We start from the raw sequence: 55859 nt of genomic DNA on the forward strand, positions 1-55859 counted from the left end.
CAGCGTGACCACCGCGTTCAGCAGACCCATCGACAGCGTCATCGTGGCACCGGTGAAGATCTGCATGTCTTCCTGGATGCGCTGATCGGGATTGTCCGGCGTGTGGCTGTCCTTGCCGGCGTAACGGGCGAGCTCCAGATGATAGAAGGTGCGGTCGCTCATCCAGCGCGACAGGTAGCTGCGCGTCATCCACGCCCGCCAGCGCAGCTGAAGCAGCTGCGTCACATAGAACTTGAGCACCTGCACAGCGATGTTGGCAAAGGCGATCCAGCCGAAGACGCCGACCTCGTGCCAGAAGACCACCGAGTCCTTGTTCTGCAGCGCGTCGTAGAAGCGGCCGTACCACTGGTTGCCCAGCACGGCCACGTACACATAGAACAGGTTCAGCGCGACGATGCCCAGCAGCATCGCGCGGGCGCGCCATTTTTCTTCGGAGCGGAAGTAGGGTGCCGCGAGCGTGAAGACACGCTGGAGCACCTGGGCGAAGGTGCTGGCACGCGCCGGGATGGATGGAGACATGCGGATTCCCTCGCAGGCGCCAAGGCGCCGATCGTCGTGAAGAACCATCGTATGAATCCAATCCTTAGAGGAGGCTGAAGCGGCGCCTGCCGCGATGGGCCCGCCCGTGCGTCGTTTGAATGACATGTTCGTGACAAGCGAGTGATCGATCAGGGCGAGGAGGCGGAGCGCGCCTGACAAATCTCTGTCACATGGCACTGCGAGCATCGCGCCGTGCAACCGTCTCCGCGTGCTTCGCGCACGTCCTCCTCACTTTCCCCGGGACTTCCCACCATGCTGCGTCGTTCTTTCCGCTGGGCCTTCGTGCCGGCTGCCTTGCTCTCGATGGCTTTCACCGTTTCCGCGCAGGGCCGTACCGAACTGCTGGTCTACACCGCGCTCGAAGCCGACCAGGTGCAGGCCTACAAGGCCGCGTTCGAAAAGGAAAACCCGGCCATCGAGCTGAAGTTCGTGCGCGACTCGACCGGCATCGTCACCGCCAAGCTGCTCGCAGAAAAGGCGAACCCGCAGGCCGACGTGGTGTGGGGCCTGGCCGCCACCTCGCTGATGCTGCTCGACAAGGAGGGCATGCTTCAGCCCTACGCGCCCAAGGGCCTGGACGCCATCAAGCCCACCATGCGCGATCCGGCCAACCCGCCCAAGTGGGTCGGCATGGACGTGTGGTCGTCGGCGATCTGCTTCAACACCGTCGAAGCGCAGAAGAAGAGCCTGCCCAAGCCCACCAGCTGGGCCGACCTGACGAACCCGGTCTACAAGGGCCAGATCACCATGCCCAATCCCGCGGCTTCGGGCACGGGCTACCTGATGGTGTCGGGCTGGATCCAGATGATGGGTGAAGACAAGGCGTGGAAGTACATGGACGCGCTGCACCAGAACATCGGCATCTACAGCCAGTCGGGCAGCAAGCCCTGCCGCCAGGCCGGCGCCGGCGAGTTCGCGCTCGGCATGTCCTTCGAATACCGCGCCAACAAGACCAAGCGCGACGGTGCGCCCATCGACATCGTGCTGCCCAAGGAAGGCCTGGGCTGGGACATGGAAGCCACCGGCATCCTCAAGACCAGCAAGAAGCAGGACGCCGCCAAGGCGCTGGCCGACTGGGCCGTGACGAAGCAGGCCAACGAGCTGTACGCGAAGAACTTCGCCGTGCTCGCGCTGCCGGGCATCCAGGAAAAGCTGGAGTTCGTGCCGGGCGACGTCGAGAAGCTGCTGGCCAAGAACGACTTCAGCTGGGCCGCGGCCAACCGCGAACGCATCCTGACGGAGTGGTCGAAGCGCTACGAATCGAAGTCGGAAAAGAAGGCGCCGCTCTGATGCGACTTCGGCCGTTCGGGCCGAGCGCCCGACCCCAGCCGGGGCTGAGCTTCCTCAACCGTTCGGGCTGAGCTTGTCGAAGCCTTGCGCAATCGAAGCAGCCCTTCGACAGGCTCAGGGCGAACGGTGGGGTGAGCACAGGCGAACGGTGGGGTGAGCACAGGCGAACGGAGGGGCAGGCCCAGCCGAACGGTGGGACAAACGCAGGCGGAATCGGTGGGGCTGCGCTCCCCACCGTTCGGGCTGAGCTTGTCGAAGCCTTGCGCGATCGAAGCAGCCCTTCGACAGGCTCAGGGCGAACGGTGGGGCAGGCCCAGCCCGAACGGTGGGGGAGGCCCAGCCGAACGGTGGAGCAGGCCCAGCCGAACGGTGGGGCAAGCGCAGGCGGAATCGGTGGGGCTGCGCTCCCAACCGTTCGGGCTGAGCTTGTCGAAGCCTTGCGCGATCGAAGCAGCCCTTCGACAGGCTCAAGGCGAACGGTTGGGTGGGGCAAGCGCAGGCGAACCGGCGGGGCCAGCCCAGGCAAAAACGGTGGGGCAAGTCCCCAGCAAACGGTGTCCAAACACAGGCAAATGTCAGACAAGTCAATGACCAGCTTTCTCTCCCTGCGCGGCATCGGCAAGTCCTTTGGCGCCACCCGCGTGCTCGACGGCATCGACCTCGACATCGAGCCCGGCGAGTTCGTGTGCCTGCTCGGCCCTTCGGGCTGCGGCAAGACCACGCTGCTGCGCATCGTCTGCGGCATCGAGCGTGCCGACCGCGGGCAGATCCTCCTTGGCGGCCAGGACATCGCGGGCCTGCCGCCCGCGGCGCGCGGCTTCGGCGTGGTGTTCCAGTCGTACGCGCTGTTCCCCAATCTCACGGCGGCGCAGAACATTGCCTACGGCCTGCATCCCACAGGCGCACTGGCGCGCGAGATGGCCAAGCGTTCACGCGAGATGCTCGATCTGGTCGGCCTCGCCGCGCATGCCGACAAGTACCCGGTGCAGCTCTCGGGGGGCCAGCAGCAGCGCATCGCGCTGGCACGCGCGCTGGCGCCCAACCCGCGGCTGCTGCTGCTCGACGAGCCACTCTCGGCGCTCGACGCACAGGTGCGCGCCAGCCTTCGCAGCGAGATTCGCGCGCTGCAGAAGCGCCTGGGGATCGTCACCATCATGGTCACGCACGACCAGGAAGAGGCGCTCTCGATGGCCGACCGCGTGGTGCTGATGCACAACGGCCGCATCGAGCAGGTCGGTACGCCTGGCGAGCTGTACCGTCAGCCGCGCACCCGCTTCGTGGCAGGCTTCGTGGGCCGCATGAACATGCTGCCCGCCACCGTTCTAGCGGATGGCAAGGTGCGTGTGCGCGACAGCGAACTGTTCTGCGCGCCGGGCGACCTCAGCGTCGGCTCGCAAGCCACCGTGGGGATCCGGCCCGAGCATGTGGTGGTCTCGCGCTTCGGCTCGGAACTGGGCGCCAACAGCTTCGCGGCACGGCTGCTCGACACCGAGTTCTTCGGCAACCGCACCTCGGCGCGGCTGGCTTGTGAATCGCTGGGCATGGAGATCGAGGCCGAGCTGCCCGCCGATGCGCGCGGTGGCGGTGGCGAGCCCTTGGTGCCGAGCAGCATGGTGCATGTCCAGTTGCCTTCGAATGCGCTGTCGATTCTGGCGCAGTGAGCATGCGCAGTTCTCCTGACGCCATCCCCGTCGTGCCGGCGATGGTGGCGCACCGCAGCGCCTTCGACCGCGAGCGCTGGCTGACCGGCGCGGCCGTGGGGCTGATGGTGCTGCTGCTGGTCGTGATCGTCGCGCTGCCTGTCGGCGCACTGGTCGGTCAAAGCTTCTTCGACAGAGCGGGTCACTTCGTAGCGTTCGCCAACTTCGCGCGCTACCTCGACAACCCCGCGCTGGTGCAGTCGGCCTTCAACAGCCTGGGGCTCGCGGCGCTCAGCGCCGTCATCTGCACGGCCATTGCCTATGTCTATGCCTACGGCCTCACGCTGTCGTGCATGCCGGCCAAGGGCCTGCTGCGCGCAGTGGCGCTGATCCCGCTGCTCGCCCCTTCGTTGTTGCCGGCCATCAGTCTCGTGTACCTCTTCGGCAACCAGGGGCTGTTCAAGGGGCTGCTGGGCGAGGTGTCGATCTACGGCCCGCTGGGCATCGTGCTGGGGTCGGTGTTCTGGACGTTGCCGCATGCGCTGCTGATCCTGACCACGGCCATGGCCACGTCCGATGGCCGACTCTACGAAGCGGCGCAGACGCTGGGCGCTTCGCGTTGGCGCATCTTCCGCACGGTCACGCTGCCCGCGTCGCGCTACGGACTCATCGTGGCTGCCATGGTGGTGTTCGTGCTGGTCATCACCGACTTCGGCGTGCCCAAGGTGGTGGGCGGCCAGACCGGCGTGCTCGCCACCGACATCTACAAGCAGGTGGTCGGGCAGCAGAATTTTCAGATGGGCGCGGTGGTCGGGCTGGTGCTGCTGATCCCGGCCGTGCTGTCCTTCCTCGTCGAGCGACACGTGCGCGGCAAGCAGGCGTCGGCGCTGTCCGCGCGTGCCACGCCGTACCGGCCCGAGCCGGTCAAGGTGCGCGACCGCGCGCTGCTCGTGGTCTGCGGGCTCACGGCCTGCGCCATCCTCGTGATGATCGGCATGGCGGTGTTCGCATCGCTGGCCACCTACTGGCCCTACAAGCTCACGCCCTGGCTGAAGAACTACGACTTCGGCAACATGGACGGCGGCGGCTGGGGCAGCTACCTCAATTCGCTGCGGCTGGCCGTGTGCGCGGCGGTGGCAGGTGCGTTCGTCACTTTCATTTCGGCCTACCTGGTCGAAAAGCCGCGCCACTTCGGCCTGCTGCGCGAACTGCTCAACCTGCTGGCCAACCTGCCGCTCGCCGTGCCGGGACTGGTGCTGGGCGTGGGCTACATCTTCTTCTTCATCTCGCCTTCGAATCCGTTGCGCGCCATCTACGGCAGCATGACCATCCTCGTGGTCTGCACCGTGGCGCACTTCTTCTCGGTGGCGCACCTCACCTCGCTCACCGCACTGCGTCAGCTCGACCGCGAGTTCGAGCTGGTGTCGGAGTCGATGGGCGTGCCCTTCTGGCGCTCGCTGTGGCGCGTGCACCTGCCGATCGCGCTGCCGACCGTGCTCAACGTGGGCGGCTATTTCTTCGTCAACGCGATGACGACCGTGTCGGCCGTCGTGTTCCTCTATTCGCCGCAGACCACGCTGGCGGCCATTGCCGTGCTCAACATGGACGACGCTGGCGACGTCGCGCCGGCTGCGGCCATGGCCTCGCTGATCATGCTCACGGCCGCTGTCGGGCGCGGGGCGTTCGCGCTGGCCGGGCACTGGGCACTCCGACGTACCCAGAGCTGGCGACATCGCTGAGGCCGCGGGGCCCTGGACAGGTTTTCACCGCGCCCTGAGCCGGTCGGCGGCCGCTCAGATGTTGGTGCTCGAGGGAATGCGGCTCGGCAACAGATGCTCGTAGGGCCGCGACCGCGTCGCGTTGCGCTGGCGGATGGTGGCCTCGATGCCGGCCAGCGCCTGGCGGAAACGTGACAGTGGCCCGCCGGGGCCCGCGATGGCGGGGTCGATCAGCACCGGCAGGTGCGGGAAGGCATTGTCCTTGTACTCGCCCAGCATCCGGTAGTACACGCCCCCGAGCACGTGGAACAGCAGGATCTGCTCCTGCGCCGCGAGCCGTGAAGGCAGCATCTGCGACCAGCTCGCCTCGGTCTGCCCTGTGCGCGTGACCGGGGCCGGCGTGCCGGAAGTGCCCGCGCTGAAGGGCGCGTAGGTCATCACCGAGTACTGCGGGAAGTTCACCGCCGCGTGCTGCGCGCTGGTGTTGAAAAGGATGGCGGTCAGCACGTCGACCAGCTGCGTGCGCGTGGTGATCGGGCGGAAGCCGTGCACCTTGCCGCTGCTCGCGAGTTCGGCGGCCCAGGCCTTGAGCTCGTGGTCGGCGATCACGTCGCCGTCGTTCAGGTAGTAGGTCGCGACGTACTCGCCGACCCACTGCGCGATCGCGTTCCACACCAGCAGCGCATCGTCGCGGTAGGGATAGTCGGGCAACGCCGTCGCGTCGTCGACGCCGCGCGTGCGCAGGTCGTTGGGCAGCATCATGCGGTCATAGAAGTCGTAGGCCAGCCGGTCGCGGCCGCATTCGCGCTGCAGCGTCTCGATGGGCGCGGTGAGGATCACGTCGCCGGTGGTCAGTGGCGCCATGATGAGCAGCGTGGCGAGTTCGTTGATGAACATCGCGCCTTCGAGGTGCGGCGAAAGCAGCCGGCTCAGCGGATGCGCCGTGGGCAATTGGCGCTGCGTGGCCATGGCAAAGGCTTCCGACATCAGGTGCGTGCGGCCCAGGTGCACGAACATCTCGTGGTAATTGAAGTCGGCGACCTGCACCATGGTCTTGGCGGATTGCCAGGCCCAGTAGGCTTCGGCGTTGGCCGGGTCGTCGACGCGCAGGAAGATCGGATTCCGTGTCGCGTCCTGCCCGCACTGGATCGCGACCGGCACCAGCGCGCGGCCGGCCTTGGGGCGCGCGAACAGCGCGATGGGCGCATTGGCATAGCCCGTGCCCGTGAGCGGCTTGTTCGTCGGGCCTTGCGGCGCCATGTCGCCCAGGTCCTGGTAGTCGAGCAGGTAGAGCCGGCCCGAGGCCGCGGCATCGGCGAGGCTGTCGTTGGCACCCATCACCTGTCTGTACTGTGCGTCGCTGAGCGGGAATTTGGTGGGCAGTGTCGAGGCCCGCTGGATCAGCATCGGATTCGGGCCGCCGACGCGCATGTAGGCGAACAGGTCGTTGTCGTGCAGCAGCTGCGCGATGGCCGGCTTCTCGATGGTCACGAACAGCGCGTCGTACTGCGCCACGGTCTTCGGTCCGCTCGATGCGTTCAGCGGGCCTTGCGACAGCAACTGCTGGTGGATCTGTCGCAGCTGCGTGCCGATGTCGCCGGCGGTGCCGACCAGGCCGGCCAGCAGGGCCGTCGCCGTCGCGGGCAGTGTGAGCAGGCCGCCGTTCGCAGCCAGCAATTGGTCGAAGGCCGACTGCAGGCTCGCGAGGCGCGTGCGCAGGGTGTCGAGCGACTGCAGGCTGCCCGAGGCCGTGGCGCTGGTGGCGAAGGAGGCCGCGAAGTTGGTCACCGCCTCGAGCGCTTTCGTGAGCGTCTTGAGCTGGTGCTCGAGCGCGGGCAGCTCGCCCGGCGGCACCACGGCCCCCATCGGCACGCCTGCAAGGTTGACGTGCGACTCGGTCCACACATAAGTGGCCTGTCGTCCGAGCAGCTCGAGCCGCCGCGCCGCGGCGCTGATCGGATCGAGCTTTTGAGGCAGCCGGGGCTGGGGGACGGGCACGGCCGCCGAGGCGGTGGATGCCTTGCCTGCGAGCAGGCCGAGGCCGCCCATCGAGGCGGACCATTTGAGAATCTCTCTGCGCTTCATCGTTGAACTCCCTGACGTTGTGATTCCGGGAGCGCTCGAAGAAGTGTGACAGCCAGATCGAACGCTCGTTCTATTCGGCTGCGGATTCTGTGGAGGGGCTCCGGCGTTGGCAACGCCGGTCTTCGCCTGCAGGGCGAATGCGAGAAATAGTGCCGCCGGGCCGGAGGTTTTTCCGCTCTGCGCGAAAGCCGAACGAAAGCCGGTCGGACGATCGCCGCCTCAGCGGCCTGCGCTGTGCGTGGCCGTGCCGGTCGATGGCTCGGGCTTGGTCAAGGCGTCCAGGTGCACCACGGCGCCGTCGGCGATTTCGTCGCGCGGCATCCATGGTGACCAGAACGTCGGCATGCTGCCGCCGCTCAGCGCTCGGACAAGCCCATGGCCGGATCGCTCACCGTGTGCTTGCCGGTTTCCACGCGGCCGGCGAAGCGGCGGTAGTAGGCCGGGTCGGCATCGCAGGTGACCGCGAAGTCGTACCACTGACCGCTGGCCGCGAGTTCCCAATGCTGGTCCACGCTGGCGCCACCGGCCACCTCCGCGGTCCAGGGGCCGTCGGTGCGGTAGGCCTTGGGAACGAGGGTGAAGCGGCACGCGGTCTTGCCATCGTTGCGCATGCTCAGGTAGACGTTGCCGTTGGCGATGTCGTAGCACACGCGCACTTCGGGGTTCGCGGCGCCGCCCGCGCGCAATGTATTGAGGTTGCCCTTGAAGTGGCGATGGAAGCCGTTCGGGCCGAGCACCCAGAGGTCGTAGGCGCCCGCGTTGTCGCTCACCGCGCTCCAGGCGTCGTCGAGCGTCTTGCCGGCTTCCACCATGTAGCGACGCGGCAGGCGGTCGAGGTTGAGCTTGTCGTACACATGGAACACCGCAGCCGCCTTGCCGCTGTTGGCGAACAGCAACTGCACCTTGCCGTTGAGGGCATCGGTCCTGGCACTCGCATGCAACTCGTAGGGCAGCGCGCGCGAAGGGCGGGTGCCCGTGGGCTGGCGCGGCAGTTGGGGGTCGAGCGGCAGTGGCACTGGGTCCAGGTCTTCCTGAGCGGTGCGCAGCTGATCGGCCTGATCGCGGCTCAGCCGGCCGCCCAGCGATGGCAGCGTTTCGGTGTTGGGCGTGGCGAAGTTGAAGGCGCTCGTGAGGTCGCCGCACACCGCGCGCCGGAAGGGCGAGATGTTGGGCTCCTTGACGCCGAAGCGGGCCTCGATGAAGCGCAGCACCGAGGTGTGGTCGAAGGCCTGCGAGTTGACCCAGCCGCCGCGGCTCCAGGGCGAGATCACGTACATCGGCACGCGTGGGCCGGGACCGAACACGCGGCTGTCGGGTTTGGGCTGCGAGGTGCTGCCTTCGGGGGGCGGCTGCGTGAAGTACTCGTGCGCCAGGTCGGCATCGGCCAGCGTGGTCTTGCCGGCCGGCTTCTTGTCGGCGTCGAGCGAGGGCGCGGAGGGCGAGGGCACGTGGTCGAAGAAGCCGTCGTTCTCGTCGAAGTTGACCAGCAGCACGGTCTTGCTCCAGACCTCGGGCACGGCCGTCAGTGCGTCGAGGATCTCCTGCACGAACCAGGCGCCTTGCACGGGGCTGGAAGGCCCCGGATGTTCGCAGTAGGCCGAAGGCGCGCTGATCCAGCTCACCTGGGGCAGGCGGCCCGCCAGGATGTCCTTGCGGAAGGCATCGAGATACTCCTCGGGCTTGGTGCCGGGCAGGGTGTTCGCGATGCCCTTGTAAAGCGGGTTGCCCGGGTTGTCGCTGGCCGCGTCGTAGGCGTGGTAGGGCACGGCCTGGCCGGGGTTGGAATACGGCGCACCGGGGGCGCCGCCGCTCGAGACCGGGAACGCGGACGCGCGGTTGGCGCGGCGGAACTGGCGGAAGGCGCCGAGCATGTTGTCGCCCCATTCGTCGGGCATGTTCTGGTAGCAGATCCATTTAACGCCCGCGTCCTCGAGCCGCTCGGCATAGGTCTTCCACGTATAGCCGGTGTTCACCGCGGACGCGCGCCCGTCCAGCCAGTCCCACTCGTTGTTGACATAGGCCACGCCCTGCGCGGTCGGGCCGTTGGTGCCCGTGAGATGGAAGGAGCGGTTGGCGTCGGTGCCGGTGTGCATCGCGGCGTGGTAGCTGTCGCACAGCGTGAAGGCGTTGGCCAGCGAGAACTGGAACGGCACTTCCGCTTCCTTGAAGTAGCCCATGGAGGCATCGTGCTTGTAGCGCGGCCATTGCGAGAGGCGGCCGCCGTCCCATGCGTTCTGGCTGTCGTCCCATTCGTGCGGCGTGCCCTCGACGCGCTGCGCGTTGCCCTTGGACTGGTCGAGGTGGTAAGGCATCACGAGCCGGCCGTTGCCATCGGCCTGCTGCCACACGTTGCGCCCGCCGGGCAGCGGCACGGTGAAGCGGTCGCCGAAGCCGCGCACGCCCGGCAGCGTGCCGAAGTAGTTGTCGAAGGAGCGGTTCTCCTGCATCAGGACCACGATGTGCTCGACGTCCTGGATCGTGCCGGTCTTGTTGTTCGCGGGAATGGCGAGCGCGCGGCGGATGCTGGGCGGGAAGGCGCTGAGCGAGAGCGCGGCCAGACCGGTGGTGGCCGTGCCGGTGAGGAATTTGCGACGGGAGTTCATGGCTTGCTTCTTCGGATCGTTCATGGCGCGCAGCTCTTCACGGGGGCCACGCCGGTGTCGGGTGCGGGCGGCGTGGTCGGGGTCGTCGGCGTGGTGGGGGCTGGTGTGCCGCTGTCGCTGCTGCCGCCACAGGCGGACAGGGCACAGGCCAGGACGAGCACGGTCGCGAGACGCGCGCCGAGGGAGGGGATTCGCATGAGGGACCTCTGAGCGTTGTGGGGGGCTACAGAGCGTGGACGCGGGCGCGATGGCCCGTGTTTCGCTCGTGAAGGCGTGAGGAGGTCCGTGGGTCGGACCGTGGCCCAAGGCTAGGCAGCAGGCATGACCTTGCGATGAACGTTCCGTGACATGACGTGCAACGAGATCGCGCCCGAGGCGTCTCAGGGCGTGGTAAACCGCAGGGGAGGACGTGTGACCTGGCGTCGCGCGCGACGCTCAGGACTCGTTGCTGATGCCGCTGCTCACATGCCCGGCAGGCACGTGGCGCGCGGCCGCATCGACGTGGCCGGTCTGGTCGTCGAAGAAGAAGTCGGGCTCGAACTCGCGCAGGAATTCGCCCTTGGGCAGACCGCCCAGGAACATGGCCTCGTCGACACGGATGTTCCAGTTCATCAGCGTGCGGATCGCGCGCTCGTGCGCCGGCGCGCTGCGTGCCGTGACCAGCGCGGTGCGGATGCGCATCGAGGCGTTGCCGGCCATCTGCAGGCGATGCAAGGCCATCAGCAGCGGCTTGAACGGCCCTTCGGGCAGGGGCAGTTCGGCCTTGCTCGATTCGTGCAGCTGGAAGGCGTCGAGCCCTTCGGCCTGGAACACGCGCTCGGCCTCGTCGCTGAACAGCACCGCGTCGCCGTCGAAGGCGATGCGTACTTCGTTGGGAAAGGCGTCGCCGGCCTTGACCGACTCGACCAGCACGCGTGCCGCGGGAAAGCCGGCATGCAGCGCCTCGCGCACGTCTTGCGCGTTGACCGAGAGGAACAGGTGGGCCCGCAGCGCGCGCAGGTAGCCGAAGGGCGCGCGGCCCTGGGTGAACACGCCGCGCTGCAGCGGCAGGCCCGCGGCGGTGCTGGAGCGGAAGATGCGCATGCCCGAGACCGGGTCGTTGCGCGAGAGGATCACGACCTCGACGCGCTGCACGCCGTCGTCGTTGAAGCGCAGCAGCTTGCGGATCAGCGAGTAGGCGATGCCCGGTGCGGCCGGCTGGTCGATGCGTTCCAGCTGCAGCCGCATGTAGCCTTCGTTGTCGCCGGACTCGAAGATCTTGTTCTCTTCTTCGAGGTTGAACAGCGCCCGCGAGGAAATCGCCACCACCAGCTTGTCGTCGAGGGTGGCCGCCATGGCGCTACTTCACGAACTGGTTGAGCTGGATGATCGGCATCAGCACCGCGAGCACGATCAGCATCACGACCCCGCCCATGCCGACGATCAGCAGCGGCTCGAGGATGGTGGCCAGGTGCATGGCGCGGCGCTGCACTTCGGCGCCGAGCTGGGTGGCCGCGCGCTGCAGCATCAGCGGCAGCGTGCCGGTCTGTTCGCCCAGCCGCGCGAACATCGAGACGATGCCCGGAAAGCGTTTCTTTTGCGCCAGCGCCGAGGCCAGCGGCGCGCCTTCGCGCACCAGCACCAGCGCGTCGAGCGCATCGGCGCGCATCGCGCGGTTGCCCAGCGTCTCGGCCGCCGCCTGCAGCGCGCGCAGGATCGGCACGCCGGCGGTCGTAAGCATGGCCAGCGTGCTGGCGAAACGCGCCGCGTTGTAGCCGCGCGCGAGCTTGCCCACGAGCGGCAGGTTGAGCCAGGCGGCATCGAACTTCTCGCGGAAGGCCGGCCGTGCAAGCGCGGTGCGGATGGCGACCGTGCCGGCCACGATGGCGATCAGCATGGCCCAGCCGTAGTTGCGCACGAAATCGCTCAGGGCCAGCATCGCCACGGTGAGGAAGGGCAGCGCGCGCTTGGTGCCAGCGAACACGTTGGCCACCTGCGGCACCACGTAGCTCACCAGGAAGATCACGATCACGATCGCCACCAGCGTGACGATGGCCGGATACAGCGCCGCGCCGACCAGCTTCTGCTGCAGTGCCTGGCGCTGTTCGAGGTCATCGGCCAGGCGTTCGAGCACCAGCCCGAGGTTGCCGCTGTGCTCGCCGGCACCGATGACCGCGGTATAGATCGGCGAGAACTCGCGCGGGTGCTGCGACAGCGCGCGCGCGAAGGGCGAGCCGGCATTGACCTCGGCGCGCAGCGAGGCCACGAGGTTGCGCTGGTTTTCGCGCTCGGCCTCGTCGGTCAGGGCGGTGAGGGCACGTTCCAGCGGCAGGCCGGAGGACACCAGGCCCGCGATCTGCCGCGTCCACACGGCCAGCTCGGTGGTGCTGAAGGCCCGCGCGCCGCCGAAGAGATTGCGCCAGCCGCCCGATTCGCGCCGTTGCGCGCTGGCGTTGCCGACGATGGTGACTTCGAGCGGGATGAGCTGCTGCGCGCGCAGCATGCCGCGCGCGTTGCGTGCGGTGTCGGCTTCGAGCACCCCCTTGCGGGCGTTGCCCTGCGCGTCGATGGCTTCGAAGGAATAGGCGGGCACGTCAGTCTCGCGTCACACGCAGCAGTTCGGCGCGCGAGGTGATGCCGGCCTGCACCAGCCGTTCGCCGTCGGCGCGCATCGAGCGCAGGCCGCCGCGTTCGGCCGCGGTGAAGATCTGGCTCTCGGGGGCACGGCTGTGGATCAGCGACTGCACGGCCTCGTCGGCCACCAGCAGTTCGAAGATGCCGGTACGGCCCTGGTAGCCGGTCTGGCCGCAGGCGTCGCAGCCCACGGGCGCGGCCTCGCCGTTCTCCGAGCGCGTGGCGCAGGTCGGGCACAGCTGGCGCACCAGCCGCTGCGCGAGCACACCCAGCAGCGAGGAGCTCAGCAGGAAGGGCTCGACACCCATGTCGGTGAGCCGGGTGACGGCGCTGACCGCATCGTTGGTGTGCAGCGTGGCGAGCACCAGATGGCCGGTGAGTGAGGCCTGGATCGCGATCTGTGCGGTCTCGAAGTCGCGGATTTCGCCGATCATGATCACGTCCGGGTCCTGTCGCAGGATCGCGCGCAGGGCCTTGGCGAAGGTCAGGTCGATCTTGGCGTTGACCTGCGTCTGGCCGACACCGGCCAGCTCGTACTCGATCGGGTCTTCGACCGTCATGATGTTGCTGCGCGTGGCGTCGAGCCGCGCCAGCGCCGAGTACAGCGTGGTGGTCTTGCCCGAGCCGGTCGGGCCGGTCACGAGGATGATGCCGTGCGGCTGCGCGATCAGGGTCTCGAAGCGCGACAGCGTGTCGCCCAGCATGCCCACCGATTCGAGCGTGAGCTTGCTCTCGTTCTTGTCCAGCAGCCGCAGCACCGCGCGTTCGCCGTGCGCGCTGGGCAGCGTCGACACGCGCACGTCGACGGCGCGGGTGCCGATGCGCAGCGAGATGCGGCCGTCCTGCGGCAGGCGTTTCTCGGCGATGTCGAGGTCGGCCATGATCTTCAGCCGCGAGATCAGCGCGGCATGCAGCGCGCGGTTGGGCTTCACCACCTCGCGCAGCGTGCCGTCGATGCGGAAGCGCACCGACGACGTGCGCTCGTAGGGTTCGATGTGGATGTCGCTCGCGCCGTCGCGCGCGGCCTGCGTGAGCAGCGCGTTGAGCATCCGGATGATGGGTGCGTCGCCGGCCGATTCCAGCAAGTCCTCGACCGCCGGCAGCTCCTGCATCATGCGCGACAGGTCGGCCTCGCCCTGCACTTCGCTGACCACGGTGGCGGCGTTCGATTCGCCGTTGGAATAGGCGGCGCTGATGCGCTGCGCCAGTTGTTCGGGGGCCAGCGGCTCGAAGGTCTTGATCGCGAAGCGGCGCGCCACCTCACCGAGCGCGCTGCGCGGCGGATCGCGCGGCATCCACAGCGTCAGGTTGCCGTCGTCCGCTTCTTCGAGAAGCAGCTGCTGGGCACGCGCGAAGGCGTAGGGGAGGGGGTAACGCATCGCCCGTCGGTGCTCAGGGAAGTTCGCGCGTGGTCGCGGGGTCGGCGGTCGGTGGCAGCGTGCCCTTGAGCGGCACGTCCTTCGGTGCGATGTAGTTGTCGATCATCGGCGGCGGGATCAGTCGCGTGCCTTCGATGCGGCGGCTGCCGTCGTTCGATTCGGGCGTCGGCTGCAGCAGCAACTGGGGCAGCAGGGGCGCCTGCGTCACGCCGCGCAGCATCACGTTGTCGGTGGCCGGCTGCGTGTTCACCTGCAGGGTGCGCAGCATGTCGTAGCGCTCGGTCGCGAGCGCCTCGCCGCTGACGCTGTCGCGCAGCACCATCGGCCGCAGGAACACCATCAGGTTGGTCTTCTTGCGGCTGCGCGTTTCACTCTTGAACAGGTTGCCGAGCACCGGGATGTCGCCCAGGCCGGGCACTTTCTCGTCGGCGCGCGCGTACTCGTCGGTCAGCAGGCCGCCGATGACGATGATGCTGCCGTCGTCCACCAGCACGCTCGATTCGATCGAGCGCTTGGAGGTCGTGGGCCCGTTGGTGTTGTTGGCGGTGCCGGCGACGACGCTCGAAACCTCCTGGAAGATGGTCATCTTGACCGTGCCGTTCTCGCTGATCTGCGGCCGCACGCGCAGCGTCAGGCCCACGTCCTTGCGTTCGACGGTCTGGAACGGGCTCACGTTGGTGCTGCTGCTGCCGGTGTTGGTGTACTGGCCGGTGACGAAGGGCACGTTCTGGCCGATCACGATCTTGGCTTCCTCGTTGTCGAGCGTCAGCAGGTTGGGCGTCGAGAGCACGTTGCCTTCGCCGTTGCTCTGGAGGAAGCGCGCCACCAGGCCCAGTGCGTTCACGCCGCCGATCCTCGTTCCCAGCCCGATGTTGAAGCCGCTCGAGGGCTGCGAGGGCACACCGCCGGCTGCCGTGGCCGCCGAAAGGTTGAAGATGTTCTGGCCCGCAAGGCTGGAGTTGGTGCCGACCGCGCCGCCGGCGCCGATGGCGGTCTGCCACTGCACGCCGAATTCGGCTGCCTTGTCGGCGTTGACTTCGACGATCAGGCTTTCGACCATCACCTGCGCACGGCGGCTGTCGAGCTTGTCGATCACCGCGCGCAGCTGGCGGTATTGCGGCTCGGGCGCCGAGATGATCAGCGAGTTGGTCGAGGGGTCGGCCTGGATCTGGCCGCCGGTCGAAGGCTGATTGGCGTTGTTGAGCGGCGTGGTGGCCGCGGCGCTGGTGGCGCCGCCGGTCTGGCTGGTGGTGCCGGTCTGGCCCACGGTCTGCGGGTTGGTGGCGCTGCCCAGCGTGCCGGCCGCGCCCGAATTGCCGCCGGTGCCGCGGGCATCGGTCGCCATGGCCGCGCGCAGCGTGGTGGCGAGCCGCACCGCATCGGCGTTCTTCAGATACACCACGTAGATGTTGCCGGCGGCGCCGTTGCCGTTGTCGAAGGCCGGGCGATCGAGCTTGTCGACCAGCGTGCGCACCAGCTGGACGCGGGCCGGGTTGGCGGCGCGCAGGATCAGCGCGTTGCTGCGCGGGTCGGCGACCAGCGTGGTGCGGAAGGTGGCGTCGACCGTGCCGGGCGCGGCGCCCGCCGGGCCGGTGGCGCTGCCGCCTTCGATCAGCCGCGTGATCAGCGGCACCATGTCGGTGGCCACGGAATGGCGCAGCGGGATCACCTCGATGTCCGACGCGTTGGGCACGTCGAGCGAGGCCACGATGCGCGCCAGGCGCTGCATGTTCTCGGCGTAGTCGGTGATCACCAGCGAGTTGTTGCCGGGGTTCACGTTGATGGTGTTGTTCGGCGCGATCAGCGGGCGCAGCACCGGCAGCAGGTTGTTGGCGGCCTCGTAGTTGAGCTTGAAGACCTGCGTGACGATCTGGTTGCCGCTCATGCGGGCCGCGGCGCCGGTGGAGCTGACCACGGTGCTGCTCTGCAGCTTGGCGTCGGCTTCGGGCACGATCTTGTAGAGCCCGTCGGCTTCGACGATCGCGAAGCCCTGCAGCCGCAGGGCCGCGGCGAACTGGTTGAAGGCGGCGGCGGGCGGGATCGCGCGGTCGGTCTGCAGGCTGATCGTGCCCTTGACGCGCGGATCGACCACCACGTCGCGGCCGGTGATCACGGCCATGGTGCGTGCCACCGATTCGATTTCGGCGCTGCTGAAGTTCAGCGTGATCGGTTCGCCGCGCCGCGGCGCGCCGTCCTGCGCAAAAGCCGAGGGAAGGCAGGCGGTCATCAGGACCTGTGCCGCGAGTGCGACAAGGCCGAGGCGCATGCCGTGAGAAGACAGATGCTTCATGGTCAACCCAGTGTGATGAGCGAGCGCGTGCCTTGGCGCCGCCCGATGATGTTCAACAAATTCGAAAGCGCGTCTTCGCGGCCCGGGGCCGCACTGGCCTCGCCGTCGAAGCGCATCGCGGTGCCGTTCCAGCGGCCGCTGCCGCTGAGCACGAGGCTGCCTTCGCGGGTGGTCAGCAGCAGGCTCGGCGCGGGTCCGCCTTCTACGGTGATGCGGTAGCTGCCCATCGGGCGCAGCGTGGAGAGGCTCGACGAGATGTCGGTGGCGTCGAGCGTGGCCCGGCCCGCGAGTCCGAGCGTCTGGCCCTTGAGTTCCATGGTGAAGGCTTGCGTCGACAGTTCGAGCATGCCCTCGGGCTTGAGCGTGTTCCAGGGCGCACCGAAGCCGCTCAGCATGGCTGCGGGCCAGTTCGAGCGACCGTCGCTCCAGGCGAGCTGCGCACCGCCGGCGCGGGGCCGGACCTGCAGGCGCAGCGGTTGCGGCGCACAGCAGGGCAGTGTGAATGCGGCGTTGACGGCGCCCCAGCCCGGACGCAGCGTCCAGCTCAGCGTGCCGGGCAGCGAGATCGATTCGGCGCCGCGCCCGCCGCTGGAAAACACCACGCCGGCGTTGCCATTCCAGACCGTGCCGCGCGCGTTGATCAGCTGCAGCTGGTTGCCGCTGGCCTGAGCCAGCGCAGCGGCCAGCCAGCGTGCCGGGGCATAGAAGGCCAGCGTCGCGACCGCGCCCAGCAGCGCACCGACGAGCGCCCAGCGCCATCCGGCGGTGGGCGGTGCGAGGGATGCGGAGCGGGGTGCCATGCGGAGCGGCCTCATTGCGCGGGCAGGTTCATGACCAGCGTGCCGTCCCAGCGCACGAGGGCGTCGGCCGGGGCGGGTGCGGCGGCGGGCGCGCTGCTGGAGCCGCGCGCCGCGGGTGCCACACCGGCCTGCGAGCGTGTCAGGTGCACTTCACGCGGCACCGCGCGGGCATTGCCGCGCGCCTGGGCCAGCCATTGCGCGAGGCCGTCGGCCGAGGTGCCGCGCAGCGTGACCAGCACGCCTTCGCCGGCACCGGCGACCTGCATCTGCGCATTGCTGCCGAGGCTTTGCTGCACCGAGGACTCGATGGCGCGCAAGGCTTCGTCGCGGTTGGCACGGGGTTGCGACTGCAGGGCCTTGGCCTGGATCTGCAGCGCGCTCATGCGCTGCAGCTGTGCGTCGAGTTCGGCGTGGGCCGCCGGTGCGGTGGACAGCGTGCGCAGGGCCGGTGCCAGCCCCACCCACCAGAGCAGCGCCAGCAGCACCAGCGCGACCATGGCCTGGACCAGGCGTTGTTCGCGCACGGCGAGCGCCGGCCACCAGGCCTCCCAGCGGGCCTGCAGTTTGTCGATCCACGCGCTCATCGTTGGGCCTCCGCCTGGACCAGCAGCAGGTCGCCTTCGCTGCGTGCGCTGTAGCCGCGCGAGGTCAGTGTGGCCGACAGGGCATTGGTTTCCGACATGCCCAGGGCCAGGCCGCGCAGGCGCAGCTGGCCGCCGCTGTAGTCGACGGCGGTGGGCACGCGGCCGGCCGGCAGGCTCGTGGCCAGCGCGCCCAGCATGGGCTCGAGATCGGCCGGCGAGACGCCGCCGGTGGCCTGCTGCAGCGTGGCCACCTCGCGAGCCATCTGCAGCTGGGGTTCGTAGATCGGGACCGACGGAAAGGTCTGGGCCAGGATGGTCCGGATCGCACCGCGTTTGGCCTCGAGCGCACGGCGCTCCTTCCAGGCCCAGGCGTTCACGCCGATGAGTTGTGCGGCCAGCAGCAGCAACACGCCCCAGCGCGCGGCGCGCCACTGCGGGCCGCGCCACAGCGCCTGCACGATCGCGCCGAGCTGCTTGCCGGCGCGCGCGCGGCCGGTGGAAGCCAGGTCGAATTGCGCCAGGTCCCAGCCGGATTGCGCGGCCTGCAGCCAGCGCTCGGCCGGCTTGGTGATAGGCAGCCGGTGCGCCAGCAGGTCGTCCGCCAGTTCGGCCACGGCCGGTTCGGCCGATGCGATCGTGTCTTCGGGCAGCGTGCCCAGCGCGGTGACGCCGGCGGGCGCGAGCGGCAGCGTGAGCACGCCCTGGCCGTCGCACAGCGTGAGCAGCGCGTTGTCGGGTTGACCGGTGGCGAACAGCTGCGCGGGAGCGCCCGCGGGTTGAGGCACGAACTCGGGAACGATGCGGTTGACCCGGTGGCCCGAGCTTTCGAGTGACTGGACCGCGCTGCGCAGCCAGGCCTTGTTGCAGGCCGCGACCCACACCGGCTTGCCGGCGGCCGCGTCGGGCTCGAGGGCGAAATGCAGGCTCTCGGGTTCCTCGAGCAGGCGGTCTTCGAGCAGGCCGTTGAGCACGGCGCGCAGGCGCGAACTGCTGCTCAGGCTCCCCTGCGGCAGCGTCACCTGGTGCCAGGACAGCGTGGTCGCGGGCAGCGCCAGAACGAGCTCGTCGCTGGTGGGCAGCAGGGCCGGCAGCGCACTGCCTTCGCCGCGCGCCTTGCGGCCATCGGCAGACCACATCGCCCAGCCGTACTCGCCACCGGGGGGCGCGGGTGGGGGGGGAAGGGTGACGATGAGCAAGGGCATAACGGCGAAAGAGGGCTATTGTAGGAGAGGGTCGAACGCGATTGCTATGGACTTCATAGCGATCGATTCAGCGCCGGTGCGTGCTCGCGGGGCTTTTAGTTGATCTTTGTGTCAGCACGTTTAACGTGTCACCTTGTCCGTTGGCAACATCGCCCCGGCGCCACGTTCGCGCCAGAGGATGGTGAGTTCCATGCCGTTGCGCTTCACCAGGGAATGCTCGTCCACCCAGTGGCGATCGAGCCGCAGCCGACCGTGCACCTCGAAGAAGTTGGTGCGCGCTGCATGCTGCCCATCGGGGAACTGCGCCGAGCCCATGAAGGGCTTGGCATCGGGCAGGCCACGAAATGCGTCGCTTGCGCGGCGGGTCACCAGACGCTGGGCGCCGGCGAGGTCGAGCTCCGGAATGCTGGCATACAAGGCCTCGGCGCTGGCCGTGTTGATGTTGAGCGGGGTGCGTTCCGGCAGCACCGTGACGTACGGCTCGATCACCGCCACCGTGGCGGGCGACACGCCGAGCCAGACCAGCTGCGACACCTGCTGCGGAATCAGGGGCTTGTCGGAATCGTCCGTGGCTGTAGTGACCGGCGTGCCGCCGTTCGGGGCGGGGACGACCGGTGGCGGGTTGGCGCGTTGCAACGCCGTGGTCAGGGTGGCGACCTCCTGCGGCGGCAGGCTCAGCAGTCCGAACAGCTTGGTGAAGGCCGCGACGGCCGCGGGCACCGGCTTGCCGGCATCGACCAGGTTCATCACGTTGAGTTTGGACTGCGCATCCACGATGCGGCCCGACAGGAAGGCATCGGGCAGACCTTCCAGCGCGTCGCTCGAGACGTTCTTGTCGCCCGCGAGGAAGCTCGACAGGCGCGCTTCCTCGAGCGGCAGCGCCCAGGGCTCGCCCAGGTTGTCGCTGACGGCGCTGCGACCGTCCTCGCGCAGGATCAGGCGCGACCAGTCGAGGGCGCCGATCAGCACCCACGAAGCCTGGACCCGCGCGCGTTCGGCCGCCTCGACCTCGGTGGCGCGCCATTGCTGCCACAACGCCGCGGCGGCGAAGGTGGCCACCAGCGTGACCGTCAGCATCGCGGCCAGCAGGGCGGCGCCGGCCTGCCGGCCCGCGGTGAAGGTGCGGCGCGTGCTCATGTCTTGGGCGTTGCCGCGGTCGGGCGGACCCAGTCGCGGGTCAGCGTGCCGGTCAGGGAGGCGCCGGGCGGCAACTGCAGCACCAGGCGGATGCCCTCGGGGATCGTGGTGGTCTCGGTGCTGACCGCCTCCGTCCAGATGCCGCCCTGGAAATAGGCGAGCTGCCAGCTGGCCAGCGGGATCAGCGGCAGCGCACTGCCGCCGGACACGGCACCGTCCTGGCCCCAGGCGCCGGCGCGTTCCCAGGCCTGCTGCCATTCGGCACGGGTGACGATGGCCGGGGATTGCCAGCGCTGCCACTGTGGCGCGCCGGCCGCATCGGTGTGCAGCGCCCAGGCCACCACGTAGAGCGCGGGCAGGGTGTTGTCCGCGCTGCGGCGCGTGAGGCGCAGCACGCTGCCGTTCCAGTCGATCGGCCGCAACTGCGTCAGGGTCACCGTGGCATCGAGGTCCGTCGACCATTGCGACAGCGTGGTCTGCAGCGTCAGCACCGCGTCGCCGCGTGCCTGGGTCTGCGCCTGGGCGCGCGTCATGCCGTCGATGCCGCGCCAGCTCATCAGCGCGAGCAGCGCCATGGCCGCGATCGCGACCAGCAGCTCGATCAGCGTGAACCCGCCGGCGGTTCTTCGGGTACGCATGTCAGTAACGGCTGATCACGGTCGAGACCTGCAGCACGGAGGCGTCGGACCCGTCGCGGACCTGCACGTCGACGCGGCGGAAGTTGGGATTGAGCGTCTGCGTGGCAGAGACCGTGACCGCGAAATCGATGCCGGCCTGGCTGCACACCAGCGTGGCGGTGCCGACGGCCGGCATCTGTCGCGACAGGCGTGCCTTGACCAGTTCGTTTTCGGCGCAGAGCTGGGCCAGCATCACATCGCTCTGCCGCTGGGCATTCCGGGTCAGCGCCGACACGGCCTGCGTGCCGGCCGCCAGCGCGATGGCGACGATGGCCAGCGCGACCAGCACCTCGATCAGCGTGAAGCCGGCCGCGGCTGTTGCGACGGTTCGGCGCGTCATGGCGAGATCACTGCGAAGGGCCGCAGTCCGTCGGTGGCGATGCGCAGGCTGCGCCCCGGCGGGGCGCTGCTGGTGAGCAGCACCTGTTGCGCGGCGATGATGGGCTCGGGCCCCAGCTGGAGGCCCGAGACCGGCTGACCGTCGGCCGCGACCGGTTGCGCGCTGATGCCTTCGGCCATCCAGGTGGTGGGGAGTGCGTCCGGCGGCAAACCGTCGAAAGCGAAAGCGCCGGGGCCCTGCGGTGTGGGCCGCCAGCGCACCACGGCACCGCTGGCCCGCGATTGGGCCCGAGCGGATTCAAGCAGCGCCGAGAGCCGGTCGGCTTCGCGCTCGAGCGAGGCTTGCCCGGAGTCGCGCAAGGCCAGGCCGACGCCGGCGGTGGCCATGGCGATGATGGCGATCACCACCAGCAATTCGAGCAGCGTGAAGCCGAGGTGGCGTGCAGGCGCTCGGGCGTTGCGCGGCGAGGTGTGCTTACTGCCAGCTGCCGACGTCGGCATTGTTGCCCTCCCCGCCGGGCTGACCGTCGGCGCCCAGCGAGAGCACGTCAATCTCACCCTTGATGCCAGGGTTCAGGTACTGGTAGGGGCGGCCCCAGGGGTCGTTGGGCAGCTTCTCGACGTAGGGCTTCCAGTTCGGGGCGGCGGGGCCGGCGGTGGGGCGCGTCACCAGGGCCTGCAGGCCTTGCTCGGCCGTCGGATAGCGCTGGTTGTCCAAGCGGTACAGCTTGAGCGCCTGCATGATGTTGTTGACGTCGGTCTTGGCGGCGGTGGCGCGCGCGTCGTCGGCACGGCCGATCACGTTGGGCACGATCAGCGCGGCGAGCACGCCGATGATGACCAGCACCACCATCAGTTCGATCAGCGTGAAGCCGCGCTGCAGGGCGCGTGCGGAAGGGCTGCGGTAGGAGGGCATGGGAAAAGTATCGGTCGTTGACATGAAGGGAGTGCGCCGCTGAATGATAATCCGCCCATGTCGCCTCTCTACGCATCTCCTCGCTGGCCGGCCGCCACCACGACGCTCGGGGTGTGGGGACTGGCCGCGGCCAGTGTGGTGTTCTGGGGGCTGCGGCTGGCGGCGCCCGCCGACGGGCTGGCTCCGCCCCCGGTGTCTGGGGTGCCGGTCGCGACGATCGATACCGCTGCGGTGGCGCAGCTGTTCGGCGCGCCTTCGGACAAGACGGCGGTTGTCGCCGCGACGCCGCAGGCGGCCAGCCGTTTCGCCTTGCTGGGCGTGGTGGCCGACAGTGCCCGGCAGGGCGCCGCGCTGATCGCCGTCGACGGCAAGCCTGCGCGGCCCTACCGCGTGGGCAGCCAGTTGGTCGACGGCTATGTGCTGCAATCGGTGGGCGTGCGCAGCGCTGCTCTGGGCGGCAGCGTCGGCTCGGCCACGGCGATCACGCTGCAGCTGCCGGTGCGTCCCCTGGCGCTCCCGGCGCCGCTCACGCCCGTGACCGCGGGTAACAGCTGAGACGATTCGCTCAGGCCTGCAGAAACAGCCGGTAGACCGGATTGGCGGTCTCTTCCACGAAGGGGTAGCCCAGCGTCTTCAGGAAGTCGTCGAAGGCCGCGTGGTCGGTGGTGGGCACCTGCAGACCCACCAGGATGCGACCGTAGTCGGCGCCCTGGTTGCGGTAGTGGAACAGGCTGATGTTCCAGTTGGGCCGCATCATGCTGAGGAATTTCAACAAGGCACCCGGCCGCTCCGGGAACACGAAGCGCAGCAGCCGTTCGTCGTGGGCCAGGCCGGTGCGGCCGCCCACCATGTGGCGGATGTGCTCCTTGGCCAGTTCGTCGTGCGTCAGGTCGATGGCGGCGAAGCCGTGGGCCTCGAACGTGCCCGCGATGGTCGTGGACTCGCCGCGCACGGTGGTCGTCAAACCGACGAACACATGCGCTTCCTGGGTGTCGCTGATGCGGTAGTTGAATTCGGTCACGTTGCGTGATGCGCCCGGCAGCGCGCTGACCAGTTCGCAGAAGCGGCGGAAGCTGCCGCGCGCCTCGGGGATGGTCACGGCGAACAGCGCCTCGCGCTCCTCGCCGACCTCGGCGCGTTCGGCCACGAAGCGCAGCCGATCGAAGTTCATGTTCGCGCCGCACAGGATCGCCGCGTAGGTCTCGCCGCGCTTGCCGTGACGCTCGACATATTCCTTGATCGCGGCCACGGCCAGCGCGCCGGCCGGCTCGACGATGCTGCGGGTGTCGATGAACACGTCCTTGATGCCGGCGCAGACGGCGTCGGTGTCGACGGTGATGAATTCGTCGACCAGGTCGCGCGCGATGCGGAAGGTCTCCTCGCCCACCAGCTTGACGGCGGTGCCGTCCGAGAACAGGCCGACATCGGACAGCGTCACGCGTTCATCCGCCGCGACCGACTGCATCATCGCGTCGGAGTCGTTCATCTGCACGCCGATCACCTTGATCTCGGGGCGCACGGCCTTGATGTAGTTGGCCACGCCCGAGATCAGGCCGCCGCCGCCGATGGCGACGAACACCGCATCGAGCGGGCCCTGGTGCTGGCGCAGGATCTCCATCGCGATGGTGCCTTGCCCGGCGATCACGTCCGGATCGTCGAAGGGGTGGACGAAGGTCAGGCCCTGTGCGGCCTGCAGCTCCAGCGCGTGGCCGTAGGCATCGGAGTAGCTGTCGCCGAACAGCGCGACCTCGCCGCCGAGCGCGCGCACCGCATCGATCTTGAGCTGGGGCGTGGTGACCGGCATCACGACGACGGCGCGTGTGCCGAGGGTGCGGGCGCTCAACGCCACGCCTTGCGCATGGTTGCCGGCCGAGGCGCAGATCACGCCGCTGGCGAGTTGCGCGGGGCTGAGCTTGGCCATCTTGTTGTAGGCCCCGCGCAGCTTGAAGCTGAACACCGGCTGCTGGTCTTCGCGCTTCAGGAGGACGGTGTTGCCGATGCGTGCGCTCAAGGCGCGGGCGGGCTCGAGGGCCGATTCCACCGCGACGTCGTAGACGCGAGCGGTCAGGATCTTCTTGAGGTAATCGGCGGGCGTCAGCGGGGGTGTGGTCTGTGGCATGGAGTACCGATGATAGTTTTCCCCTGCGCTGCCCTCCAAAACCGGTCAGGCCATCCCAGGGACACCGCGGAACTGGCTTTGCCAGGCCGCTGGTGTCGCCCCCTTGAGGGGGAAGGCGAAGCGACACGCAGTGCGCGAGCCTTCGGGGGGGAGCCAAGTGCTACCGCGGAACTGGCTTTGCCAGGCCGCCGGTGTCGCCCCCTTGAGGGGGAGGCGCTGAAAGCGCTTCGGGGGTGGGCCTGCTGCCCCTTGAGGGGGAAGCGCTGAAAGCGCATCGGGGTGGGGGCAGCCTCAAGAAAAAAGCCCCGAGTCTTGCGACTCGGGGCTAAATCCACCAATTGAGAGGGTGGAGGAGACAACCGGTGCACACAAGGTCGTGTGCGATGAAATAAAGTATATCGGTTGTTTGCTGCATTGCAACAAGCAGTGATGCTTTTCCCACACAAATCGGACCGCCACCGTGATTTTTAGACGGTAGCCCCTACTTTTTCGGAGTTTTGAGACATGGAATGCACAGTCAGCTGGACCGGCAACGCGGGCACGCGATCGGCCATGGGCTTCGTGGCGGAAACCGGCAGCGGTCACGTCCTCACGATGGACGGTGCCCCCGATGCGGCCAAGCCGCAGAACGGCGGGCAGAACCTCGCGCCACGCCCCATGGAAACGGTGCTCGCCGGCACCGGCGGCTGCACGGCGTACGACGTGGTGCTGATCCTCAAGCGCGGCCGCCATGCGGTGGAGGGCTGCAGCGTCAAGCTGACCAGCGAGCGGGCCGAAACCGATCCCAAGGTGTTCACCAAGATCCACATGCACTTCACCGTGACCGGCAAGGGCATTCCGGCGGCCGCCGTGGAGCGTGCCATCGCCCTGAGCCACGACACCTACTGCTCCGCCAGCATCATGCTGGGCAAGATGGCCGAGATCACGACCAGTTTCGATCTGATCGAGCGCTGAGCGAAGGCCGTAGCGTCAGATCCGGTGCGCCACCGTGGTCATGACCCGGGAGGCGGCCCGCATCAGCAGCTTCGCCGGCGCCGGCAGGTCGGTGGCACCGGCGTCCCAGGCCTGGGCGGCGTGGCGCGCCTCGTCCAGCTTCATCTGCGTCACCACGGCCCGTGATGCGGTGTCGCCTGCGGGCAAGCGGCCCAGGTGGCTGTCGAGGTGCGCCTCGACCTGCCGCTCGGTTTCAGCCACGAAGCCGAGGCTCAACGGGTCGCCCGCACGCCCGGCCAGCAGGCCCAGCCCGAAGGCGCCGGCATACCAGAGCGGGTTCAGCCACGAGGGCCGGGCACCCAGCGCGTCCAGACGCTCGCGGGTCCAGGCCAGATGATCGGTTTCTTCCTGTGCGGCCTCCATGAAGTGCGCGCGCAGGACCGGATCACGTGTCGATGCCGCCTGCGCCGTATAGAGCGCCTGGGCGCACACCTCGCCCACATGGTTCACGCGCATCAGTGCACCGGCGTCCTTGCGCTGCGCCGGCGTCAATTCCGTGGGCGGGGTGTCGGGCGTGGGCGTGGCGCGGGCGGCATGCGGTTTGGCGAAAAGGGTACGCAAGGCCGAGTCGGCGGCCACGAGGAAGGGGTCGATGGAGCGAAGCATCCGGCCATTCTGACGCGCCGAGGGCGCGTGCCGCGAGGCATCGACCGCTTTTCACATGGCGAGGTTTCGAAGGCTGGAGCTGCTTTGTTGCATCCTTGCAACGAAAGGCGCGGCTCAGTCGACATTTCGGGTGAATTCTTTTGCCCTGCCGCGGAGGGTCTGGTGCAATAGCAACAACTTCCCAAAAGGAGGTTGGCCCGGGGTCCGGTGGGAGCGCAAAGTGTTCAGCACAGCGTTCTCTCTGCACCGGAGCCCTATGTTTAACCTTGGAGAAACTCGCAATGAAAAAATCCCTAGTTGCTCTGGCTGTTCTGGCTGCTGCCGGTGTTGCCTCGGCCCAGTCTTCGGTCACCCTGTTCGGTATCGTCGACGCTTCGGTCAGCCACTACTCGGTCAAGGATGGCCAAAGCCAAACCGTGCTGGGCAACGGCGGCTACAACTCCAGCCGTCTGGGCTTCCGCGGCACCGAAGACCTCGGTGGCGGCCTGGCTGCTGGTTTCTGGCTCGAAGCTCCGCTGTCGAACGACGACGGCAGCCAAGTGCGCGCCTTCAACTTCACGCGTCGTTCGACCGTGAGCCTGTCGGGTGGTTTCGGTGAAATCCGTCTCGGCCGTGACTACACGCCGACCTTCTGGAACGACACCGTGTTCGATCCGTTCGGCACCAACGGTTCCGGCACCAACCTGATCTCGACCATCCACAACGCTGGTGGCCTGATCGGTGGCGTGCCCGCAGGTTCGCTGACCGACGCCAACTACGTCCGCGCCAGCAACACCATCGGCTACTTCCTGCCGCCGAACCTGGGTGGTTTCTACGGTCAAGTGCAACTCGGCCTGGACGAACAAGTCCACAACGACGTGGGCTTCAACAGCAAGGCTGGCCGTTACACCGGCGGTCGCATCGGCTACGCCAACGGCCCGCTGGACGTCGCTCTGGCTTACGCTCAGAGCAAGACCTTCAACTCGGCTACCACGTCGGTTGACGTGAACACGCTGAACCTCGGCGCTTCGTACGACTTCGGCGTCGTCAAGCTCTTCGCTGAAGCGTCGCGCGTCCAGAACGACATCCAGCAAACCGGTCTGGCTGACACCGATGCCAATGCCAACGGCTTCCTGATCGGCGCTACCGCTCCGGTCGGTGCTGGCCTGATCCGCGCTTCGTACTCGATCGTCAAGCTCGACGTCGACGGCGTGTCGGCTGATCCGAAGGCTCAGAAGTTCGCACTGGGCTACGTGCACAACCTGTCGAAGCGCACGGCTCTGTACGCTACGGTTGCTCACGTGTCCAACAAGAACGGCGCAGCCTTCACGACCTACCCGGGCGGCAACGCTGTGACCGGCATCGCTGGTTCGGCGAACAAGAGCTCGAACGGCTACGACTTCGGTATCCGTCACTCGTTCTAATCCCTCGCTGGCCTCTGGCCAGCTTGGTTGAAAGAACTCAAAGCCGCCCGGCGCAAGTCGGGCGGCTTTTTCATTGTCGGATCGTGCGCAGCACGGGATCGTGGCATCCCAAATCGGTGCACGCACACCGCATCTGCATGCGCTTGTCAACATCGCTTGACCCGGGGTCGGGCACGGTGCTTGCTCTGTAGCATTCATCCTTTTGACTGCCATCTCCTGAATGCTTGCTTTTGTTCTGCGTCGCCTGTTTCAGGCTGCGATCGTGATGGTCGCGGTGGCGTTCATCTCCTTCTTGTTGTTCCAGTACGTAGGCGATCCCGTCGTGTTCCTTTTGGGGCAGGATGCGAAGCCTGAACAGATCCAGCAACTGCGCTCGGATCTGGGTCTGGACCAACCCTTCTTCGTTCAGTTCTGGCACTTCCTGTCGAATGCGGTGCAGGGCGAGTTCGGCCTGAGCCTGCGCCAGGGGGCCAAGGTCTCGCGGCTGATCGGTGAGCGCTTTCCGGCCACACTCGAGCTCGCACTGGTCGCGGGCGTGATGGCGCTGGCCATCGGCATCCCGATGGGCGTCTACACCGCGCTGCGTCGCGGCTCCTTCATGAGCCAGGTGTTCATGACGCTGTCGCTGGTGGGCGTGTCGTTGCCGACCTTCCTGATCGGCATCCTGCTGATCCTCGTGTTCGCGGTGCACCTCGGCTGGTTCCCCAGTTTCGGGCGCGGCGAGACGGTGCAGCTCGGCTGGTGGAGCAGCGGCCTCTTCACGGTCGACGGCTGGATGCATGTGATCCTGCCGTCGATCACGCTGGCCATCTTCCAGCTCACGCTGATCATGCGGCTGGTGCGCGCCGAGATGCTGGAGGTGCTGCGCACCGACTACATCAAGTTCGCGCGCGCACGGGGCCTGAGCAACCGCGCCATCCACTTCGGCCATGCGTTGAAGAACACGTTGGTGCCGGTGATGACCATCACCGGGCTGCAGCTCGGGGGCCTGATCGCCTTCGCCATCATCACCGAGAGCGTCTTCCAGTGGCCGGGCATGGGGCTGCTGTTCATCCAGGCCGTCACCTTCGCCGACATCCCGGTGATGTCGGCCTACCTGTGCCTGATCGCGCTAATCTTCGTGGTCATCAACCTGGTCGTTGACCTGCTGTACTTCGCGGTCGATCCACGCCTGCGCGTGGGCAAGGCCGGAGGCCACTGAGATGCAGTCGGCACGACTGCGGCCGTCGGGCCGCGCCTTTGCGCACATCGCCGAATTCCATCCCGAGCTGACGGCGCTGCGCCGCGAACTGCACGCGCACCCCGAACTCGGCTTCGAGGAGGTCTACACCGCCGCGCGCGTGAAGGAAGCGCTGCGCGCCAGCGGCGTCGACGAGATCCACGAGGGCATCGGCAAGACCGGCTTCGTGGCGGTGATCCGCGGCCGCACCGACACCCGCGGCGCGATGATCGGCCTGCGCGCCGACATGGACGCGCTGCCCATGACCGAGCACAACGACTTCACCTGGAAGTCGGCCAAGCACGGGCTGATGCACGGCTGCGGCCACGACGGCCACACGACCATGCTGGTCGGCGCGGCCCGCTACCTGGCCCAGACGCGCAACTTCGACGGTACCGCGGTGCTGATCTTCCAGCCCGGCGAGGAAGGCTTCGCAGGCGCGCGCGTGATGATCGAAGACGGACTCTTCGACCGCTTCCCGGTTCAGTCGGTCTACGCCATGCACAACTGGCCGTCGATGAAGCCGGGCACGATCGGCCTCAACATGGGCGCGATGATGGCTGCCGCCGACCGCATCACGATCGATGTCACCGGCCGCGGCGGCCATGGTGCCCATGCCTACCTGACCGTCGATCCGGTGCTGGTCTCGGCGCACATCATCACGGCGGTGCAGAGCCTGGTGTCGCGCAACGCGCGGCCGATCGACAGCGCCGTGGTCAGCGTGTGCGCGATGCAGGCCGGCGATCTGGGCGCGATGAGCGTGATCCCAGGCAAGGCCACGCTGGTCGGCACGGTGCGCACCTTCAGCCCCGACGTGCAGGACATGATCGAGCGCCGCCTGCGTGAACTCTGCAGCGGCGTCGCGCTCGGTTTCGGTGCCAGCGCGAGCGTGAACTACGAACGGATCTATCCGGCCACCCTCAACACGCCGCGCGAAGCGGCCTTTGCCGCCGACGTCGCCGAGCGTCTCGTGGGGGCCGAGCATGTCGAGCGCGACATGGAGCCCAGCATGGGCGCAGAGGACTTCTCCTTCATGCTGCAGGTCAAGCCCGGCGCGTATCTGCGCATCGGGCAGGGCGGCAGCAGCGGCGCGGGCAGCACCTCGCTGCACAACAGCCGCTACGACTTCAACGACGAGATCCTTCCGCTGGGCGCCGCCCTGCATGCGGGTCTGGTCGAACACGGCATGCCACTCGCGCAAGCCTGAACCATTTTTTCAACGCAGTCAGGAGTCTTTCCATGAATCTCAAATCCACCGTGCTTGCCACCGCCGTCCTGTCTGCGCTGTGCGCCGTCGGTACGACCGCCAACGCGCAGACGATCCGCGTGGCGAACCAGGGCGATGCGCTGTCGCTCGATCCGCATTCGCTCAACGAATCGCTGCAGCTCAGCACCACGGCCAACGTGTATGAAACCCTGGTCGGCCGCAACAAGGACATGAGCGTGGCGCCGCTGCTGGCCACCAGCTGGAAGCAGGCCTCGGACACCGTCTGGCGCTTCGAGCTGCGCAAGAACGTGCAATTCCACGACGGCACACCCTTCACCGCCGACGACGTGGTCTTCAGTTTTGCGCGCGCCGCCGGCGAAGGTTCGGACCTGAAGTCCAACACCACCGACATCAAGGAAGTGCGCAAGATCAACGACCACGTGATCGAGATCGAGACCCGCGGTCCGTTCCCGATCCTGCCGGAGGTCATCACGCAGCTGATGATCCTGAGCAAGAAGTGGTGCGAGGAGAACAAGGCCACGACGCCGGTCGACCGCCGCAAGGGCATCGAGAACACTGCCTCGTTCAAGGCCAACGGCACCGGCCCGTACCGCGTGCGCGAGCGTCAGCCCAACGTGCGCACGGTGTTCGTTCGCAACGCCACCTACTGGGGCAAGATCGAAGGCAATGCGCAGGAAGTCATCTTCACGCCCATCGCCAACCCGGCCACGCGCGTCGCGGCCCTGGTCTCGGGCGAGATCGACGTGATGGAGCCCGTGCCGGTGCAGGACATCGCCCGCATCAACGGCAGCCCCAACGCCCGCGTCATCGCCGGCCCCGAGCTGCGCACCATCTTCCTGGGCATGGACCAGAAGCGCGACGAGCTGCAGTACTCCAACGTGAAGGGCAAGAATCCGTTCAAGGACAAGCGCGTGCGCCAGGCCTTCTACCAGGCCATCGACATCGCCGGCATCCAGCGCACCGTGATGCGCGGCGCCTCGCGCCCGACCGCGCTGATGGTCGGCCCCGGCATCAACGGCTGGAACGAAGCCCAGGACAAGCGCCTGCCGCTGGACGTCGACGGTGCCAAGAAGCTGCTGACCGAGGCCGGCTACCCGAACGGCTTCGAGGTCACGATGAACTGCCCGAACGACCGCTACGTCAACGACGGGCAGATCTGCCAGGCGGTGGCCGCCAATCTGGCGAAGATCGGCGTGAAGATCAACCTGGCCGCCGAGACCAAGGGCACCTACTTCCCGAAGGTGCTGCGCCGCGACACCAGCTTCTACATGCTGGGCTGGACGCCGACCACCTACGACTCGCACAACGCGCTGACCGCGCTGATGGCCTGTCCTGACGACAAGACCGGCGCCGGTCAGTTCAACCTGGGTGCGTACTGCAATCCGAAGGTCGACGAGCTGACCAAGAAGATCCAGTCCGAGACCGACAAGCCAAAGCGCGACGCGATGATCAAGGAAGCCTTCGATCTGCACACCGCCGATATCGGGCACCTGCCGCTGCACCAGCAGACGCTGGCCTGGGGCGTGAGCAAGAAAGTCGCGCTGACGCAGATGGCCGACAACTACATGCCCTTCAAGTGGATGAGCATCAAGTGACCACCCCCGGCTCGGCTCACTGCGTGTAGCCGGACTCCCCCTCCAGGGGGCAACGCCTGCGGACCGGCGGAGCCGGTTCCGCGGCGTTTCACGAACGGGCTTCGCTTCGCTTGCCATCGGGCAAGCGGGGCGACCCTCTTAATTCTCACGATGACAAATATTCTCGCGCGCTGGTACGACAGCGACGTCGGCTACAGCTTCCGGACCTCACCCGTCGCCATGGTGGCGGCGCTGATCGCGTTCGTCTGCATCTTCTGCGCGGTGTTCGCCGGTTGGGTGTCGCCGCACAACCCCTTCGATCTGGCCAAGCTCGAACTCATGGACGCGCGCCTGCCGCCGGCCTGGTATCCGGAGGGCAGCCGCAAGTACTTCCTGGGCACCGACGACCAGGGCCGCGACATCCTCTCGGCCGTGATCTACGGCGCACGCATCTCGCTGATCGTCGGCGTGGTGTCGGTGGTGCTCTCGGTCGCGGTCGGCACCATGCTCGGACTGGTCGCGGGCTTCCGCGGCGGCTGGGTCGACGCGGCGCTGATGCGCCTGTGCGACGTGATGCTGTCCTTCCCGCCGATCCTGGTCGCGCTGCTGATCTCCGGCGTCGGTCGGGCCCTGTTTCCGCAGGCCGACACCACGGTGGCCTTCGGCGTGCTGATCTTCTCGATCTCGCTGACCAAGTGGGTCGACTACGCGCGCACCGTGCGCGGCTCGACCATGGTCGAACGCAACAAGGAATACGTGCAGGCCGCGCGCGTGATCGGCGTGGCGCCGCTGCGCATCATGGTGCGCCACGTGCTGCCCAACGTGACCGGCCCGGTGATGGTGCTGGCCACCATCCAGGTCGCGACCGCCATCATCACCGAGGCGACGCTGTCCTTCCTCGGCGTCGGCGTGCCGCCGACCTCGCCCTCGCTGGGCTCGCTGATCAACAGCGGCAACCAGTACCTGTTCTCCGGCGAGTGGTGGATGATCGTGTTCCCCGGCCTCATGCTGGTGCTGATCGCACTCAGCGTGAACCTGCTGGGCGACTGGCTGCGCGACGCGCTCAACCCGAGGCTCCGCTGATGACCGCACCTTTGCTCGAAGTCCGCAACCTGGTCGTGGAATTCCCCGGCCGCCGCGGCACGCTGCGCGCGCTGGACAACATCTCCTTCGACATCGCCCCCGGCGAAATTCTCGGCGTGGTCGGTGAGTCCGGCGCCGGCAAGTCGCTCACCGGCGCGGCCATCATCGGCCTGCTCGAGCCGCCGGGCCGCGTGGCCGGCGGCGAGATCCGCCTCGAAGGCGAACGCATCGACCAGCTCTCGCACGACAAGATGCGCCACATCCGCGGCCGCAAGATCGGCGCGATCTTCCAGGACCCGCTGACCTCGCTCAACCCGCTCTACACCGTGGGCCGCCAACTGGTCGAGACCATCCAGGCGCACCTGCCGGTGAACGGCGCCGAAGCGCGGCGACGCGCCATCGCGCTGCTGCAGGACACGGGCATTCCCGCGGCCGAGCAGCGCATCGACCATTTCCCGCACCAGTTCTCCGGCGGCATGCGCCAGCGCGTGGTGATCGCGCTCGCGCTCGCGGCCGAGCCCAAGCTGATCGTGGCCGACGAACCGACCACCGCGCTCGACGTGTCGATCCAGGCGCAGATCATCCAGTTGCTCAAGCGCATCTGCAAGGAACGCGGCGCGGCCGTGATGCTGATCACGCACGACATGGGCGTGATCGCCGAGACCTGCGACCGGGTGGCCGTGCTCTACGCCGGCCGGATCGCGGAGATCGGCCCGGTGCAGGAGGTGATCCACCAGCCCGCGCATCCCTACACGATGGGCCTGATGGCCTCGATTCCCGACATCGAAGTCGACCGCGAACACCTCAACCAGATCGACGGCGCCATGCCCCGACTCAATGCCATTCCGCGCGGCTGCGCCTACAACCCGCGCTGCCCGCGGGTGTTCGAGCGCTGCACGCAGGAGCGGCCCGACCTGATCAACGCCGGCGCCACGCGCGCGGCCTGCTGGCTGCACGACGCGCACGATCCGCATACCGCGCTGCACGGGCAGGGAGCGACGGCATGAGCACGATCACCATGAACGCCGCGCAGGCCGGCGTGCCGCTGGTCGAGGTCCGCGACCTGGCCAAGACCTTCGACGTCTCCTCGCCCTGGCTCAACCGCATGATCGAGCGCAAGCCGCGGCAGCTGCTCAATGCGGTCGACGGCGTGAGCTTCGAGATCGAGCGCGGCAAGACGCTGGCCCTGGTGGGCGAGTCGGGCTGCGGCAAGAGCACGGTCGCGCGGCTGATGGTGGGGCTCTACGGCCCCACGCGCGGCGGCATGCAGTTCGACAACCAGGACGCGCACGCCGCCTTCAAGACGCCGGCCGGCCGCACGCTGCGCCGCCGCATCCAGATGATCTTCCAGGACCCGTATGCGAGCCTGAACCCGCGCTGGATCGTCGAGGACATCATCGGCGAGCCGCTGCGCGAACATGGCATCCTGAAGGACGGCCCGGCGCTCAAGCAGCGTGTCGGCGAGCTGCTGCAGTCGGTCGGCCTGAGCCCGCTGGACATGCCCAAGTACCCGCACCAGTTCTCCGGCGGCCAGCGCCAGCGCATCTCGATCGCGCGCGCGCTGGCCACGCAGCCCGAGTTCCTGGTCTGCGACGAGCCCACCTCGGCGCTCGACGTGAGCGTGCAGGCGCAGGTGCTCAACATCATGAAGGACCTGCAGCGCCAGCAGGGCCTGACCTACCTCTTCATCTCGCACAACCTCGCGGTGGTGCGCCACGTGGCCGACCAGGTCGGCGTGATGTACCTGGGCCGGCTGGTCGAGGTGGCGGACAAGCACAAGCTGTTCGACAGCCCGCAGCATCCGTACACGCGCATGCTGCTCGATGCGATCCCGCAGATGAAGCACACCGGCCGCTCGCGCACGCCGGTGCAGGGCGAAGTGCCGAACCCGCTGAACCCACCGACCGGCTGCACCTTCCATCCGCGCTGCCCGCACGCCAACGCACGCTGCAAGGCCGAGCGGCCGCCGCTGCAGATGCTGCGCGGCGTGAAGGTGGCCTGCCACGCGGTGGAAGAGGGCCGGATCTAAGCCAAACCTGTGCGCCGAGGCGCGCTCCGTTCCAGGAACACCGCGGAACCGGCTTTGCCGGGCCGCTGGTGTTGCCCCCGGAAGGGGGTAGGCGAAGCGACACGAAGTGGGCAAGCCTGGGGGAGAGCCAGGAACACCGCGGAACCGGCTCTGCCGGGCCGCTGGTGTTGCCCCCGGAAGGGGGAAGGCGAAGCGACACGCAGTGCGCGAGCCCTCGGGGGGGAGCCAAGTACCACCGCGGAACCGGCTTTGCCGGGCCGCTGGTGTTGCCCCCGGAAGGGGGTAGGCGAAGCGACACGAAGTGCGCGAAGCCCTCGGGGGAGGGCTACTGCTCTTCGCTCCAGGCGAAGCCGTCCCTGGCGATCATCGCGCTCGACGCGCTCGGTCCCCAGGTTCCGGCCGCGTAAGGCCGCGGCCCGCCGTCCGAGCCCCAGCTGTCGATCAGCGGTTCGACCCAGCGCCAGGCTTCTTCCTGCTCGTCGCTGCGCACGAACAGGTTGAGGCGGCCGTCGATCACATCGAGCAGCAGGCGTTCGTAGGCGCCCACGCGTTCGCTGCCGAAGCGCTTGTCGAAGTCGAGGTCGAGCTGCACCGGCGCCAGCGGCTGCGTCGCATCGCCGCTGTTGCTGCGCTTGCGGTTGTCCTGGGCCTGCGACAGCAGGTGCAGCTCGAGGCCGTCCTTGGGTTGCAGGTTGATCACCAGCTTGTTCACCGCGCCGGCCGGTGCACGGAAGATCGCGTGTGGCGTGGATCGGAAATTGATCTCGATGCGCGCGTCTCGCGAAGCCAGGCGCTTGCCGGTGCGGATGTAGAAGGGCACGCCGGCCCAGCGCCAGTTGGCGATCTCGGCGCGCAGCGCGACGAAGGTCTCGGTACGGCTCTGCGGATCGATGCCGGCCTCCTGCAGGTAGCCCGGCACGCGTTCGCCGTAGGCGGTGCCGGCCGTGTACTGACCGCGGATCGCATGCAGGCCCAGCGTCTCGGGCGTCCAGGGCTTGAGCGAGCGCAGCACCTTGAGCTTTTCGTCGCGCAGCGCATCGGCGTGCGCGTTGATCGGCGGCTCCATCGCGATCGCGCAGACCAGTTGCAGCGCGTGGTTCTGCACCATGTCGCGCAGCGCACCGGTCTGGTCGTAGAAGGCGCCGCGCTTCTCCACGCCCAGGTCCTCGGCGATGGTGATCTGGATGTTGGCGATGTGCTCGCGCCGCCAGATGGGCTCGAACAGCGCGTTGCCGAAGCGCAGCGCGAACAGGTTCTGCACCGAGGGCTTGCCGAGGTAGTGGTCGATGCGGAAGACCTGCTTCTCGCTGAGCACCTTGCCCACCGCCTCGTTGATCGCGCGGTTCGACGCCAGGTCGTGGCCCAGCGGCTTCTCGAGCACCACGCGGGTGCGCGCGGTGTTGAGCCCGGCCGCGGCGATCTGCTCGACCACCTGGGTGAACAGCGCGGGCGCGGTGGCGACATACATCACCACCGTGTCGGCGTTGCGGCGCTCGAGCGTGTCGGCCAGCTTGGCGTAGTCGTCGGGCTTCGACAGGTCCATGCGCAGGTAGTACAGCAGGGACGCGAACTTCTTGAACTCTTCCGGATTGGGGCGCTTGGAGCCCTCGACCGCCTCGAAGCGCGACTGGATCAGCTCGCGGTACTGGTCGTCCGACAGGTCGTCGCGCGCCACGCCGATGATGCGGCCGCCTTCGGGCAGGCTGCCGTGCCGGAAGGCCTGAAACAGGGCCGGCATCAGCTTGCGCCACGCGAGGTCGCCAGTGCCGCCGAACAGAACGAGGTCGAAGCTCATGGAAAGAAAATCCGAAGTTGGTGAAGTGCCGAATACAAGGCTTGCCAGCCGAATGGTACTTGTACCGATTCGACAAGCGTGGCGCGCGGGCTACGCTCGAGAGATGCGGCCCGCGGGCCGCTTGTTCCATTGTCAAAGGCGAAACTCCAACATGAATAAGAAGCTTTGGGTCGCGGCGGCCCTGGTGGGCCTGGCGACCGGTGCATCCGCACAAGGCACCGTCAACGTCATCTGCTCGGTGCAGGCCGACTGGTGCAACATGATCGCGACCGTGTATGCACGCACCACCGGCGTGAAGATCAACCTGGCCCTCAAGGGCTCGGGCGAGGCGCTGGCCCAGCTGATCGCCGAGAAGGACAACCCCAAGACCGACGTCTGGTTCGGCGGCACTGGCGACCCGCACCTGCAGGCGGCCGAGATGGGCCTGACGCTCGAGTACAAGTCGCCCAGCCTGCCGCAGCTCTACCCGTGGGCGCAGCAACAGGCGCAGCAGTCCGGCTACAAGACGGTCGGTGTGTACTCGGGCCCGCTGGGCTTCGGCTACAACACCGAGCTGTTGAAGAAGAAAAAACTGGCCGTGCCCCGCAGCTGGGCCGACCTGCTCAAGCCCGAATACAAGGGCGACATCCAGGTGGCCAACCCGGCGTCCAGCGGCACGGCCTACACGATGATCGCCACGCTCGTGCAGCTGATGGGCGAGGACAAGGCCTTCGAATACCTCAAGGGCCTGCACAGGAACGTCGGCCAGTACACGCGCTCGGGCACCGGCCCGATCAAGGCGGTGGCGCGCGGCGAGACCGCGGTGTCGATCAGCTTCGTGCACGACGCGCCGCAGGAAAAGATGCAGGGCTTCCCGGTCGAGACCGTCACGCCCGCCGAAGGCACCGGCGCCGAGATCGGTTCGATGAGCCTCATCAAGGGCGCACGCAACCTCGAGCAGGCCAAGAAGTTCTACGAATGGGCGCTCACGCCGCAGGCCCAGACCTTCGGCGCCGCGGCCAAGCAGTACCAGCTGCCGTCGAACAAGGCGACCGCGGTCGACCCCAACGTGCCGGACTTCAAGACCATCAAGCTGATCAACTACGACTACGCGAAGTACGGCGCCAGCGCCGAGCGGCGCCGCCTGATCGCGCGCTGGGAGAAGGACGTCAACTCGCTGCCGCGCTGATCCGGTGTCGGCCGCACGCCACCCCCGGACGGCCGTCTGGGTCTGCCTTGTCGCGGGCCTCGTCGGCTATCTGTTCCTGCCCTGGTATGCAATCCAGGACACCAGCTGGTACGAGGCGCTGCCCCATGTGTTCGGCAGTGCCGAGGGCGCCAACGGCCTGCTGCAGGCCGCGACGCAGGGACGCCGCTGGCTCTTCGTCGGGCTCGTCGGCCTCGCGCTTTGCGCGGTGGGCGCGCTGCAGCCGCCGGGCCGCGCCCAGGGTCGCTGGCTGCTGGCCGGCGGCGGCCTCGGCTTCGTCGGGCTGGCCGCGAGCGGCTTCCTGATCGGTGCGCGCGGCTGGAGCGTCGCGGCCTTCAACAGCAGCTTCGGCGAGCTCGCGGTCAACCAGTTCGGCATCGGCGCGGGCGGCTTCATCGCGCTCGCGGCCCTGCTATTGCTGGCGGCCTTCGGCCTGGCGCGGCTGGGCTTCTTCAAGGGCGACCTGTTCGTCGCGGGTGCGGTGGTCGGCTGCGGCACGATCATGGCGCTGTTCATCGCCTACCCGGTGTCGAAGGCGCTGGCCGGTGCCTTCATCGACGAGGACGGCGGCTGGTCGATTGCGGCGCTGGTGGCCCGTGTCGGCACCGAGCGCATCTGGGGCCTGGGCTGCGTCACGGGTGGTACGCGCTGCGGCGTGGCGTGGAACACGCTGTTCCTGGCGCTGCTGACCGCTGCCGGCACCACCTTCCTGGGCACGCTGATGGCGCTCATGGCCGAGCGCGGTGGCAAGCGCTGGCAGGGGCCGCTGCGCGTGCTCGCGCTGCTGCCGATCATCACGCCGCCCTTCGTGGTCGGGCTCGGCCTGATCCTGCTGTTCGGCCGCGCGGGCGTGGTCAACCAGCTGCTCGAAGCGTGGTTCGGCATCGAGCCCACGCGCTGGTTCTACGGCATGCCGGGCGTGCTGGTGGCGCAGCTGTTCGCCTTCACGCCGATCGCCTTCATGATCATGCGCGGCGTGGTGCAGGGCATCGCGCCCAGCCTGGAGGAGGCCGCGCAGATGCTGCGCGCCGACCGACGCCGCACCTTCCTCACGGTCACGCTGCCGCTGCTCAAGCCGGGCCTGGCCAACGCCTTCCTGGTCGGCTTCATCGAGAGCATCGCCGACTTCGGCAACCCGGTGGTGGTGGGCGGCCAGTTCTCGGTGCTGTCGACCGACATCTTCTTCGCCATCGTCGGCGCGCAGTACGACCAGGGCCGCGCGGCTTCGCTGGCCTGGGTGCTGATGCTGTTCGCCCTCGGCGTGTTCGCATTGCAGCGCGGCCTGCTGGGCAAGCAGAACTACACCACCGTCAGCGGCAAGGGCGACGCGGGCATCGCGATGCCGCTGCCCGACGGCGTGCGCCGCACCATCTATTCGATCGCCTTCCCCTGGATCGTGTTCACCGTGGTGGTCTACCTGTTCGCCTTCGCGGGCGGCTTCGTCCAGACCTGGGGCCGCGACTACACGCCGACGCTGAACCACTTCAAGACCGCGTTCGCGCTCGAGTGGGGACAGTTCGGGCTGGTGTGGGCCGGCACCGCGTGGAACTCGCTGCTCACCACGCTCAAGCTCGCAGGCATCTCGGCGCCGATCACCGCGGGCCTGGGCCTGCTGATCGCCTGGCTGCTGGCACGCAACGAATTCAAGGGGCAGGGCGCCTTCGAGTTCGCCGCGCTGCTGGCCTTCGCGATTCCCGGCACGGTGCTGGGCGTGAGCTACATCCTGGCTTTCAACGTGCCGCCCTTCGAGCTCACGGGCACCGGGCTGATCATCGTGCTGTGCTTCATGTTCCGCAACTTGCCGGTGGGCGTGCGCGCCGGCACCGCGGCCTTCAAGCAGCTCGACCGCTCGCTCGACGAGGCCTCGCTGATGCTGCGCGCGTCCACCGCACAGACGCTGTTCAAGGTGGTGCTGCCACTGCTCAAGCCCGCGCTGGTGGCCGCGCTGGTCTACAGCTTCGTGCGCGCCATGACCACGGTCAGCGCGGTGATCTTCCTGGTCACGGCCGAGAACGAACTGGCCACCACCTACATCATCGGCCGCGTCGGCAACGGCGACTACGGCGTGGCGCTGGCCTATTGCACCGTGCTGATCGTGCTGATGTCGGTGGCCATTGCGCTGATCCAGTTCGTGGTCGGCGAACGCAAGCTGGGGCGGCGCAAGGCCGGCGCGGCGACCCGCGCGGTCGCCGCACACTGAGGCAAGAACAACACATGACGACGACTCCTACCCTGACCCACGGCATCGAATTCCGCAACGTCACCAAGCGCTACGGCAGCGACGCCTCGGCCCCGCTGGCCGTCAAGGGCATCAGCTTCGAGGTACCGGTCGGCACGCTCACCACCATCCTCGGCCCGTCGGGCTGCGGCAAGACCACCACGCTGCGCATGATCGCGGGCCTCGAGTCGCCGACTTCGGGCGCGATCGTGATGGGCGGGCGCGACGTGACCACGCTGGGCCCGGCGGAGCGCAACGTGAGCATGATGTTCCAGAGCTACGCGCTGTTCCCGCACATGGACGTGATCCAGAACGTGGGCTATGGCCTGCGCATGAGCGGCATCGCCAAGGACGAGGTCGGGCGCCGTGCGCGCGAGGCGCTCAAGGGCGTCGGCCTGGTCGGATTCGACCACCGGCTGCCGAGCGAACTCTCGGGCGGCCAGCAGCAGCGCGTGGCGCTGGCGCGCGCGCTGGTGCTCGAACCGGCGGTGCTGCTGTTCGACGAGCCCTTGTCCAACCTCGACGCGCGTTTGCGGCGCGAGATGCGGGAAGAGATCCGCATGCTGCAGCAGCGCCTGAAGCTCACGGTGGCCTATGTCACGCACGACCAGAGCGAGGCGCTGGCGGTGAGCGACCAGATCATCGTGATGGACCACGGCGTGATCGCGCAGCGCGGCACGCCGCAGCAGCTGTATTCGCGGCCCGAGAGCGAATTCGTCGCCGGCTTCATGGGCGAGGCCAGCGTGTTCCCTGCCACAGCGCAGCCCGACGGGCGTGTGGCGCTGGGGCCGCTCATGCTCACGCCGCCGCATGCGGTGGCGGCCGGCGCGGTCAAGGTGGCGGTGCGGCCCGAGGCCTGGCAGATCGGGCCGGTCGGCGGCTTGCCCGCCACCTGCACCAAGGCCGCCTACCTCGGCAGCTTCTACGAATACGGCTTCGACACGCCCATCGGGCCGGTGTTCGTGGTGTCGTCCGATCTGGCCCGGCCCCTTGTGGCGGGCGCACAGACCACGCTGACACTGGGTCGCCATGGGGTGTCGGTGGTACCCGGCGGCTGAGCCAGGCTGACAGGTCTGTCAGGGTGCCATGGAACAATGGCGCCATGAACGTCGTATTCGATCTGGGCGCCGTGCTCGTCGGCTGGGAGCCCGGCCGCCTGCTGCAGGCGCATTTTCCCGAGCGAGCCCCCACTGCCGAAGCCGGCCGCGCGCTGGCCAAGGCCTTTTTCCACCATGCCGACTGGCTCGACTTCGACTGTGGCATCCGCAGCGTCGACGAGGTGGTCGCGCGCACCGCCGCCCGGCTCGCGCTGCCGGCCGGCGAGGTGCATGCGATGGTGGCGCCGCTGGGCGAGCGGCTGGAGCCGATCGCCGAGAGCGTGGCCTTGCTGGCCGACCTGCGCGCGCAGCGCGAGGCCGGGGCCGATGTGCGGCTCTACTACCTCTCGAACATGCCCGTGCCCTATGCACGCGCGCTGCAACGGCGACTGCCCTTCTTCGAATGGTTCGACGGCGGCATCTTCTCGGGTGACGTGAAGCTCATCAAGCCCCACAGCGACATCTACCAGATGCTGGCCTGGCGCCATGCTTTCGACCCGGCGCAGACGCTGTTCATCGACGACACCGCGGCCAACGTCGAGGCCGCGCGGGCGCTGGGCTGGCACGCGATCCACTGCACCGCGCCCAAGGCCCTGGCGGCGCAGGTGGCACGCTTCGTACCGTCGCTGCTGTCTGCCTAGTTCGTCGGCGCGCCCGTGCGCACCACCTTGTCGACGTCGAAACCCAGGCTGCGCGCGTAGTCGAGTTCGACCTGCAGCGCCGCTTCGTCCAGCACCGGGTTGCGCGACAGCACCCAGAGGTAGTCGCGATCGGGCGTGCCGACCAGCGCGACCTCGTAGTCGCGGTCGAGCTTGAGGATCCAGTAGTCGCCCCAGACCGCCGGCAGCCAGCTGAGCCAGGCCGGCGCGAAGCGCACCTCGAGCCGGCCCGCGCCGGGCTGGCCCGCCATGGGCACCACACGGGCGCTGCCCACGGCTTCGTCGAAATTGCCGTCGGGGCGGATGCAGCGGTTGCGCACTTCCACGGTGCCGTCGGCCAGGGGCGTGTATTCGGCGGTCACCGGCCCCGCGCAATTCTTCTGGAAGCGGTTGGGCAGGCGGGCCTGCTCGTGCCACAGCCCGGCGTAGCGCTTGATGTCGACCGGTGCGACGGCCTGCAGCGGCGCGCGCATCAGCGGCGCGCCATCGGCCGGACCGGCCGGCACCTGCGCATGAGCGCGGGCGGCGCGGGCCACGCCGAAGCTCGCCAGCGCCAGCACGCCGCCCACGAGGAAGGCGGTGGCCAGGGTACCGACCGAGGCGCTGAAGCGGCGGTCGTCGAAGGCGGTGGGCACCGAAGGCGCGCGGGGAGGGCGAAGCGGCATGGGACTCTCCATAAAAGCAGCCCTTGACCCTAAGCGTGCCTTCTGGGCCCTTTCGTCAGCCATGGACCACACGGTCTGTAGTTTTGCGGCGGGATAATGTTTCGCATGAACCAACTCGATGCCCTTCGCCAATGGACCACCGTGGTTGCCGACACCGGTGACTTTCATCAGCTTGCCCAGTTCAAGCCGCAGGACGCGACGACCAACCCGTCGCTGATCCTCAAGGCCGTGCAGAAGCCCGACTACCGGCCGCTGCTCGACGAGGCCGTGCACGCCCACAAGGGCCGTCCGGTGGACGAGGTGATCGACCGGCTGCTGGTGCGCTTCGGCACCGAGATCCTGTCGCTGGTGCCCGGCCGCGTGTCGACCGAAGTCGACGCCCGCCTGAGCTTCGACACCGCCGCCACGCTGGCGCGCGCCGACCGCATCGTGGCGCTGTACCGCGCCGAGGGCATCGACCCCGAGAAGCGGCTGCTGATCAAGATCGCCGCCACCTGGGAAGGCATCGAGGCCGCGAAACAGCTGGAGCAGAAGGGCATCCACACCAACCTCACGCTGCTGTTCTCCTTCGCCCAGGCCGTGGCCTGCGGCGCAGCCGGCGTGAAACTGATCTCGCCCTTCGTCGGCCGGATCTACGACTGGCACAAGAAGTCCGCCGGCAGCGCCTGGAACGAAGCCGCCAGCGCCGGTGCCAACGACCCCGGCGTGCAATCGGTGCGTCAGATCTTCGACTACTACAAGCACCACGGCATCGCGACCGAGGTCATGGGCGCGAGCTTCCGCAACATCGGCCAGATCGCCGCGCTCGCGGGCTGCGACCTGCTGACCATCAGCCCCGACCTGCTGGCCGAACTGGCCGCCACCGACGCGCCGCTGTCCCATGCGCTCGACGCCGAAGCCGCCAAGGCGCGCGACATCCCGCGCGTGGTGCTCGACGAGCCGGCCTTCCGCTTCGCGCTCAACGAGGACGCGATGGCGACGGAGAAGCTGGCCGAGGGCATCCGTGCCTTCGCCGTCGACGCGGTGAAGCTCGAGAAGCTGATGGAGGCGCAATGAGCGCCCGCACGGGCGTGCGTTGCGATCGCACCGCGGCCTGGAAGCAGCTGCAGGCGCACTACGCCGAAACCGGCCGTGACTTCGACGTGCGCACGGCCTTTGCCGCCGAGGGCGCGGCGCGCTTCGAGGCGCTGAGCGAATCCGCGCCGCACGTCTTCGCCGACCTGTCGAAGAACCGGATGGATGCGCGCACCGAAGACCTGCTGCTGGCGCTGGCGCGCGAGTCCGGCCTCGAAGCGCACCGCGACGCGATGTTCGCCGGCGAACCGATCAACGGCACCGAAGACCGGGCCGTGATGCATTTCCTGCTGCGCGCGCCGGCCGATGCGGTGACCACGTGCAAGGCCGAGCTGGCCGAGGTGCATGCCACGCTCGACGCGATGCTCGCGTACGCCGAGGCGGTGCGCTCGGACCACACGATCACCGACGTGGTCAACATCGGCATCGGTGGCTCCGACCTCGGCCCGCAGATGGCGGTGCTGGCGCTCGATGCCTTCACCGCGCCGGGCAAGCGCTTCCATTTCGTCTCCAACGTCGACGGCCACGAGCTGGCCGGCGTGCTCAAGGGCCTGGCGCCCGAGCACACGCTGTTCGTCATCGCATCCAAGACCTTCACCACCGCCGAGACGCTGGCCAATGCGCAGTCGGCCAAGCGCTGGTTCACGCAATCGGGCAGTGTCGACGTGGCGCGGCACTTCGCCGCGCTCACCACCAACGTCGAGGCGGCGCGCGCCTTCGGCATCGAGAAGACCTTCGGTTTCTGGGACTGGGTCGGTGGGCGCTACTCGCTGTGGTCGGCGATCGGCCTGCCGATTGCGCTGGCGATCGGCGCCGACGGCTTTCGCGAGATGCTGGCCGGCGCGCACGCGATGGACGAGCATTTCCGCACCGCGCCATTGGCGCAGAACCTGCCGGTGCGCCTGGGACTGCTCGACGTCTGGTACCGCAACTTCCACGGCTTCACGAGCCGCAGCATCGCGCCCTACCACAGCGCGCTCAAGCGGCTGCCGGCCTACCTGCAGCAGCTCGAGATGGAGAGCAACGGCAAGCAGGTCGACGCGAGCGGCGCGCCGCTGCCCTTCGGCACTTCGCCGGTGCTGTGGGGCGAGCCCGGCACCAATGGCCAGCACGCCTACTTCCAGATGCTGCATCAGGGCACCGACGTGATCCCGCTGGAGTTCGTCGCGGTGCGCGAGGCCACGCACGATCTCGAAGGGCACCACCCCAAGCTGCTGGCCAATGCGCTGGCGCAGGCGCAGGCGCTGATGGTCGGAAAGGCGGACGAAGGCGGGCACAAGAATTTTCCAGGCAACCGGCCCAGCACCTTCTTCGTGCTGGACCAGCTCACGCCGGCCTCCCTGGGCGCCTTCCTCGCGCTGTACGAGCACCGCGTGTTCACCAGCGGCGCGCTGTGGGGCATCAACAGCTTCGACCAGTGGGGCGTGGAGCTCGGCAAGGTGCTGGCGCGCGACATCGAACCACGGCTGGCCTCGGGCGACGTGGCGGGGCTCGACCCGTCGACCGCGGGGCTGCTGCAGCGCCTGCGCTGACGCTCTTCCGCTCCGCACAAGGAAGGCCGCGACAGCGGCTTTTCTTTCGCCCGCTGCGTGTAGCTTGCGGACGTGGTCGTCGACTTCTGCCTGAGCCGGGCGGCGCGGCCCCGCCGCCCTTGCTACTTGCTTACTTGCCTTGAGCCGACTGCAGCACCGGGTTCTGCATGGTCGAGACGACCTTGCTGTTCACGCGCGAGCCGCTGGTCACGTTCTGGTCGGGTGCGGCGGCGGCGGCCATGGCTTCCTGGTAGACCTGGGCCGGGTCGCGTTGCGAGGTGAACGGGTCCGGACCGCGCGAGCCGCGCGTCACGTTCTGGTTCGGCGCGTGGGCGGTGTCCACGGCTTGCTTGTACACGGCTTCGGAGTTGGCCGAGGAAACGAACGGATCGGCACCGCGCGAACCGCGGGTCACGTTCTGGTTCGGTGCGTGGGCGGCAGCGACGGCTTCAGCATCGACTTCCGCGCGGTTGCGGCCGACGGATGGCTGGGCCTGGACGGCGGTGACGGCGAGCACCGCGAACGTGGCGGCGAGGGCAAGTTGCGAGATCTTCATGATGGGTTCCTTGCGGCGAGTTGTTGGAGGGAGTCGGCCCGTGCATGCGGGATAACCCTGACCAAGTCTCGCGGGATCAAAAGGCAAACCCGTGACGGCCCCAGGCGGCGGTGGGTTGCCGACCGGGGCGGCGACACGTTGCACGGGCTTCTGGTACGGAAGTTCTTGCACCGGGCCCGGGTACCCGCAATGGCACACGCTGTACCCCATGGCGTCACGGCCTGTGGTTCGGAGTCCAGATTCACGAGCAAGGAAGCCGGGCGCTGTGCGAGCTGGCGGCAAGGGATCATCGACAAGGTGAGCGCCGGCCCTGAACGCCCTCGGCGTCGACGCGCCGAGTCAAGGGGGCTCCCGTACATTTTGATTCATTTTCCTGACACGACGCCCCGATAGCGTGACGCTCTTTGAATTGGAGCAACAGGTATGCGTGGCATGAAAAAGAGTGTTGGCGCGTTGTCGCTGATGGCGCTGCTGACGGTGGCCGCTTGCGGCGGCGGAGGTGGCGGAGGCGGGGTCGCCTCTCCTACCCTGCCGCCGGCCAGTGCGCCGTCCACGCCACCCACCACGCCGGCGCCCCCCGCCACGCCGGCCGCCACCACGCTGCGCATCGGCATCCTTCCCGATACCCAGGGCAGCGAATCGGGCGTCGCGCTGCATCCGATGAAGGCCATCCTCGATCTGTACGAGAAGTCTGGCGTCAACGTCGTATTGGCCGTCGGCGACCTGGTCGAGAACGGCACGGCGAGCGAATACAAGCTCTGGCGCGAGATGGCCGAAAAATACCGAAGCAAGATGACGATCCTTCCGATCATGGGCAACCATGACCCCAAGGGGATCGACCAGGACTGGTACGACACCGTGGAGTCGTTCATCCCGGCAGATGCCGAGCACATGCCTGGGTCGCGCAACAAGAACTACGTGGTGGTGCGCGACAACGTGCTGTTGATCAATATTTCCTACGGCTGGATGGAACGGGCCTACGATTTCGTCGAGGCCATGGTGACCAAGCACGGCCCGAAGGTGGATCACATCATCCTGCAGACGCACAACTCGTTCGCCGGCAATCGCTATGGCCTGGTGCGCGAGAACATCGTCGACGGCAGCATCTCCATCGTCAACGACGTGAAGTTTCGCGACGCCTACGACAAATACCGCAAGCTGCTGGCCGCACACGACGTGATCTATGTTTCAGGCCACGAGCATCACTATTCGCGCAGCGTCGTGCGGGACGACAACGACCTGGCCTTCACGCAGATCGTCTCCGGCAATTCGGCCTACAAGGGCTACGAAACCCGTTTCGGCGAGCACGAGCGTATCCAGAGCATGCTGATGTTGAAGGTACAGAACGAGGCGACGGGAAGCATCGATGCCAATGCTTCGATCTTCGAGATCACCGGGCCTGCCATCGACTACCGCTCGTACTACGTGACCCATTCGGTGTTCAGCAACACCGATGCGCCCCAGCAACTGGCAACGCCCGAATGGAAGATGATGGATCGCTTCGTCCGCACCAAGGACCGTTGCGAGAAGGTCGTGTATCCGACCAGTGTGCCGGCGCACGTGCAGCGAAACGGCCTCTACGATTCGTCCTACCGCACCAGCGCATGCACATCCGCCGGAGGCAGCCGCGCCCGCCTGCTCGACGGCCGCAACGACACCTTCAACCGACATGACACGCGCACGCGCGCGATGAGCGCCACGCCGGGCTACTCCTTCGCGAGCAGCAATCGGGAAATGGAATCGATGATGTACCGCTACATGTTCATCCGCGACGAGAGCTTCAGCCCGAACCTGAACAACAGCCAACGCGCCCGGGTCGTCAACGAGGGCACGCCGGACGAGGAGGTCGAAGTGCGCGGCACCACGATCGACTTGAAGAAACTGGTGTCGCTGAACTGGAAGGCTGCCGGTGTGGACACCCTCTCCGATCAATTGCTCGTCAGCGGGATCGTCGGTCAGGATGGGACCTACATCGATGCCTATGGACGGCCCAAGGACATGCAGACGGCAACGGGTCTTGCCGGCAGCTTGGGCGACGGGACGGAAGGGGGCAAGGTCCCGGTCAGGCTGCCTGCGCACGCCAAGAGAGGATGGGCACTGGAGAACGACAAGACCGGCGACAGCTACGTGCTTGAGTTCTCGCTGCCCAAAGATCGATCCGTTGCCGATACCGTGCTGGCCAGGTACGACGCTTCTTCCGGCAAGTGGATCGCCCTGACCACGCCCACCTGTGTGAGCAAAGCCGCCTACCAAAGCGCCTATCTCACCACGTTGCCGGGTGATGTCGATGCATCCTGCGGTGCATCCACCGTCGTCGTCGGCTACGACGCACAGGCATCGACCTATTGGGCGCGGCTGAACCAGGATGGCCGGTTCGCCATCATTGCCAGGCCGTAAGCCGATCACGGCCACGCGGCATGTCCGCGTCGCGTGACCCCGGGGAGTTTGCACGGTGCCAGCGCTCCGACGGGGTGATCACCTGCAACGATTTTGTCGAAGGCTCCCGCCGTAGACCCGGACAACGCCGCAGGGCTTGGAGCATGTCGGCAGGAGAGGGCGTCAGGCCGGTCGCCCCAGACCTCGGCCAGGTTGCGGAAAGCACCGGGTGATGGCGAATCCGCTGGTTCCCCAGGGAAACTCGCTGTGGCGCGCTTCAACGAACGTCAGCCCGATCCGGTGCTGACGCCATGGTGAAATGAAAAAAGCCCTGCAGCTTTCGCTGCAGGGCTTTCGGGTCGGGAAGACCGCAATCAGTTCGCCCCCATTCGTGGAACACCGCGGAACCGGCTTCGCCGGGCCGCAGGTGTTGCCCCCGGTAGGGGGAGGGCAAGGCGACACGAAGTGCCGCGCAGCCTCGGGGGGCGAGCCAATCACATCCCCATGCCGCCCATGCCGCCCATGCCACCCATGTCGGGCATGCCGCCGCCGGCGCCAGCTTCATCCTTCGGTGCTTCAGCGACCATGGCTTCGGTCGTCAGCAGCAGCGAGGACACCGAAGCGGCGTTCTGCAGTGCGGTGCGGGTGACCTTCGTCGGGTCCAGGATGCCCAACTCGAGCATGTCGCCGTAGGTGTCGTTCTGGGCGTTGAAGCCGAAGTTGCCCTTGCCGGCCAACACAGCGTTCACCACCACCGAAGCTTCGCCACCGGCGTTGTTCACGATTTCGCGCAGGGGCGCTTCGACGGCCTTGAGCACCAGCTTGATGCCGGCGTCCTGGTCGGCGTTGTCGCCCTTGACCGAGTCGCCCACAGCTTGCTTGGCACGCAGCAGCGCCACGCCGCCGCCAGCCACGACGCCTTCTTCCACTGCAGCGCGGGTGGCGTGCAGGGCGTCTTCGACGCGAGCCTTCTTTTCCTTCATTTCGACTTCGGTGGCAGCGCCGACCTTGATCACTGCCACGCCGCCGGCCAGCTTGGCCACGCGCTCTTGCAGCTTTTCACGGTCGTAGTCGCTCGAAGCTTCTTCGATCTGCACGCGCACTTGCTTGACGCGGGCTTCGATGTCACCGGCAGCGCCAGCGCCGTCGATGATGATCGTGTTTTCCTTGCCGACTTCGATGCGGGCTGCCGAGCCGAGGTCGGCCAGGGTCACCTTTTCGAGCGTCAGGCCGACTTCTTCAGCGATGACCTTGCCGCCCGTCAGGATGGCGATGTCTTCCAGCATGGCCTTGCGGCGGTCGCCGAAGCCAGGGGCCTTCACAGCCACGACCTTCAGGATGCCGCGGATCGTGTTCACGACCAGGGTCGCCAGGGCTTCGCCTTCGACTTCTTCGGCAATGATCAGCAGGGGACGGCCCGACTTCGCGACTTGTTCCAGCGTGGGGAGCAGGTCACGGATGTTGCTGATCTTCTTGTCGTAGAGCAGCACGAAGGGGTTGTCCAGAATCGCCGATTGCTTTTCCGGGTTGTTGATGAAGTAGGGCGACAGGTAGCCGCGGTCGAACTGCATGCCTTCGACGACGTCGAGTTCGCTGTCCAGCGACTTGCCGTCTTCGACGGTGATGACGCCTTCCTTGCCGACCTTGTCCATCGCGTCAGCGATGAGCTTGCCGATGGTTTCGTCGCTGTTGGCCGAGATCGAGCCGACTTGAGCGATTTCCTTCGACGTGGTCGTGGGCTTCGAAGCCTTCTTCAGCTCGGCGACCAGGGCCGTGACAGCCTTGTCGATGCCGCGCTTCAGGTCCATCGGGTTCATGCCGGCAGCCACCAGCTTGAAACCTTCGCGAACGATGGCCTGGGCCAGCACGGTCGCGGTGGTGGTGCCGTCACCGGCGTTGTCCGAAGTCTTGGAAGCCACTTCCTTCACGAGCTGGGCGCCCATGTTCTGCAGCTTGTCCTTGAGTTCGATTTCCTTGGCGACGGACACACCGTCCTTGGTCACCGTGGGGGCGCCGAACGAACGCTCGAGCACCACGTTGCGGCCCTTGGGGCCCAGGGTCACTTTGACTGCGTTGGCCAGGATGTTCACACCCTCGACCATGCGTGCGCGGGCTTCGCCGCCGAAGACGACGTCTTTTGCTGCCATGTTGAATTACTCCGAATGGATTGAATGAATGGAAAGAAGGAAAGGAGAGACTCAGCTCGCGACAACCGCGAACAGGTCGTCTTCCTTCATGACCAGCAGCTCGTCGCCGCCGACCTTGACGGTCTGGCCGCTGTACTTGCCGAACACAACGCGGTCGCCGACCTTGACGGTCAGGGCGATCAGTTCGCCCTTGTCGTTGCGCTTGCCCGGGCCCACGGCCAGGACTTCGCCTTGATCGGGCTTCTCGGCGGCTGCGTCGGGGATGACGATGCCAGAGGCGGTTTTGGTTTCGCTGTCAACACGCTTGACGATCACGCGATCGGCCAAAGGACGAAGGTTCATTGCATCTCCTGGAGGGATATAGAAACGGGGGTTGTCGGGGCGTCGGCCACAGGCCGGGTACCCCATCGCCTGGAAAGCGCGTTGTTAGCACTCGGTCTTGGCGAGTGCTAATGATACGGGCTTTTGGTGAGGTTTCAAGGGCGGACCCAGTCTGGGTGCGAAACATTGCCGGGTGTCGATTTTCAGGACACCTTGAATTTTTTGCAGCTTAGCTTGAACTCGGGTGCCGGAGTGACCATTGCCGCTCGCCGCTTGACCGTGCCAGTGCGTAGCACGTGGATGCTGCGACGGCGACAGGCGAGCGGGGGCTGAGCGGAGTTGAGTACGACAGGTCCAATGCCGGCTTCAGACTGGTCGAACGCGGCCCCACGCAAGTTGGCCCGCGCGGCCCGCACTGCCACTTTCCGCATACGCACCGCTTCGCAGTAGGGGGAACCGCTGCCTGCTGCCCGCATATGTTGCTACGATTGGTAACGATGGTGCGACTTTGTGTGTCGTTCCCAAGCAAGAAAAATGAGCCGCATATGTCCTTTGAGAATCTCTCGATTGGCCGCCTGATCATCCATGAGATATTTGCGCGTGGAGCAGATAAAGCACTAGTTCCGCCCAACTATGGCGGCCAACTTCTCGAACTCCCGCAGGATGCTCGGGATGCGCTGCAGGCTCGTATCACCAATGCCCTTGGAAAATCGTCGCACGGCGTTGAGATGTCGATTCGAGACAACGGGGCCGACAGCACTTGGAACAGGGCAAAAGAGATCGTCGAAGCGCAAGGCAACGATGTTCGGTTCGTCAACCTCTCCCAGAACATCGCGAGCAAGCTGGCCGTAGCTCAGAGCAATCGCACGATCCCCGGCGGCATCGTCGTGGTGATTGAAGGCACTTGCGGCAATCCCTCCAGATCATTTATGTGCGTGATCAAGGCTGAACCTCATGGCGGCTTCACGAAGCGGCAGGCCGGTCAGAATCTCACCTTGGAGTACATCAAGGACCTTATCCTCACGCCGCAGGCCAAGCTCTACAAGATCGGCGCATTCCTGCGCGCTGATCAGGCCGCTGCCACCGTCCAACAGCCCACCAATGGCTGGAAGGCCTTCCTGTTCGATGACCTGATCACTCAAGGTAACAAGCTCTCTGCGGCCCAGTATTTTTACGAGAGCTTCTTGGGTTTGGAATTCCCATCTAATAGTGCATTCCAGACTAAGCAGTTCCACGCACTGACCAAGGATTTCATCCGCAATGCCAATGTCGATACTGAAAAGAAGATCGACCTCCTCAATGCTCTGACGACGTATCTCAAAACGGATCAGTCAGCCACAATACAGGTGGACGCCTTTTCGCAGAACTACTTGGGGGATGCGGCCCTCCAGGACGCTTACACAGCCTATATGGAGCAGAAGAATTTCCCCGAAACTGCTATCCACAAGGACCTGTCAGAAGTACAAAGCCAACTGCGACTCCGCAAGCTAACTTTTGGCCATGACATCAAGCTGACGGCCCCTGCGGACCAGTTCGAGAACTACGTGCGGATTGAAACCATCGATGGTGATGCTGATGAGCACGGCAACGTGCCGAAGTGGACCAAGATCACAGTGCGAGATCACATCAGAGACCAAGAGTGAACGAGCAAGACATCCTCACGCGATGGGAAGCTGACAAGCCTTTATATCGGGCTTGGGCAAAACTCATCGCGCGGGAAATTGAAGGGCGACTAGTCCCTGCCATTGCTCCCGCACCCTTGGACTACTTCTTGAAAGTGCCTATGGTGCCTCGCCTCAAAGGCGACACCAGCCTGATCGACAAGGCGCTTTATCGCAACAAGCCCTACAAAAACCCGTACGAGGAAATTACTGACAAGTTGGGAATGCGGTACGTGGTGCTGCTGACAAGTCACATCACAAGGTTCGGCTCCATCATCGAGAGCCCCGAGTGCGAAGTCTTTTGGTCTCAAACCAAAGACAAGGATTACGAAGAAGAGCGGCTAGCCAAGCCCCTTGAGTTCTCCTACCAGTCCGTTCACTATGTCTTGCGATCCAAGGCAGGCCTTTCCATCGATGGTGTCGATCTTCCCGAAGGCCTTGCGTGCGAGGTTCAGATCCGCACGCTGTTGCAGCACGCTCACAGCGAACTCACCCACGACACGCTCTACAAGCCCAAGACAACCGCCAAGCCTTCGGTACGACGCACCGTCGCCAAGAGCATGGCCCTCATTGAGGCCACGGACGAGTTCTTTGTGCGCGCCATGGAAGACCTCACCAGTGCCAGCGAGCCTCAGTGGCAGCTACTGGACTACCTGAGCCAGGCATACAAAAGAGGCACCGGTATTGAACCCGGACAGGAGCGCTCCAACCAACTCGTGGTTGATGCATTCATGGAACTGCTACCGCAAGACGCGGCAGCTCGAATCAACGACTTGCTCACCACCAAGAGCTATATCTTTGACAGGATCAAAGAGCAGAAGGGCCAACGCCATTTCTTCAATCAACCTGCAGTGCTCTTGGCCTACTTCCTAGCGGAGACGATGCCTGCTCGGACCCGAGAGCACTGGCCAATCGAATCGGATGATCTAGCAAAGGTTTTCGCCGATCTGGGAAAAAAGTTCAACTGATGACGCGTGAGCTTGCTTTCGTGAGTTGAGCGCTCAGGGCTACCAGCTGACAGTCGGTGCCAATAGCTCTGGGTCCGCTTCAGACTGGCTGCTGTCGCTCAAGCTCGGCAGCCGAATGACAGCTGCCGCCGAAACCGGGCGATCACCGTCTCGCGTGGCCGCGGTCCGCTCTACTGAGGAAGCCTACGCCTTCGCCCGGTGAAGAGCTTAAGCAGACTCAGGTGTCGCTTGTCCGTCGATGCCCCGGTTCCATGCAGGAATCGCGTGAACCATGTGTAGACATCCGCCAGCCGCTCACTGAAGCCATCGGCAATACAGGCTAACAAGTTGAGGAGGCGAATGGCCTACATCGTGGTTTGCATCGCCACCCGTTGGGGTAGCGCCCTGGGAGGCATCAACGTGTTCAACACGGGGTTGGCGACTGGCATTGCCAAGATTCTGCCGAAGCCTAGCGGGTTTACTTGGCTTGTAGGGGGCGATGGCTTGGGGCTCCAGATGCCCCGGGAGCCTCATGCAAGGTGCTCCGTTGCGCCGACAGCGCTGCCGTAAAGCGTCAAGCCCCGGCGCCACCTGCTCTTTAATTTACAGGAGATGCAATGCCTGAGAAGAACAGGGTTCCCCCCTTGCCAGAGGGATACGACAGCTGGCTTGAGTACGCCGTCGTCACCTTCGATACACGCGGTGCAGAACTACTATGGCTTTTTGACGATGAGGTCTCCGTAAGCCGCGACGAGATCAGGTCGGCTCTTTGGGCCGACTTCAACGCTCTGCGGAAACGAGCTGGGCTTCCGCCGATGGATCCCGAGGATCGACACAAGCACTAGCCGCTCATGTGCCTTCTACCAGCTACCGGTGACGCTGATGCAGCAGCGCTGATCACCCGATGCTTCGGAGCGATTAACCCCGCACGAGGCAGAAACTGATCCACGGAATTGTTGGCGTGGCCAGGGGGCATCAAGGTGACGACATAAGTCGCTCACCATCCTCGGGATTCGGCCAAGTCGAAATAATAGTCGCCACGTACGTAGTCTGCCCATGTGCGGTACAGCGAAATGAACATGCCCACAACGGCAGAGATGGCGACCAAATAGCCGATCACCGTCGATAGCTCGGGATTTGGCAGTTTTGCCATGCTGTGCACGATGCTCATCAGGTGATACCAGAGCATGGCCCCGATGAGCGGAACGACCCCAAATAATGCAGGTATCAAGCAGCGTAAGGGGTTGGGTGCGCGTTTTTTCATGATCTTTCCTTAAAAGTGAAGTGCCGACCATCGCTGTGCGACGGTCGGCGAGTGACTTACTTGTGCGTGCCGTACGGCGATTGATTTGTGGGTTTCAATGAAACCTTTTCAACACTTGCTTTGGACTGCACGGAACTCTCGCTGCGGCCCATCTTGAGACCGATCACCCGCGTCGGCGTGTTGCCAGCCGCGAGAGTTTTCAGTTGCTTGACGTCGCCAGCTGACCAGCTCTTGCCATGATTCGAAGGTGTCTTTGCCATTTTTTTGGCTCCTCATTCGGTTGAAGAATGGCCAAGGCGGATGCCTCGGCCCCTTCCGACTACCGGACAGTCGGACACCGACCTCCAAAGGTCGGGCGCTCCCGCCTCTTGCGGGCCTACGCGAACAGCGGCAGCTGGCCGGGCTGAGAGCGCCAGTGCTGGCAAACGTCTTCCCAGCGACCAAGACGAAAGCGGGGGTAGGCGCGCACGAACACGCTCTTCATGGAATGGTGTGACATTTCTGTCCTCCAATCTGAAGACCAAAGGGTTTTGGCTTGTCCCGCACACCCCGAAGCGATTAAACTCCGGCGTCTTCCCCAAGACATGTGTGCAGGTGGTTTGGTAGACCCTTATTCACCTCACCGGAGGCCGCGAAGTGTTAGACGCACTTCGTGGCCTTTTTTCATAGCGCTTGCTGCCTTTGCAACTGTCGCAGCCGATACTGAGCGGCAGGGATTGATACTCCGAAAAATCCCGCCACCTTCGTCGCTGTGAGAAGTGATCGAGCTTTGATGACCTTCAGCGGCATGGTCATCTCGGCTGAAAACTGGTCGGCTTGCCACTCAGAATCGATGTATGCCTTGGCCTCCACGTTTTTGCGAGGCAGCGTCTTGGTGTGCTGCAGCATGAAGTGCCCAAGTTCGTGGAAGATAGTGAACCGGGTGCGCGGATCGTTGCGGCGAGCGGCTTGGTATGTCTGACTCGTCAGCATGATGGTGGCGGTTTCCGGAATGCACACTGCTTCTACGCCTGCCATCATCAAAGTGAAGTCGTCGTCCTCCATGACGTCGACCGTCAATCCGTATTGAGAAAGTGATTCGAGAAAAGGCTCGAGGTCGACCTTCCCGTCGGGTAATTTGAGGAAGCCGCGGACTCCCTCAGCCGCTTGACGAATGTCGACCACCCGTCGCGGCGGGACGATGTGGCCGCGAAGTTGGTAGGGTTCAGGTGTAGCGGTCATGTCTTTTTCCCTCCTTCCGAAGCCGACAGCAGGGCGGCCATTTTTTCAAGCGTCTCCGCGTCCATCGAGGAGCGCGCAAATCCAGCCACGAGCATCTGGTGCTGCGGCGACAGTCCATCGATGGGGACTGTCTTATTTGCTACATCAGCAAGTTGTTCAAGGTTGCCAACGTGAACGCTGCGCGTAGCAAAGTAAGAGCGAACTCGGCCAACCAGGTCGGCAGGGACCTTTTTCCGGCCGGTCTCGATTCCGCTGAGGAAGGCCGCGGTTACGCCCAAGGCGTCTGCCATCGAGCCGAGCGTCTCGCCGGTGTCGATTCGCGCCTTGCGAATCGCTTTTCCAAAATCTGTGAGTGCCATGGTCTAGGTCCTTGTGGTTTGCAGCTGCCGTGTGGAGTGTTCTGATTTTAGTTTCGATATTTAACCACAAAGGTAAATTTATGCGCAAGAGCCTTCGCATTCCACAGGCTCCGCGTGGGCCGCAATGGCTAGACTCAGCGCTTCCCATGTTTTGCCGGGACGTCATGTCGCGTGTGCACAGGCTTTGAATGACCGTTCCCGAGTTTTGCTTCTTGTGGCTCGATTGGTGGCCTTTTTGCATGACCAAGTCAGAGTGGTCCGGCTGGGCTCAGGCGATCTTCTCTGTCGCGGCGATCGTTGCTGCCGTCTGGATCTCTGAACGGCAGCAGCGGAAGCTCAGGCAGGCCGAACTTCGGGGCCAGACTGAGATTCGTCTGGCGCTTGTGAGGTCCTGCTACCTCGCTTGCGATGAGGCGGCACAGACGATGCTGTACATCGCGAGAAATCTTCGCAGTAATGTTGGCAAGCCATTCCGGCTTCGAACTGAACGCGTCGTCAATTTGCTCTCTAGCTTTCAAACCCTGCTCAGCAAAGACGTGCCGCCTGAGTTGCTCCGCGACCTTCTGACCGTGCAACGTGAGCTTTCCTATTCTGAGATGGCGCTAAGGCAACTGTGGTCGGCAAACCTGGTTTCTGCCAAGCGTGCCTCGGCCGCTGAGGATCGCGCCGCACGAGTGAGCGCAGCTTTGGACGCGCTGAGAAACAGGCATCAAC

Annotated in this window: 50 protein-coding genes (2 of these 50 only partly in view); 22 read left to right on the forward strand and 28 right to left on the reverse strand. The window is 66.5% G+C overall.

What is annotated here, in order from left to right; translation table 11 throughout:
- Positions 1–519, reverse strand: the 5' portion of a protein-coding gene (locus ACSFBC_RS15490) for an ABC transporter ATP-binding protein/permease (protein WP_435511236.1). The gene continues 1272 nt to the left of window position 1, outside the view; only the first 519 of its 1791 coding nucleotides appear in the window; its start codon is at positions 517–519; its stop codon lies off the left edge, out of view.
- Between the two features lie 273 nt (positions 520–792).
- On the opposite strand from ACSFBC_RS15490, the gene ACSFBC_RS15495 reads away from it, so the two are divergent.
- From ACSFBC_RS15495 to ACSFBC_RS15505, 3 genes are all read left to right on the forward strand, one after another.
- Positions 793–1830, forward strand: a complete 1038-nt coding sequence (locus ACSFBC_RS15495) for a putative 2-aminoethylphosphonate ABC transporter substrate-binding protein (RefSeq protein WP_435511237.1) — start codon at positions 793–795, stop codon at positions 1828–1830.
- A gap of 587 nt (positions 1831–2417) precedes the next feature.
- Positions 2418–3491: an ABC transporter ATP-binding protein gene (locus ACSFBC_RS15500; protein WP_435511238.1), complete on the forward strand. Its 1074-nt coding sequence runs from the start codon at positions 2418–2420 to the stop codon at positions 3489–3491.
- Positions 3492–3493: 2 nt separating this feature from the next.
- The gene (locus tag ACSFBC_RS15505; protein WP_435511239.1) at positions 3494–5209 is read left to right on the forward strand and encodes a putative 2-aminoethylphosphonate ABC transporter permease subunit; all 1716 of its coding nucleotides are present in this window, start codon (positions 3494–3496) and stop codon (positions 5207–5209) included.
- A gap of 54 nt (positions 5210–5263) precedes the next feature.
- Here the strand turns inward: ACSFBC_RS15505 and ACSFBC_RS15510 are convergent, their stop codons facing one another.
- The 15 genes from ACSFBC_RS15510 to gspG all read right to left on the reverse strand — a co-directional run bounded on the left by ACSFBC_RS15510 (position 5264) and on the right by gspG (position 21813).
- A complete protein-coding gene (locus ACSFBC_RS15510) occupies positions 5264–7273 on the reverse strand; it encodes a lipoxygenase family protein (RefSeq protein ID WP_435511240.1) in 2010 nt (669 codons plus the stop codon).
- A gap of 356 nt (positions 7274–7629) precedes the next feature.
- Positions 7630–9876, reverse strand: a complete 2247-nt coding sequence (locus tag ACSFBC_RS15515) for a phosphocholine-specific phospholipase C (RefSeq protein ID WP_435511241.1) — start codon at positions 9874–9876, stop codon at positions 7630–7632.
- Positions 9877–9896: 20 nt separating this feature from the next.
- Positions 9897–10073 (reverse strand): hypothetical protein, encoded by a 177-nt coding sequence (locus ACSFBC_RS15520; RefSeq protein WP_435511242.1) that lies wholly within the window; start codon positions 10071–10073, stop codon positions 9897–9899.
- A 238-nt stretch (positions 10074–10311) separates the two neighbouring features.
- Complete coding sequence (locus ACSFBC_RS15525) at positions 10312–11211, reverse strand: 5'-nucleotidase (RefSeq protein WP_435511243.1); 900 nt, start codon at positions 11209–11211, stop codon at positions 10312–10314.
- A gap of 4 nt (positions 11212–11215) precedes the next feature.
- Positions 11216–12448, reverse strand: a complete 1233-nt coding sequence (gspF, locus tag ACSFBC_RS15530; RefSeq protein ID WP_435511244.1) for a type II secretion system inner membrane protein GspF — start codon at positions 12446–12448, stop codon at positions 11216–11218.
- 1 nt (position 12449) lies between these two features.
- A complete protein-coding gene (gene gspE / locus ACSFBC_RS15535) occupies positions 12450–13868 on the reverse strand; it encodes a type II secretion system ATPase GspE (protein ID WP_435511245.1) in 1419 nt (472 codons plus the stop codon).
- Between the two features lie 13 nt (positions 13869–13881).
- A complete protein-coding gene (gspD, locus tag ACSFBC_RS15540; protein ID WP_435511246.1) occupies positions 13882–16158 on the reverse strand; it encodes a type II secretion system secretin GspD in 2277 nt (758 codons plus the stop codon).
- A gap of 2 nt (positions 16159–16160) precedes the next feature.
- Positions 16161–16958, reverse strand: a complete 798-nt coding sequence (gspN, locus tag ACSFBC_RS15545) for a type II secretion system protein N (protein ID WP_435511247.1) — start codon at positions 16956–16958, stop codon at positions 16161–16163.
- 11 nt (positions 16959–16969) lie between these two features.
- Positions 16970–17542, reverse strand: a complete 573-nt coding sequence (gene gspM, locus ACSFBC_RS15550; protein WP_435511248.1) for a type II secretion system protein GspM — start codon at positions 17540–17542, stop codon at positions 16970–16972.
- Positions 17539–18744 (reverse strand): type II secretion system protein GspL, encoded by a 1206-nt coding sequence (gene gspL, locus ACSFBC_RS15555; protein WP_435511249.1) that lies wholly within the window; start codon positions 18742–18744, stop codon positions 17539–17541. The genes gspM and gspL overlap by 4 nt, the downstream gene beginning before the upstream one ends.
- A gap of 120 nt (positions 18745–18864) precedes the next feature.
- Positions 18865–19881, reverse strand: a complete 1017-nt coding sequence (gene gspK, locus ACSFBC_RS15560; protein WP_435511250.1) for a type II secretion system minor pseudopilin GspK — start codon at positions 19879–19881, stop codon at positions 18865–18867.
- The gene (locus ACSFBC_RS15565) at positions 19878–20519 is read right to left on the reverse strand and encodes a PulJ/GspJ family protein (protein WP_435511251.1); all 642 of its coding nucleotides are present in this window, start codon (positions 20517–20519) and stop codon (positions 19878–19880) included. The genes gspK and ACSFBC_RS15565 overlap by 4 nt, the downstream gene beginning before the upstream one ends.
- 1 nt (position 20520) lies before the next feature.
- Positions 20521–20898, reverse strand: coding sequence for a type II secretion system minor pseudopilin GspI (gene gspI / locus ACSFBC_RS15570; RefSeq protein WP_435511252.1), 378 nt, complete (start codon positions 20896–20898; stop codon positions 20521–20523).
- On the reverse strand, positions 20895–21398 hold the full coding sequence (locus tag ACSFBC_RS15575; RefSeq protein WP_435511253.1) for a prepilin-type N-terminal cleavage/methylation domain-containing protein: 504 nt from the start codon (positions 21396–21398) through the stop codon (positions 20895–20897). Before ACSFBC_RS15575 ends, gspI begins: the two co-directional genes overlap by 4 nt.
- On the reverse strand, positions 21373–21813 hold the full coding sequence (gspG, locus tag ACSFBC_RS15580; protein ID WP_435511254.1) for a type II secretion system major pseudopilin GspG: 441 nt from the start codon (positions 21811–21813) through the stop codon (positions 21373–21375). Before gspG ends, ACSFBC_RS15575 begins: the two co-directional genes overlap by 26 nt.
- A 57-nt stretch (positions 21814–21870) precedes the next feature.
- On the opposite strand from gspG, the gene ACSFBC_RS15585 reads away from it, so the two are divergent.
- Positions 21871–22368: a type II secretion system protein N gene (locus ACSFBC_RS15585; RefSeq protein ID WP_435511255.1), complete on the forward strand. Its 498-nt coding sequence runs from the start codon at positions 21871–21873 to the stop codon at positions 22366–22368.
- A 10-nt stretch (positions 22369–22378) separates the two neighbouring features.
- On the opposite strand, the gene ilvA is transcribed toward ACSFBC_RS15585, so the two are convergent.
- The gene (ilvA, locus tag ACSFBC_RS15590) at positions 22379–23932 is read right to left on the reverse strand and encodes a threonine ammonia-lyase, biosynthetic (RefSeq protein ID WP_435511256.1); all 1554 of its coding nucleotides are present in this window, start codon (positions 23930–23932) and stop codon (positions 22379–22381) included.
- A 504-nt stretch (positions 23933–24436) separates the two neighbouring features.
- Between ilvA and ACSFBC_RS15595 the strand changes: the two genes are divergently transcribed.
- Positions 24437–24886: an OsmC family protein gene (locus tag ACSFBC_RS15595; RefSeq protein WP_219212898.1), complete on the forward strand. Its 450-nt coding sequence runs from the start codon at positions 24437–24439 to the stop codon at positions 24884–24886.
- 15 nt (positions 24887–24901) lie between these two features.
- Here ACSFBC_RS15595 and coq7 read toward each other — a convergent pair whose 3' ends face one another.
- Positions 24902–25531, reverse strand: coding sequence for a 2-polyprenyl-3-methyl-6-methoxy-1,4-benzoquinone monooxygenase (gene coq7, locus ACSFBC_RS15600; protein WP_435511257.1), 630 nt, complete (start codon positions 25529–25531; stop codon positions 24902–24904).
- A 281-nt stretch (positions 25532–25812) separates the two neighbouring features.
- Here coq7 and ACSFBC_RS15605 point away from each other — a divergent pair, with 281 nt between their 5' ends.
- The 7 genes from ACSFBC_RS15605 (at position 25813) to ACSFBC_RS15635 (ending at position 34067) form a co-directional block, all read left to right on the forward strand.
- Positions 25813–26934 carry a porin gene (locus ACSFBC_RS15605; protein WP_435511258.1) on the forward strand — a complete coding sequence of 374 codons (1122 nt, stop codon included), beginning with the start codon at positions 25813–25815 and terminating at the stop codon, positions 26932–26934.
- A gap of 220 nt (positions 26935–27154) precedes the next feature.
- On the forward strand, positions 27155–28135 hold the full coding sequence (locus ACSFBC_RS15610) for an ABC transporter permease (RefSeq protein ID WP_219212892.1): 981 nt from the start codon (positions 27155–27157) through the stop codon (positions 28133–28135).
- Between the two features lies 1 nt (position 28136).
- Positions 28137–29360, forward strand: coding sequence for a M20 aminoacylase family protein (locus tag ACSFBC_RS15615; protein WP_435511259.1), 1224 nt, complete (start codon positions 28137–28139; stop codon positions 29358–29360).
- Positions 29361–29392: 32 nt separating this feature from the next.
- A complete protein-coding gene (locus tag ACSFBC_RS15620; RefSeq protein ID WP_435511260.1) occupies positions 29393–30976 on the forward strand; it encodes an ABC transporter substrate-binding protein in 1584 nt (527 codons plus the stop codon).
- Positions 30977–31126: 150 nt separating this feature from the next.
- A complete protein-coding gene (locus ACSFBC_RS15625; RefSeq protein ID WP_435511261.1) occupies positions 31127–32038 on the forward strand; it encodes an ABC transporter permease in 912 nt (303 codons plus the stop codon).
- Entirely contained in the window at positions 32038–33045 is a 1008-nt protein-coding gene (locus ACSFBC_RS15630) for an ABC transporter ATP-binding protein (protein ID WP_435511262.1), read from the forward strand. Before ACSFBC_RS15625 ends, ACSFBC_RS15630 begins: the two co-directional genes overlap by 1 nt.
- A complete protein-coding gene (locus ACSFBC_RS15635) occupies positions 33042–34067 on the forward strand; it encodes an ABC transporter ATP-binding protein (protein WP_435511263.1) in 1026 nt (341 codons plus the stop codon). The genes ACSFBC_RS15630 and ACSFBC_RS15635 overlap by 4 nt, the downstream gene beginning before the upstream one ends.
- Before the next feature lie 325 nt (positions 34068–34392).
- On the opposite strand, the gene zwf is transcribed toward ACSFBC_RS15635, so the two are convergent.
- Positions 34393–35862, reverse strand: coding sequence for a glucose-6-phosphate dehydrogenase (zwf, locus tag ACSFBC_RS15640; RefSeq protein ID WP_435511264.1), 1470 nt, complete (start codon positions 35860–35862; stop codon positions 34393–34395).
- 151 nt (positions 35863–36013) lie between these two features.
- Here zwf and ACSFBC_RS15645 point away from each other — a divergent pair, with 151 nt between their 5' ends.
- Genes ACSFBC_RS15645 through ACSFBC_RS15660 form a run of 4 tightly spaced genes read left to right on the forward strand, consistent with a single transcriptional unit; the run spans position 36014 to position 41004 of the window.
- A complete protein-coding gene (locus ACSFBC_RS15645; RefSeq protein WP_435511265.1) occupies positions 36014–37030 on the forward strand; it encodes an ABC transporter substrate-binding protein in 1017 nt (338 codons plus the stop codon).
- A gap of 4 nt (positions 37031–37034) precedes the next feature.
- Positions 37035–39248: an ABC transporter permease gene (locus tag ACSFBC_RS15650; protein ID WP_435511266.1), complete on the forward strand. Its 2214-nt coding sequence runs from the start codon at positions 37035–37037 to the stop codon at positions 39246–39248.
- Between the two features lie 14 nt (positions 39249–39262).
- Complete coding sequence (locus tag ACSFBC_RS15655) at positions 39263–40324, forward strand: ABC transporter ATP-binding protein (protein WP_435511267.1); 1062 nt, start codon at positions 39263–39265, stop codon at positions 40322–40324.
- A gap of 44 nt (positions 40325–40368) precedes the next feature.
- Complete coding sequence (locus tag ACSFBC_RS15660) at positions 40369–41004, forward strand: HAD family hydrolase (protein ID WP_435511268.1); 636 nt, start codon at positions 40369–40371, stop codon at positions 41002–41004.
- On the opposite strand, the gene ACSFBC_RS15665 is transcribed toward ACSFBC_RS15660, so the two are convergent.
- Positions 41001–41687, reverse strand: a complete 687-nt coding sequence (locus ACSFBC_RS15665; protein WP_435511269.1) for a lipocalin family protein — start codon at positions 41685–41687, stop codon at positions 41001–41003. The genes ACSFBC_RS15660 and ACSFBC_RS15665 overlap by 4 nt on opposite strands.
- A 105-nt stretch (positions 41688–41792) precedes the next feature.
- Between ACSFBC_RS15665 and tal the strand changes: the two genes are divergently transcribed.
- Both tal and pgi read left to right on the forward strand, forming a co-directional pair.
- A complete protein-coding gene (gene tal / locus ACSFBC_RS15670) occupies positions 41793–42743 on the forward strand; it encodes a transaldolase (protein ID WP_435511270.1) in 951 nt (316 codons plus the stop codon).
- A complete protein-coding gene (gene pgi / locus ACSFBC_RS15675) occupies positions 42740–44293 on the forward strand; it encodes a glucose-6-phosphate isomerase (RefSeq protein WP_435511271.1) in 1554 nt (517 codons plus the stop codon). Before tal ends, pgi begins: the two co-directional genes overlap by 4 nt.
- A 130-nt stretch (positions 44294–44423) precedes the next feature.
- Here pgi and ACSFBC_RS15680 read toward each other — a convergent pair whose 3' ends face one another.
- Positions 44424–44849, reverse strand: a complete 426-nt coding sequence (locus ACSFBC_RS15680) for a hypothetical protein (RefSeq protein ID WP_435511272.1) — start codon at positions 44847–44849, stop codon at positions 44424–44426.
- 432 nt (positions 44850–45281) lie between these two features.
- Here ACSFBC_RS15680 and ACSFBC_RS15685 point away from each other — a divergent pair, with 432 nt between their 5' ends.
- On the forward strand, positions 45282–47246 hold the full coding sequence (locus ACSFBC_RS15685; protein WP_435511273.1) for a metallophosphoesterase family protein: 1965 nt from the start codon (positions 45282–45284) through the stop codon (positions 47244–47246).
- A gap of 473 nt (positions 47247–47719) precedes the next feature.
- On the opposite strand, the gene groL is transcribed toward ACSFBC_RS15685, so the two are convergent.
- Both groL and ACSFBC_RS15695 read right to left on the reverse strand, forming a co-directional pair.
- Complete coding sequence (gene groL, locus ACSFBC_RS15690; protein WP_435511274.1) at positions 47720–49372, reverse strand: chaperonin GroEL; 1653 nt, start codon at positions 49370–49372, stop codon at positions 47720–47722.
- A gap of 51 nt (positions 49373–49423) precedes the next feature.
- On the reverse strand, positions 49424–49714 hold the full coding sequence (locus ACSFBC_RS15695; protein ID WP_183026119.1) for a co-chaperone GroES: 291 nt from the start codon (positions 49712–49714) through the stop codon (positions 49424–49426).
- Between the two features lie 524 nt (positions 49715–50238).
- Between ACSFBC_RS15695 and ACSFBC_RS15700 the strand changes: the two genes are divergently transcribed.
- On the forward strand, positions 50239–51336 hold the full coding sequence (locus ACSFBC_RS15700) for a nucleoid-associated protein (RefSeq protein WP_435511275.1): 1098 nt from the start codon (positions 50239–50241) through the stop codon (positions 51334–51336).
- Positions 51333–52322, forward strand: a complete 990-nt coding sequence (locus ACSFBC_RS15705; protein ID WP_435511276.1) for a GTP pyrophosphokinase — start codon at positions 51333–51335, stop codon at positions 52320–52322. The genes ACSFBC_RS15700 and ACSFBC_RS15705 overlap by 4 nt, the downstream gene beginning before the upstream one ends.
- Positions 52323–53298: 976 nt before the next feature.
- Here ACSFBC_RS15705 and ACSFBC_RS15710 read toward each other — a convergent pair.
- The 5 genes from ACSFBC_RS15710 to ACSFBC_RS15730 form a co-directional block, all read right to left on the reverse strand.
- The gene (locus ACSFBC_RS15710) at positions 53299–53565 is read right to left on the reverse strand and encodes a hypothetical protein (RefSeq protein ID WP_435511277.1); all 267 of its coding nucleotides are present in this window, start codon (positions 53563–53565) and stop codon (positions 53299–53301) included.
- Between the two features lie 56 nt (positions 53566–53621).
- Positions 53622–53825: a hypothetical protein gene (locus ACSFBC_RS15715; RefSeq protein WP_435511278.1), complete on the reverse strand. Its 204-nt coding sequence runs from the start codon at positions 53823–53825 to the stop codon at positions 53622–53624.
- Positions 53826–53941: 116 nt separating this feature from the next.
- Entirely contained in the window at positions 53942–54064 is a 123-nt protein-coding gene (locus ACSFBC_RS15720) for a hypothetical protein (RefSeq protein ID WP_435511279.1), read from the reverse strand.
- A gap of 164 nt (positions 54065–54228) precedes the next feature.
- A complete protein-coding gene (locus ACSFBC_RS15725) occupies positions 54229–54786 on the reverse strand; it encodes an ImmA/IrrE family metallo-endopeptidase (RefSeq protein ID WP_435511280.1) in 558 nt (185 codons plus the stop codon).
- Positions 54783–55145 (reverse strand): helix-turn-helix domain-containing protein, encoded by a 363-nt coding sequence (locus tag ACSFBC_RS15730; RefSeq protein WP_435511281.1) that lies wholly within the window; start codon positions 55143–55145, stop codon positions 54783–54785. Before ACSFBC_RS15730 ends, ACSFBC_RS15725 begins: the two co-directional genes overlap by 4 nt.
- A gap of 188 nt (positions 55146–55333) precedes the next feature.
- Here ACSFBC_RS15730 and ACSFBC_RS15735 point away from each other — a divergent pair, with 188 nt between their 5' ends.
- On the forward strand, positions 55334–55859 hold the 5' portion of the coding sequence (locus ACSFBC_RS15735; RefSeq protein ID WP_435511282.1) for a hypothetical protein. The gene runs 77 nt beyond the window's last position; only the first 526 of its 603 coding nucleotides appear in the window; the start codon lies at positions 55334–55336; the stop codon falls past the right edge of the window.

The sequence above is a fragment of the Variovorax frigidus genome (genome assembly GCF_051216515.1).
GTDB lineage: Bacteria > Pseudomonadota > Gammaproteobacteria > Burkholderiales > Burkholderiaceae_C > Variovorax.

What these genes read in the sequence shown, in the direction of transcription:
- ACSFBC_RS15495 (WP_435511237.1), top strand. Translation starts at nt 793, where the DNA reads ATGCTGCGTCGTTCTTTCCGCTGGGCCTTCGTGCCGGCTGCCTTGCTC.
- ACSFBC_RS15500 (WP_435511238.1), top strand. Translation starts at nt 2,418, where the DNA reads ATGACCAGCTTTCTCTCCCTGCGCGGCATCGGCAAGTCCTTTGGCGCC.
- ACSFBC_RS15505 (WP_435511239.1), top strand. Translation starts at nt 3,494, where the DNA reads ATGCGCAGTTCTCCTGACGCCATCCCCGTCGTGCCGGCGATGGTGGCG.
- ACSFBC_RS15510 (WP_435511240.1), bottom strand. Translation starts at nt 7,273, where the DNA reads ATGAAGCGCAGAGAGATTCTCAAATGGTCCGCCTCGATGGGCGGCCTC.
- ACSFBC_RS15515 (WP_435511241.1), bottom strand. Translation starts at nt 9,876, where the DNA reads ATGAACTCCCGTCGCAAATTCCTCACCGGCACGGCCACCACCGGTCTG.
- ACSFBC_RS15520 (WP_435511242.1), bottom strand. Translation starts at nt 10,073, where the DNA reads ATGCGAATCCCCTCCCTCGGCGCGCGTCTCGCGACCGTGCTCGTCCTG.
- ACSFBC_RS15525 (WP_435511243.1), bottom strand. Translation starts at nt 11,211, where the DNA reads ATGGCGGCCACCCTCGACGACAAGCTGGTGGTGGCGATTTCCTCGCGG.
- gspE (WP_435511245.1), bottom strand. Translation starts at nt 13,868, where the DNA reads ATGCGTTACCCCCTCCCCTACGCCTTCGCGCGTGCCCAGCAGCTGCTT.
- gspD (WP_435511246.1), bottom strand. Translation starts at nt 16,158, where the DNA reads ATGAAGCATCTGTCTTCTCACGGCATGCGCCTCGGCCTTGTCGCACTC.
- gspN (WP_435511247.1), bottom strand. Translation starts at nt 16,958, where the DNA reads ATGGCACCCCGCTCCGCATCCCTCGCACCGCCCACCGCCGGATGGCGC.
- gspM (WP_435511248.1), bottom strand. Translation starts at nt 17,542, where the DNA reads ATGAGCGCGTGGATCGACAAACTGCAGGCCCGCTGGGAGGCCTGGTGG.
- gspL (WP_435511249.1), bottom strand. Translation starts at nt 18,744, where the DNA reads ATGCCCTTGCTCATCGTCACCCTTCCCCCCCCACCCGCGCCCCCCGGT.
- gspK (WP_435511250.1), bottom strand. Translation starts at nt 19,881, where the DNA reads ATGAGCACGCGCCGCACCTTCACCGCGGGCCGGCAGGCCGGCGCCGCC.
- ACSFBC_RS15565 (WP_435511251.1), bottom strand. Translation starts at nt 20,519, where the DNA reads ATGCGTACCCGAAGAACCGCCGGCGGGTTCACGCTGATCGAGCTGCTG.
- gspI (WP_435511252.1), bottom strand. Translation starts at nt 20,898, where the DNA reads ATGACGCGCCGAACCGTCGCAACAGCCGCGGCCGGCTTCACGCTGATC.
- ACSFBC_RS15575 (WP_435511253.1), bottom strand. Translation starts at nt 21,398, where the DNA reads ATGCCGACGTCGGCAGCTGGCAGTAAGCACACCTCGCCGCGCAACGCC.
- gspG (WP_435511254.1), bottom strand. Translation starts at nt 21,813, where the DNA reads ATGCCCTCCTACCGCAGCCCTTCCGCACGCGCCCTGCAGCGCGGCTTC.
- ACSFBC_RS15585 (WP_435511255.1), top strand. Translation starts at nt 21,871, where the DNA reads ATGTCGCCTCTCTACGCATCTCCTCGCTGGCCGGCCGCCACCACGACG.
- ilvA (WP_435511256.1), bottom strand. Translation starts at nt 23,932, where the DNA reads ATGCCACAGACCACACCCCCGCTGACGCCCGCCGATTACCTCAAGAAG.
- ACSFBC_RS15595 (WP_219212898.1), top strand. Translation starts at nt 24,437, where the DNA reads ATGGAATGCACAGTCAGCTGGACCGGCAACGCGGGCACGCGATCGGCC.
- coq7 (WP_435511257.1), bottom strand. Translation starts at nt 25,531, where the DNA reads ATGCTTCGCTCCATCGACCCCTTCCTCGTGGCCGCCGACTCGGCCTTG.
- ACSFBC_RS15605 (WP_435511258.1), top strand. Translation starts at nt 25,813, where the DNA reads ATGAAAAAATCCCTAGTTGCTCTGGCTGTTCTGGCTGCTGCCGGTGTT.
- ACSFBC_RS15610 (WP_219212892.1), top strand. Translation starts at nt 27,155, where the DNA reads ATGCTTGCTTTTGTTCTGCGTCGCCTGTTTCAGGCTGCGATCGTGATG.
- ACSFBC_RS15615 (WP_435511259.1), top strand. Translation starts at nt 28,137, where the DNA reads ATGCAGTCGGCACGACTGCGGCCGTCGGGCCGCGCCTTTGCGCACATC.
- ACSFBC_RS15620 (WP_435511260.1), top strand. Translation starts at nt 29,393, where the DNA reads ATGAATCTCAAATCCACCGTGCTTGCCACCGCCGTCCTGTCTGCGCTG.
- ACSFBC_RS15625 (WP_435511261.1), top strand. Translation starts at nt 31,127, where the DNA reads ATGACAAATATTCTCGCGCGCTGGTACGACAGCGACGTCGGCTACAGC.
- ACSFBC_RS15630 (WP_435511262.1), top strand. Translation starts at nt 32,038, where the DNA reads ATGACCGCACCTTTGCTCGAAGTCCGCAACCTGGTCGTGGAATTCCCC.
- ACSFBC_RS15635 (WP_435511263.1), top strand. Translation starts at nt 33,042, where the DNA reads ATGAGCACGATCACCATGAACGCCGCGCAGGCCGGCGTGCCGCTGGTC.
- zwf (WP_435511264.1), bottom strand. Translation starts at nt 35,862, where the DNA reads ATGAGCTTCGACCTCGTTCTGTTCGGCGGCACTGGCGACCTCGCGTGG.
- ACSFBC_RS15645 (WP_435511265.1), top strand. Translation starts at nt 36,014, where the DNA reads ATGAATAAGAAGCTTTGGGTCGCGGCGGCCCTGGTGGGCCTGGCGACC.
- ACSFBC_RS15655 (WP_435511267.1), top strand. Translation starts at nt 39,263, where the DNA reads ATGACGACGACTCCTACCCTGACCCACGGCATCGAATTCCGCAACGTC.
- ACSFBC_RS15660 (WP_435511268.1), top strand. Translation starts at nt 40,369, where the DNA reads ATGAACGTCGTATTCGATCTGGGCGCCGTGCTCGTCGGCTGGGAGCCC.
- ACSFBC_RS15665 (WP_435511269.1), bottom strand. Translation starts at nt 41,687, where the DNA reads ATGCCGCTTCGCCCTCCCCGCGCGCCTTCGGTGCCCACCGCCTTCGAC.
- tal (WP_435511270.1), top strand. Translation starts at nt 41,793, where the DNA reads ATGAACCAACTCGATGCCCTTCGCCAATGGACCACCGTGGTTGCCGAC.
- pgi (WP_435511271.1), top strand. Translation starts at nt 42,740, where the DNA reads ATGAGCGCCCGCACGGGCGTGCGTTGCGATCGCACCGCGGCCTGGAAG.
- ACSFBC_RS15680 (WP_435511272.1), bottom strand. Translation starts at nt 44,849, where the DNA reads ATGAAGATCTCGCAACTTGCCCTCGCCGCCACGTTCGCGGTGCTCGCC.
- ACSFBC_RS15685 (WP_435511273.1), top strand. Translation starts at nt 45,282, where the DNA reads ATGAAAAAGAGTGTTGGCGCGTTGTCGCTGATGGCGCTGCTGACGGTG.
- groL (WP_435511274.1), bottom strand. Translation starts at nt 49,372, where the DNA reads ATGGCAGCAAAAGACGTCGTCTTCGGCGGCGAAGCCCGCGCACGCATG.
- ACSFBC_RS15695 (WP_183026119.1), bottom strand. Translation starts at nt 49,714, where the DNA reads ATGAACCTTCGTCCTTTGGCCGATCGCGTGATCGTCAAGCGTGTTGAC.
- ACSFBC_RS15700 (WP_435511275.1), top strand. Translation starts at nt 50,239, where the DNA reads ATGTCCTTTGAGAATCTCTCGATTGGCCGCCTGATCATCCATGAGATA.
- ACSFBC_RS15710 (WP_435511277.1), bottom strand. Translation starts at nt 53,565, where the DNA reads ATGAAAAAACGCGCACCCAACCCCTTACGCTGCTTGATACCTGCATTA.
- ACSFBC_RS15715 (WP_435511278.1), bottom strand. Translation starts at nt 53,825, where the DNA reads ATGGCAAAGACACCTTCGAATCATGGCAAGAGCTGGTCAGCTGGCGAC.
- ACSFBC_RS15720 (WP_435511279.1), bottom strand. Translation starts at nt 54,064, where the DNA reads ATGTCACACCATTCCATGAAGAGCGTGTTCGTGCGCGCCTACCCCCGC.
- ACSFBC_RS15725 (WP_435511280.1), bottom strand. Translation starts at nt 54,786, where the DNA reads ATGACCGCTACACCTGAACCCTACCAACTTCGCGGCCACATCGTCCCG.
- ACSFBC_RS15730 (WP_435511281.1), bottom strand. Translation starts at nt 55,145, where the DNA reads ATGGCACTCACAGATTTTGGAAAAGCGATTCGCAAGGCGCGAATCGAC.